The sequence below is a fragment of the Streptomyces sp. NPDC002779 genome (genome assembly GCF_042888685.1).
GTDB lineage: Bacteria > Actinomycetota > Actinomycetes > Streptomycetales > Streptomycetaceae > Streptomyces.
This window is the reverse complement of the sequence record NZ_JBIAQC010000005.1, coordinates 308,677-362,582: the sequence shown is the minus strand read 5'-3', so window position 1 is coordinate 362,582 and position 53,906 is coordinate 308,677. Positions and strand designations below refer to the sequence as shown.

Sequence of the window (53,906 nt, the reverse complement as noted above, 5' to 3'; positions counted from 1 at the left end):
TCACGGGTCACCTTCGGGGCTCCCACCGCTGATGCCGACGGGCTAACCCGTACGGGCCGTCCCGGCCGCACGGAGGAGGCGGCGGAAGGTGGGGCACTCCAGATGGCTCGGTGCGGGGCAGGCCGCTGCGTGCCGGAGGGAGTCGCGCAGGACGGTGAGTTCCCGGATCCGCGCTTCCAGTTCGTCCGCCTTGGCCGCGAGCATCCGCCGGTCGATGTCCGGCGTCCCGTCGGGGGCGAACATCCGGGCGATCTCGTCGAGGGAGAACCCGGCGGTGCGGCCCAGCACGATCAGCGCCAGGCGTTCCAGCACGCCGGGGTCGTACTGCCGGCGCAGGCCGCGCCTGCCGGTGGAGGCGATCAGCCCCTTCTCCTCGTAGTACCGCAGGGTCGACGCGGGCAGTCCGGCGCGGCGTGCCACCTCGGCGATGTCCAGTTCCGTCATCCTCTTGACCTCAAGTCGGCTTGAAGTAGCAAGCTGTCATCTCCGCCCGGTGACGGCAAGCAGGGGAGACGATGATGAACGTGACACACAGCACCGATGACGATCAGGCGGCCCGCTGGAACCGAGCGGGTCATGTCTGGGTCCAGGAACAGGCGTTGCTGGACGAGATGCTCCGGCCGTTGGGGGAACTGCTCGTGGAGGCGGTGCCCGACGGGCACGGAGGGCGGGTCCTCGACGTCGGCTGTGGCACCGGCGGCACGACGGTGGCGGTGGCCAGGCGGCTCGGTCCGGAGGGTCGTTGCGTCGGCGTCGACATCTCCGAACCGATGGTCACCGCCGCACGGGAACGCGCCGCACGGGAAGGCGCCCCGGCGTCGTTCATCCTGGCCGACGCGGCGGAGTACGACTTCGTACCCGCGACCTTCGACACCGTCGTCTCGCGCTTCGGCGTGATGTTCTTCGACGACCCGGTGCGCGCGTTCACCAACCTTCGGCGCGCGGCCGAGGACGGTGCCGCACTGCGGTTCGTCGCCTGGCGCGGCGCCGAGGAGAACCCGTTCATGACGACGGCCGAACGCGCCGCGGCGCCCGTGCTCCCCGACCTCCCCGCCCGCCGCCCGGACGGGCCGGGGCAGTTCGCCTTCGCCGATCCGGACAAGGTCCGGCATCTGCTCACGGAAAGCGGATGGGCCGGGATCGACATCCGGCCGATCGACGTCACCTGCGCCCTGCCCACCGCGGATCTGGTCCGCTACTTCACCCGGCTCGGTCCGCTCGGCCAGATCCTGCCGGACGTGGACGAGCGGACCCGGGCCCGGCTCGTCGAGACGGTCCGCCCCGCCTTCGACGGGTACGTGCGGGGCGCGGAGGTCCGTTTCACCGCGGCCTGTTGGGCGGTCGGCGCCCGGGCATCGTAGGCGCGGCCGTAACGGGCACCCTCAGCAACGGGCTCCCTCAGCGTCGGGCGAACTGCACCCGGGTCGGCTGTGCGACGTCCGGCCGGATCGCGATCCCCTGGACGGTGAGCCGCTCCCCGTGGATGTCGGTGACCCTGATCGCGCCGCCGCACCCGCCCCCGTCCTCGGCGAGGAAGTAGTTGTACTCGGCGCGCGGCAGCTGACGCCAGCCGGTGCCGGTGCCGACTTCCAGCCGTGCCACCGGATTGCGGTGGCCGATCACCTGGATGCCGCACCAGTGACGGCTGGACCCGGTCTTGTACCGGACCGACCCTCCGCTCCCTCGTCCGCGAGCCGCTGCCGGACCAGGTGCGCGGCTCGGGCGAGCGCGGGCTCGGTCGCCTTCCACAGGTCGGTGAAGTAGACGCGGCGGCACAGGGCGAGGAAGGCCAGGATGTCGCCGCGCAGCCGCTCCGGGTTGCGCAGCAGATCCTCGGCGAGGGCCGGGTGCGGTGCGGGCAGACCGGAGGCCGCCCGGCGCAGCACGCCCGCCTGGGCCGGGTCGTGCAGCAGCCGGGCGAAGTCGAAGCCCCGGTAGCCGCTGACGCAGGTCTGGGCGGTGAGTTCGGCGAACCGGTCCGTCGGCAGGGTCGCGAGCGGGGCGTCCAGGCCCGGGTAGAACCCGCGCCAGCGCAGCGCCGTCCACAGCGGGGCGAACCGTCGCAGGCCGGCCCGGAAGGCGGGAGGCGCGGCGCGGGTGATCTCCTCGGCCCAGGAGGTGTGTTGGGCGTGGTGGGCATGCTCGGTCAGGACGTGCAGGCTGGCGGCGAGTTCCGCGAGCGGCGACACGGCGACGGTGAAGCGGCCGGGGCCGGCCCCTTCCAGGACGATCACGACCGGCATGGCGGGAAGTGTAGGCGGGGGGTTTCGCTCACGTCAGGGCCCCGGCGAACTCCGCTCCCGCTGCAGCCAACAGGGCGCCGTCCAGCAGGAGTTCCGTCACCAGGCGCGCGAGGCCTGTCGCCGCGAGCTCGGTGCGGTCGTGGGCGAACGGGCTGGCAGCTGCCTCCCGCATCGCCTCCGAGTGCGCGGGCGTGCCCGGTTCGGCGATCTGGATGTACGGGTGGATGACCGGCAGGAGGTGGGAGAGGTTGCCGATGTCGGAGGAGCCCGCCGGAGTGTCGGCCGCGCCGGGCGCGATGTCCAGGCCCAGTTCGCGCACCGCCCACCCGAACCGCTCGGCGAGCACCGCGCTGTCGCGGCGCTCCGCGTACAGCGGCCCGGTCTCGGACACCGCCCCGGCCGTCCCGGTGGCCAGCGCCGCGCCCTCGGCAGTGGCGCGGACCCGCTCGACCAGCGCTTCGGTGGCGGCGGTCGTACGGTCCCGTACGTACAACTCGACGGCCGCGTGGGCCGGTACGACGTTGGGGGCCTGACCGCCGTCCGTGACGACGCCGTGCAGCCGCGCGGTGGGCTCTACGAACTGCCGCAGGGAATCGACGGCGTTGAGGAAGAGCTGCGCGGCGGCCAGCGCGCTGCGCCCTTCCCAGGGCGACCTGGCGGCGTGGGCGCCGACTCCGGTGAAGTCGATCCGCAGATGGGCGGCGGCCAGCGCGTGCTGGGTCGTCACGGACCGGTCGGCCGGGTGGAACATCAGCGCCGCGTCCACGCCCTCGAACACCCCGGCCTCGGCGAGCCGTACCTTCCCGGCGCCGCCCATCTCCTCACCCGGGGTGCCGATGACGGCGACGGTGCCCGGGTGCGCGGGCAGGGCCCGTACGGCGGCCACAGCAGCGGCCGCGGCACCGGCCGCGATGAGGTTGTGCCCGCAGCCGTGTCCGACACCGGGCAGGGCGTCGTACTCCGCGAGGACGGCGACGCGGGGCCCCGGCCGCCCGCCCTCGTGCACCGCGACGAACGCGGTGTCCAAGCCTCCCGCGCCGGACGTCACCGTGAACCCGGCTTCCGAGAGCCAGCGCGTCAGCACCTGGTGGGCGTGGAACTCGGTGAACTTCAGCTCGGGACGGGCGTGGATGGCGAGGCTCACGGCCTCCATCCGGGGCCGCAGGACGGCAAGTTCGGCGGCGAGAGCGGTCAGCGGGGGTGGCTGGGTGGCGGGCATGGTGGCCTCCGTCGTACGGGTGGCGGGTGGCGGTCGATCCGCCGTGTCGTAGGCAGCGTGCGCCCACGTCCCCGTCAGCGGTCCGCGATTACCGCGGCTCAGGTAATCCGGGCCGGGCGGTCGCCGACTGAAGAGCTCGGCGAATGTCGATGCGGTCGGCGGTACGGGTGTCGGTGGACCAGATAACTCCTCGGCTGACACTCAAGGTTCGCGGGACCCACGCCAGACGCCGAATGCTGGTGGAACCAACAGGTCACGGTGGTTGGCATGGACGAGATCCCCGAGCGGCTGACGACGATGCCGAGCTGGCTCATCAGCCAACTCGCCCTATGCACGCGTCGATTGGTGTTCGACGGGGTCACCGCGGCGGGGGCGCGCGGGTACCACTACCGCATCCTGGCCGCCCTGCAGGAGTTCGGGGCGGCGAGCCAGGCCGAGCTCGGCCGGCGGTGCCGTATGGACCGCAGCGATGTGGTGGCGGCCGTCAACGAACTGGTGGAGCAGGGCTACGTCGACAAGGCACCGTCCCCGGACCACGGGCGGCGCAACCAGGTGAGCCTCACCAGCGACGGCGCCCGGCAGCTGCGGCACCTGGACCGCGTACCGGACCGGGTGCAGGACGACCTGCTGCGCCCCCTGTCGCCCGCGGACCGGGAGACCCTGACCCACCTCTGGACCCGGGTACTCGCCCCGTACGAGGCGGAGTGATCCAGGGACGCGACCCGATCCCCCTCCTCCTGAAAGCCTTGCCCTCTCCCCGTCTCCTCCCTACCCTGACTTTGTGCCGCAAATAAACAAACCCTGTTCGCACAACGTCGTGCCGGGAACCTCCACCGATCTCACCCGCCTCCGCATCGCCCTCACCGTCTTCTTCGCCATGGACGGCTTCGTCTTCGCCGGCTGGGTCGTGCGCATCCCCGCGATCAAGGAGCAGGTGAACGCCTCGGCCGGAACCCTGGGGCTCGCCCTCCTCGGCGTGTCCGCGGGAGCCGTGATCACCATGACGCTCACCGGGCGCCTCTGCCGCCGCTACGGCAGCCATCCGGTCACCGTCGTCTGCGCCGTCCTGCTTTCCCTCAGCGTCACGCTGCCGCCGCTGACCCACTCCGTCCCCGCCCTCACCGCCGTGCTGCTGCTGTTCGGCGCCGCGTACGGCGGGATCAACGTCGCCTTCAACAGCGCCGCCGTCGACCTCGTCACCGCACTCCAGCGGCCGATCATGCCCAGCTTCCACGCGGCCTTCAGCCTGGGCGGGATGGTGGGCGCGGGCCTCGGCGGGCTGGTCGCCGGCAGCCTCTCCCCCACCCGGCACCTCCTCGGCCTCACCCTCGTCGGTCTCGCGGTGACCTTCTTCGCGGGGCGCGTCCTCCTGCGGATCGAACCGCCGCGGGCGGCGCAGCCGCGGGAAGCGGGCCCGCGGCGCCTGGACCGCCGTACCCGTCGGCTCGTCGCCGTCTTCGGACTGATCGCGCTGTGCACGGCGTACGGCGAGGGCGCCATGGCCGACTGGGGCGCGCTCCATCTCGAACAGGACCTGGGCGCCTCGCCGGGGCTCGCGGCGGTGGGGTACTCCTGCTTCGCGCTCGCCATGACGCTCGGGCGGCTGACGGGGTCCACGCTGCTCCAGCGGCTCGGCCGCACCCGTACCGTCGTCGTCGGTGGCGCCACCGCGGCCGCGGGCATGCTCCTCGGTTCGCTCTCCCCGTCGGTGTGGGCCACGCTCATCGGGTTCTCGGTCACCGGGCTCGGACTCGCCAACCTCTTCCCGGTCGCCATCGAGCGCGCCGGTGCCCTGGCCGGGCCGAGCGGTGTGGCGACCGCGTCCACCCTGGGCTACGGCGGCATGCTCCTCGGGCCGCCCACGATCGGTTTCATGGCCGAGTGGTTCTCCCTGCCCATAGCCCTGACCAGCGTCGCCGCCCTCGCCGCCGTCGCCGCGGCCATCGGCTTCGCGACCCGGCGCGCGGCCACCGGCTGACAGCCGCACAGACCCGGCGCCCTCCCCACACCCCCGCCCGCTCTCAGGCGCGCGCCAGCTCCGCCGCGCCGAAGGACACGTCGAACCGGTCGCACCAGATGCTGACGCTGCTGTACTGCGTCAGCTCGACGTCGGCCGGTACGGCGTAGTTCTGGCTCCCCTTGTTGCCCTTGAGCTTGCCCAGGCTGACGTACCGCCCGTCGTCGAAGACGCGCCAGCCGGCGGTGCCCTCCTTGACGGGGGCGTCGGTCAGCCAGACGCGCAGGTCGGGACCGTTGCTGGTGTCGAGGTTCTCCAGCCGGACGACGTGGGATCCGTCGGCCAGCCGTACCAGCCGCACGCTGCCGGAGGTGTCGTGTTCGTGGCTGATCAGCTCACCGCGGGCGAGAGTCCGCGGCGCCGGCGGCGCGGAGGTCTCCCCGGCGGTGGACGGCGCGGACGGCTCCCCGGCGGCCGGCGCGGACGTCCCCGCCTCGGCCGGCAGGGCCTCGTCCACCGTCTCGTCCTGCCACAGCTTCCACGGCTGGAACCAGTACAGCCCGAACCCCGCCCCCACGACGGCCACCACCAGCACCCCGGCGATCAGCGACTTCCGTACGCGCCCCATGCTCTTCCCCCGATACGTGAGAGTTCCTGTCGGCTCCCATTCCACCCGATCATCGAGGCGCGCGGCATCCCTGACCGGATGACGAAATCCTTACGGCCACTCCCCTTGGACCGCGCTTCATCAGGCAAACTCGGCCGCATGCAGACTGCTGAGTTCATACGCGTCCTGGACCGGGAGGGCCGGTTGCTGGCCGAGGCGGCCGAGCGGGCCGGGACGGACGCCAAGGTGCCGACCTGCCCGGAGTGGCAGGTGCGCGACCTGCTGCGGCACACGGGGATGGTGCACCGCTGGGCGGCGGCCTTCGTCGCCGAGGGCCACCAAGCCTTCCAGCCCTTCGGGGACCCGCCCGACCTGGACGGCACCGAGCTCACCACCTGGTTCCGCGAGGGCCACCGCCACCTTGTCGGCACCCTGACCGGCGCCCAAGTCGACGTGCGGTGCTGGCACTTCCTGCCCGCGCCGTCGCCGCTCGCCTTCTGGGCCCGCCGCCAGGCCCACGAGACGACGATCCACCGCCTCGACGCGGAGGCGGCACGCGGCGGTACGCCGACCGCGATCGACCCCGCCTTCGCGGCCGACGGCATCGACGAACTCCTCCTCGGCTTCCACGCCCGCACCAAGAGCCGGGTCCGCAGCGCCGAGCCGCGCGTGCTGCGGGTGCGGGCGGCCGACACGGACGACGCGGTGTGGACCGTACGCCTGTCCCAGGAACCGCCCGCGGCGGAGCGCGGGGAGACCGCGGAGGCCGACTGCGAACTGGCCGGACCCCTCGCGCAGTTGTACCCGGCACTGTGGAACCGGCTGCCCTTCCCGGCCGTGCACGGCGACGCCTCGCTGGCCGCGCTGTGGCGGGAGACGTCCGGCGTCATCTGAAGCTGAGCCAGGTCAGCTCGACAGCATTCTGGTCAGCACCGCGCGCTGCACCGGCAGCACATCGCCGTGCAGCGCGCGCCCCTTCGCCGTGAGCGCGACCTTCACCCCGCGCCGGTCCTCGGGGCACATGTGACGATCGACGAGGCCGTCCTTCTCCAGCCGTGCGATCAGCCGCGACAACGCGCTCTGACTCAGGTGCACATGCTCGGCGATCTCCTGCACACGCTGCGCGCACTTGCCGCCCGCCAGCACGTCCAGTACCTCGAAGTCGCTGCCGCACAACCCGTGTTGGTGCAGCGCCCGGTCGAGTTCGCACTGTGTGCGGGCATGCAGCGTGAGGATGTCCCGCCACTGGTCCACGAGCGCCTGCTCGGCCCTTTTAGCCGCCATGGGCGCACCGTAGCAGAGAGCCGAGTTTGTTGCATCGGAATTAAATGTATTTGCATCCAATGCACACGCATGTAGTGTCTCCGGCATGACCTCTCCGCTCACCACCCCCACGTCCGACGGACGTTGGACGCCCCGGCTGTGGGGCACCCTGCTGGTGCTCTGCGCCGCGATGTTCCTCGACGCCCTGGACGTCTCGATGGTCGGCGTCGCCCTGCCGTCCATCGGCGCCGACCTGGGTCTGTCGACCTCGACGCTGCAATGGATCGTCAGCGGCTACATCCTCGGCTACGGCGGCCTGCTGCTCCTCGGCGGACGCGCCGCCGACCTGCTGGGCCGGCGCCAGGTCTTCCTGGTGGCCCTCGGAGTCTTCGCGGTCGCCTCCCTGCTCGGCGGGCTCGTCGACTCCGGTCCGCTGCTCATCGCCAGCCGCTTCATCAAGGGCCTGAGCGCGGCCTTCACGGCGCCGGCCGGCCTGTCGATCATCACCACGACCTTCCCCGAGGGCCCGCTGCGCAACAAGGCCCTCGCCATCTACACCACCTGCGCGGCCACCGGCTTCTCCATGGGCCTGGTCCTGTCCGGACTGCTCACCGAGGCCAGTTGGCGGCTCACCATGCTGCTGCCCGCGCCGATCGCCCTGATCGCCCTGGTGGCGGGCCTGAGGCTGCTGCCGCGCAGCGCCCGCGAGAAGAACCACAACGGCTACGACATCCCCGGTGCCGTCCTCGGCACCGCCTCGATGCTGCTGCTGGTGTTCACCGTCGTGCAGGCGCCCGAAGTCGGCTGGACCTCCGCCCGGACACTGCTGTCCTTCCTCGCCGTGGTCATCCTGCTGACCTCGTTCGTGCTGGTCGAACGACGCTCACCCGGACCGCTGGTCCGGCTCGGCGTACTGCGCTCGGGCAACCAGATCCGTGCCCAGCTCGGTGCCCTCGCCTTCTTCGGCTCGTACGTCGGCTTCCAGTTCCTCACCACGCTCTACATGCAGTCGGTGCTCGGCTGGTCCGCGCTGCACACGGCGCTCGCCTTCCTGCCCGCGGGCGCGCTGGTGGCGCTCTCCTCGACGAAGGTCGGCTCGATCGTCGACCGGTTCGGCACCCAGCGCCTGATCGCGGTGGGCTTCGGGTTCATGGTCGTCGGCTACGCGCTGTTCCTCCGGATCGACCTCGACCCCGTGTATTCGGCGACCATCCTGCCGTCGATGCTGCTGATCGGCGCGGCCTGCGCGCTGGTCTTCCCCTCGCTCAACATCCAGGCCACCAACGGCGTCGACGACCACGAGCAGGGCATGGTCTCCGGGCTGCTGAACACCTCGGTGCAGGTGGGCGGCGCGATCTTCCTCGCCGTGGTGACCGCGGTGGTGACCGCGGGAGCGCCCGAACAGGCCACCGCGCAGGCGGTCCTGGACAGCTACCGGCCCGGCTTCGTGGTGGTGGCGTGCGTCGCCTTCGCGGGCCTGCTGATCACCCTCCCCGGACTGCGCGGGACACGCGCGGCCCAGCGGCCCCAGCAGTCCGTCGTGGTCGCCAAGTCCACTGTGCGGGAGGCGGAGACGGACCGGGTTCCGGTCCGCGACTAGGGGGACCGCCTCCGTTCCGTGTGCCCGGCCCGGGTCGCTTGCCCGGCCGGGCACACGCCTGCTTGACTCCGGGCATGAGCGTTCACGGGGGCCTGCGGACCAAGGCGGAACAGGACGCGTTCGCCGTCGAAGTGGGGTACGCGCTGTTCAGCGCGGTGTTCGCGGCGGGGGTGGTCTTCGGGGCCGTCGTCGGTCCGGCGCTGCTGTTCGATCTGCCGCCGGCGGTGGAGTCGCTGCTGTGGCAGGGCGGAAAGTGGCTCGCCGTGGTGCTGTTCGCCGCCCGCGTGATCAGCGTGCTGGTGCGCTACCGGCGGGGGGCTCAGCCGAGCCAGCCCGGCCGCACCAACCCCGACTCGTAGGCGAGGACAACCAGTTGCGCCCGGTCCCGGGCGCCCAGCTTCACCATGGTGCGGCTGACGTGGGTCTTGGCGGTGAGCGGGCTGACCACGAGACGGCGGGCGATCTCCTCGTTCGACAGCCCGATGCCGACCAGGGCCATCACCTCCCGCTCCCGCTCGGTGAGCACGGCGAGGGCGTCGGCCGCCGCGGGCTCCTTGGAACGGGCCGCGAACTCGGCGATCAGCCGACGGGTCACCCCCGGTGACAGCAGCGCGTCCCCGCAGACCACCGCCCGTACGGCGCGCAGGAGTTCGTCCGGCTCGGTGTCCTTGACCAGGAACCCCGAGGCGCCGGACCGGATGGCCTCGAAGACGTACTCGTCGAGCTCGAAGGTGGTGAGCATGACCACCTTCACGTTCTTGAACCGGTCATCCCCGGTGATCCGCCGGGTGGCGGTCAGCCCGTCCAGCACGGGCATCCGGATGTCCATCAGCACGACGTCGGGGGCGAGTTCCCGCACCGCGCGCACCGCCGCCTCACCGTCCGCGGCCTCACCGGCCACCTCGATGTCGGGCTGCGCGTCGAGCAGCGCCCGGAAACCGGCCCGCACGAGCGACTGGTCGTCGGCGAGCAGTACGCGGATCACTGGTGGTCTCCTTTCGAGGGGCGGGGCAGTGCGGGGCTCACCGGTCGCCCTCCTTCAGGGTGCCGGGCGGTACGCCGATCACCGGTCACCCTCCTGCGCGGTGCCGGGCAGTACGCCGATCACCGGCCGCCCTCCTTCGCGGTCCGGGGCAGTACCGCGAGCACCCGGAAGCCGCCGTCGGCGCGCGGGCCCGCCTCGATCGTGCCACCCAGTGCCGCGGCCCGCTCCCGCATTCCGGCCAGACCGTTGCCGCTGCCGCCCGCGTCGGCGCCGGTCGCCGGGCCGTCGTCGTCCACGCGGATCCGGAGCCTGCCGCCACCGTGATCGAGGTGCACGCGCGCGTGCCGCGATCCCGAGTGCCGTACGACATTGGTGAGGGCCTCCTGGACGATCCTGAAGGCGGCGAGGTCGGTGCCGGGCGCCAGCGGGGGCGCGGCGCCGTGCACCTCGACGGTCAGGCCGGCGCCGGCGGCCTGCTCCACGAGTTCGGGCAACCGGTCGAGTCCGGGCGCGGGCGCCCGCGGCGCGGTGCCTGGCGTGCGCAGCGTGTCGAGCACCTGACGCACCTCGCCGAGCGCCTCCTTGCTCTGGGCCTTGATGGTGGTCAGCGCCGTCCGGGCCTGCTCGGGATCGGAGTCGAGGAGCGCGAGCCCGACGCCCGCCTGCACGTTGATGACGGAGATGCTGTGCGCCAGGACGTCATGCAGCTCTTGGGCGATCCGCAACCGCTCCTCGTCGGCCCGCCGCCGAGCCGCCTGCGCCCGCTCGGCCCGCTCCCGCGCCCACTGCTCCCGCCGGGTCCGCACCAGCTCCGACAGCGCCGCGACGGCCACGACCCAGGCGGCGATCACGCCCTCCTGCCCCCAGGAGGCGGCGGAGTCCCCGGCGGGCGGGAGCCACTGGTAGAGCCAGTGGCTGACCAGCCCATGCCCCGCCCACAAGGTGCCCATGGCCGCCCAGGCGGCCCACCGGTGCCCGGCGACGACGGCACTGAAGCAGCCGATCGCCACGGTGAGGAAGACGGGCCCGTACGGATACCCGGCGCCGAGATAGACCAGCGCGGCTGCGGCCGTACCGAACGCGACGGCGACCGGGTGCCGCTGCCGCCACAGCAGCACAACCCCGGCCAGGAGCAGCAGGACCCGGGCGAGGACATCGAGGCCGACCCGCTCCCCCGTCTGCTCCTCGGCGGCGAAGGTGGACCCGACGAGCACGAAGGCGGTCACCAGCACCGTGGACCGCCAGGGCCACCGCCCCCGCTCCTCCTGCCGCCACCATGACGGACCGCTCCGCCACCAGTGCGGCACCCGCTGCTCCTCCATGCCCGCCACGCTAGACGCCACCACCGCCGGGCCGCGTCAGCCGAGTGAGGTGATCACACGTACTCCCGACGAAGTACGAAGCCCTCTCCGAGCCGCCGTCGTGCCCTCGGCGGGCCGCAGCCAGGCAGGCCGCCGGTCACGCGGCCGGTCCGGTCTGCGGATACACCAGCCCCACCCCATGGGCGAGCTGGGACACCGCATGCCGGAAGAACCGCTCCCGGTCCTCGACCACCCGGTGGAACTGACCGAACACCTCGAAGCCCACCAGACCGTAGAGCTGCCCCCAGGCCGCGACGAACGCAGCCACCGTCTCCGGGGGGAGGCCGGGGGCGAACTCGGCGGCCATCCGCTCGGCCTCCGGGCGGAGTTCGGCGGGGAGGCGCGGCTTGGCGAGGCCGAGGCCCTGGTGGGCGTCGCGGAGGATGCCGAAGAAGACCTCGCCGGTCCGGGCCGCGGCCGGGATCGTGGTCTCGGGGGCGCTGTAGCCGGGCACCGGCGATCCGTAGATCAGCGCGTACTCGTGCGGATGCGCCAGCGCCCATCCCCGTACGGCCTCGCACACCGCGACCCAGCGGTGCCCGGGACCGGCGTCGGCGAAGGCGTCGCGCGCGGCCTCGGCGCTTTCGCCGAGGGAGTCGTAGGCGTCGATGATCAGCGCGGTCAGCAGCTCGTCGCGGCTCGGGAAGTAGCGGTAGAGCGCGGAGGAGACCATGCCGAGTTCGCGGGCCACGGCGCGCAGCGAGAGCTTGGCGGCGCCTTCGGCGGCGAGCTGTCTGCGGGCCTCGTCCTTGATGGCGGCGGTGACCTCGATCCGGGCGCGGGCCCGGGCTCCCTGGGGGGTGCGGCCGTGTGCGGTGCTCATGCGGGGCAGTCTCCCACGGCAAGCGAGAGCAGTGCACACAATAGTGAGCAGCGCACACAAAGGAGAGCGGTGAGCTGAAGGAAGAGCGGCGAACCGAAATGAGAGCACTGCTCTTGCTTTGGAGCAGCGATCTCGGCCACACTGTGGGAGCGGCAAGCGAGAGCACCGCTCACCAAACTCAGGGGGTCCTCATGTCCACGCACGTCAAGAAGCCCGGCTGGTTCACGGTCAACGTCCTCAACCGCACCGTCGCCTGGCTGACCCGCCGCGGCCTGAGCGTGTGGGGCTCCCGCGTCCTCGCCGTCCGCGGCCGCAAGAGCGGCCAGTGGCGGACCACCCCCGTGAACCTGCTGACCGTCGACGGCCGGCACTATCTCGTCGCCCCGCGCGGGCACGTCCAGTGGACCCACAACATGCGCGCGGCCGGTGGCGGGGAACTGCACCTGGGCAAGAAGGGGGAGGCGTTCACCTCGACCGAGCTTTCCGACGACGACAAGGTGCCCGTGCTCCGCGCCTACCTCAAGCGCTGGAACGCCGAGGTCGGCGTCTTCTTCAACGGAGTCGGCCCCAAGTCCCCCGACACCGACCTGCGCCGCATCGCCCCGGACCACCCGGTGTTCGAGGTCACCCTCAAGAGCTAGCATGCGCGGCCGCCGTAAGGCGGAGACGGCGTCGGCCGTCCCTCGGTCCGGCCGACCGGGAAGCATCGCACCTCATGACCGGACCGCCCCGGACGGCAAGCCCAACCCCCGGCCCGCCCTGCCTCCCTGCCCCCTGGCCTCCGGCCCGACCTGCCCCCGGCGCCACCCGGCCTGAGCCGACCGCTACCCCTCAGCCCGCTCCTCCGCACGCCCGCCCCCGGCCTCGGCGTCCGTCTCCCGCCGTTCCGCCTCCGCTTCCGCCTGCCGTCGGTCCAGCGCGTTCAGGGCACGCTGGGCCATCGGATGACTGCGGACCAGCTCGCCGAGGGACGACGAGCCGCGGGTGATGTCCGTGAACGCCCGCCAGGCGGGCCGGAAGCCGGTCAGCGCGGCATGGAAGAGGCCGGGGCGCCTCTCGAACAGCGCCAGCATCCGCTTGCCGACGCTCATCTCGACGCCTAGCCCGGCCTTGACCGCGAACGCGTAGTTCAGGGCCTGGCGCCGGGCATCCACCGCGTCGTTCGCCTCGGCGATCCGGACCGCCCACTCCCCCGCGAGCCGCCCCGAGCGCAGCGCGAAGGAGATGCCCTCACGGGTCCACGGCTCCAGCAGCCCCGCCGCGTCCCCGCACACCAGGACCCGCCCGCGCGACAGCGGCGAGTCGTCGGCCCGGCAGCGCGTCAGATGACCGGAGGAGATGCTCGGTTCGAACCCGGCGAGCCCGAGCCGCCCGATGAACTCCTCCAGATACCGCTTGGTGGCCGCGCCCTCGCCGCGCGCCGAGATCACCCCGACCGTCAGGGTGTCGCCCTTGGGGAAGACCCAGCCGTAACTGCCGGGAATCGGCCCCCAGTCGATGAGCACCCGCCCCTGCCAGTCCTCGGCGACCGTCTCCGGCACCGGGATCTCCGCCTCCAGGCCGAGATCGACCTGGTCGAGCTTGACCCCGACATGCGCTCCTATCCGGCTCGCGCTGCCGTCCGCGCCGACGACCGCCCGCGCCAGCAGTGTCTCGCCGCCCTGGAGGACGACGGCGACCGTGCGCCGGTCCGGCACCGCCGAGCCGTGCTGCTCGACCCGCTGCACGGTGACGCCCGTGCGCAGCTCGGCGCCCGCCTTCTGCGCGTGCTCCACCAGCTGCTGGTCGAACTCGGGCCGGTTGATCAGCCCGAACAGCATGTGGCGGGAGCGCCGGGTGCGGTTGAAGCGGCCGTTGTTCGAGAACGTCACCGCGTGCACCCGGTCCCTGAACGGCAGGTCGAAGCCGGGCGGCAGGGCGTCGCGGGAGGGGCCGATGATGCCGCCGCCGCAGGTCTTGTAGCGTGGCAACTCCGCTTTCTCCAGCAACAGCACGCGCCGCCCCGCGACCGCCGCCGCGTACGCGGCCGAGGCCCCCGCGGGGCCCGCGCCGACCACGACGACGTCCCACACCTGCCGCACGTCGTCCGCCGAAGAGTTCTCGCTGCTCACGATGGTCTACTGCTCCCGATCAAGCCGCCCGCTGCTGCTGTCTCCCGCATCCTACGGCGGCGGTTGCCGCAGGCCGCTGTGGGAGGATCGGCGGCGTAGGTGCCCACCGCACCCGGCGGGGCCTACGCTCGCCCGATCAGCCGTACTCAGACGTACGCACTCGTACAACGTCGCACCTACAAGGAGCGTGCCCATGCCGTCGAATCCGGTCGCCGAGACCGTCGCCTCGCTGATGCCGAGGGCGAAGCAGGAGCTCACCGAACTGGTGGCGTTCGCATCGGTGGCGGACTTCGGCCAGTTCCCCCGCAGCGAGAGCGAGGGCGCCGCGCGCTGGGTCGCGGACGCACTGCGCGCGGAGGGCTTCGAGGACGTGGCGCTGCTGGACACCCCGGACGGCACGCAGTCGGTGTACGGCTACCTGCCCGGCCCGGCGGGCGCGAAGACGGTCCTGCTCTACGCCCACTACGACGTGCAGCCGCCGCTGGACGAAACCGCCTGGCTGAGCCCGCCGTTCGAGCTGACCGAGCGGGACGGGCGCTGGTACGGGCGGGGCGCCGCCGACTGCAAGGGCGGCCTGATCATGCACCTGCTGGCGCTGCGCGCGCTCAAGGCCAACGGCGGGGTCCCGGTGCACGTCAAGGTGATCGCCGAGGGGTCCGAGGAGATGGGCACCGGCGGTCTCGAGCGGTACGCCGAGGCGCATCCCGAGCTCCTCGCGGCCGACACCATCGTCGTCGGCGACGCGGGCAACTTCCGGGTCGGGCTGCCGACGGTCACCACGACGCTGCGCGGGATGACCATGCTGCGGGTGCAGATCGACACGCTGGTCGGCAACCTCCACTCCGGCCAGTTCGGCGGGGCCGCCCCGGACGCGCTGGGCGCCCTGATCCGCGTACTGGACTCGCTGCGCGCCGAGGACGGTTCGACGACGGTCGACGGGCTGACGTCGGATGCCGTGTGGGACGGACTGCAGTACGACGAGGAGCAGTTCCGCAAGGACGCCAAGGTGCTGGACGGGGTGGAGCTGATCGGTTCCGGCACGGTCGCGGACCGTATCTGGGCGCGGCCGGCCGTCACGGTCCTCGGCATCGACTGCCCGCCCGTGGTCGGCGCGACCCCGTCCGTGCAGTCGAGCGCCCGTGCGCTGATCAGCCTGCGGGTGCCGCCGGGCGTGGACGCGGCCGAGGCCACCAAGCTGCTGCAGGCCCACCTGGAGGCGCACACGCCGTGGGGGGCGCGCCTGCACAGCGAGCAGGTCGGACAGGGCCAGGCGTTCAGCGCGGACACCACGAGCCCGGCGTACGAGGCCATGGCGCGGGCGATGACCGAGGCCTACCCGGGCCAGGAGATGCAGTACGCCGGTCAGGGCGGCTCGATCCCGCTGTGCAACACCCTCGCCGCCCTCTACCCGGACGCCGAGATCCTGCTGATCGGTCTGAGCGAGCCGGAGGCCCAGATCCACGCCGTGAACGAGAGCGTCTCGCCCGAGGAGCTGGAGCGGCTCTCGGTGGCGGAGGCGCTGTTCCTGCGCAACTACGCGGCGAGCTGAGCGGATCCGGTCAGGGGGCGGGGATGCCTGCCTCCAGATAGAGCGCGGCCCCGCGTTCCCGTGCGCGCAGGGCCCAGCGCAGGCGCTCGTAGCGGACGGGGGGCAGCAGCTCGGCGGCCTCCTCCTCGGTCACGAAGCGCCAGTCGCGCAGTTCGGGTCCGGGCAGCAGCAGCCGTCCGGCCCGCGCGGAGTCGAGCCGCCCGCCGTCGAAGAGCAGGCGCAGTCCGCCGTAGCCGGGCGGCGCGGGCGGTTCCCAGTCGACGACGAGCAGGCGGGGTACGTCGTCCAGGCGGATCCCCGTCTCCTCGGCGACCTCGCGCATGCCCGCGCGCGCGGGCGCCTCGCCGGGCTCGACGACCCCGCCGGGGAATTCCCAGCCGGCCTTGTAGGTGGGGTCGACGAGCAGGACGCGGTCCTGTTCGTCGAAGAGCAGCACTCCGGCGGCCAGGGTCTCGGCGGTCGGCTCGGGTGTCTGCACGATGTCGCTCACCGGGGCCCGACCGGAGGCGACGGCCTCGGCGATCCGGGCGGCCGTCCGGTACGGGGTGAGCCGGCCGTTGTCCACGAGGTGGGCGTCGGCGGTGAGCCAGGAGGCGAGGGCGGAGCGGTAGGGCTCGATGTGGTCGTACGACCACCGCCGGGCGCGGAGTTCGCCGTCGGGGCCTTCGGGGACCTCCCGGTGCGCTATTCGCTCCCGCAGGATCGTTTCCGCCGGGGCCAGCAGGATGTGCCGTACCGCGATCCTGCGCGCGGCCAGGCCGCCGAAGATCTCGTCGCGGTACTCCTGGCGCAACAGGGTCATGGGGACCACGAGGGTCCCGCCGAGTTCGGCGAGCAGCGCGGCCGCCGTGTCGATCACGAGTCGTCGCCAGATCGGCAGATCCTGGAAGTCGCCGACCTCGGCGAGGTGTTTGGGCGGGAGCAGGTGCGGCAGTGCTCCGCCGATGACCTCGGGGTCGAAGAGCGTGCTGTTCGGGATCAGTTCGATCAGTTCCCGTGCGGTGGTGGTCTTCCCCGCACCGAAAGGCCCGTTGATCCAGACGACGATCACAGACTCCCCCTCTTCTGTTGGCCCCCTGTGGCTTGCCCGCTCCACCCTGCCACGGAAACCGGTTCCCGTTGAGGGCGCAAACGCGGCGGCGCCGGTGCCCCCAGGTGCGGGACACCGGCGCCGTGCTCCCTGCCGTCGGCCTCGTCAGCCCTTCCGGCCGAGCGGGTTGTCCTCGATATCCAGACTGTCGCTGGCCACGGTGTCCTCGACGGCGCTGAGGGTCTCCCCCACGTCGAGGTCGGTCAGGTCGCTCCCGAGGGAGTGCGAGGGCGTGACCGCCGCGACGACGAATCCGGTGGCCAGGGAGGCGATGGCGAGCATGCTGCGCTTCTTCATGACCGTTTCAACTGCGCGGTCCGGGCGGGGGTCACGGCGTCCGGCGCAGAAAGCGGCGGCACACCCCCGCCGGAACGTTCCTGCCGAGGACTGTCAGACCCCGGCCGCGTCCTTTCGCCAGGTGAGGGCCGCGGCTGCCGCGCCCACCAGGCCCGCGTCCGTCCCCATCTGCGCCGACGTCACCGTCAGGCGCCGGACGAAGGAGAGGGTGGCGTAGTCGCCGAGCGCCTTGCGCAGGGGGGCGAGCAGCACCTCGCCCGCCTTGCCGACGCCCCCGCCGATGACGGCGATGTCGATCTCGACCAGGGTCGCGGTGGCCGCGATCCCGGCGGCCAGGGCCTGCGCGGCCCGCTCGAAGGAGGCCACGGCGACCGGGTCGCCCGCGCGGGCGGCGGCGGCCACCGCGGCCGCGGAGGTGTCACCGTCGGGGCCGGGCTCCCAGCCGTGCTCCAGGGCGCGGCGGGCGATGTTGGGGCCGCTGGCGATGCGCTCCACGCAGCCACGCGCGCCGCACGGGCAGGGGTCGCCGTCGAGATCGACGCTGATGTGACCGATGTGGCCGGCGTTGCCTGTGGGCCCGGGGTGCAGCCGCCCGCCCAGCACCAGCCCGCCCCCGACGCCGGTGGACACCACCATGCACAGGGCGTTGTCGTGGCCGCGGGCGGCACCCTGCCAGTGCTCGGCCGCGGTGATGGCCACGCCGTCGCCGATGAGCTCGACCGGGAGTCCGCCCGCCGCCTCGCGGACCCGCCGGACCAGCGGATAGTCGCGCCAGCCCGGAACATTCACCGGACTCACCGTCCCGGCGGAGGCGTCCACCGGGCCCGCGCTGCCGATCCCGAGGGCCGTCGCCCGCCCCCACAGCGGGTTCGCGGTCAGTTCACCGAGCACCGCCTCGACGGCACCCATCACGGTGTCACCGTCCTCCCGCGCCGGAGTAGGGCGCTGGGCGCGCGCCAGGATCCGGCCGCGGCCGTCCACAAGACCTCCGGCGATCTTCGTTCCGCCGATGTCGAGTGCGGCCACGAGGTCGGTGCGCATCAGAGTCAGATCTCCCGGTCAACCAGTGGAAAAGGGCAGGCCGGCCCAGCTGTGGGGCGCGGGCCGGAGAATTGCGGTGGACAGTGTCCCCTGCATCTGACAACGTTGTCCAGGCTCTATGCTCGACGCCACATCCTCATACAAACCATGGATCGCCGCATCCCCATGGACAAACAGGACAGGACCCGCATCGTGCCCGAGACCATCCGCCGCGCCGACCACACACCCGGGAACCGTTACGGCAATCGGCCGACGATGAAGGACGTGGCCGCTCGGGCGGGAGTCGGACTGAAGACGGTCTCGCGGGTCGTCAACGGCGAGCCGGGTGTCACGCCGGAGACGGAGCGCCGCGTCCAGGAGGCCATCGACGCCCTGGGTTTCCGCCGCAACGACAGTGCCCGGGTGCTGCGCAAGGGCCGTACCGCCAGCATCGGCCTGGTCCTGGAGGACCTCGCGGACCCGTTCTACGGCCCGCTCAGCCGCGCGGTCGAGGAGGTGGCCCGGGCGCACGGCGCGCTGCTGATCAACGGCTCCAGCGCCGAGGACCCGGAGCGCGAGCAGGAGCTGGCGCTGGCGCTGTGCGCGCGGCGGGTGGACGGTCTGGTGGTGATCCCGGCCGGGGACGACCACCGCTATCTGGAGCCCGAGATCCGGGCGGGCGTCGCCACGGTGTTCGTGGACCGTCCGGCCGGGAAGATCGACGCCGATGTCGTGCTGTCGGACAACTACGGCGGCGCCCGGGACGGCGTCGCCCATCTGATCGGCCACGGACACCGCCGGATCGGCTTCATCGGTGACATGCCCCGCATCCACACCGCCGCCGAGCGGTTGCGCGGCTACCGGGCGGCCATGGAGGACGCGGCCATACCGGTGGAGGACTCCTGGATGTCCCTGGGCGTCACCGGTCCCGAGCGGGTGCGCAGGGCCGCCGAGGAGATGCTCTCCGGGCCCCGGCCGGTGACCGCGATCTTCGCGGGCAACAACCGGGTGACGGTCACCGTGATCCGGGTCCTGGCCGAGCAGTCCCGCCGGGTGGCGCTCGTCGGCTTCGACGACCTGGAGCTCGCCGATCTGCTCCAGCCGGGCGTCACCGTCGTCGCGCAGGACGCCGCCGCCCTCGGCCGGACCGCCGCCGAGCGCCTGTTCCGGCAGCTGGACGGTACGCTCGTGGCACCCGAGCGGATCGAGCTGCCGACCCGGCTGATCACCCGCGGCTCGGGAGAGCTGCCCCCGGCGGACTGAGCGAGTCATGGACGCGTGCACCCTGCAGGCACTGGGCCTTTCGATGGCGCCCCGCGACCATCCGCTGCTCTACCCCGGCACCTGGCCCGCGGACTCCGGCCTGCTGGACGGCGACCGGTTCCTGTCCCTGGACCGGCTGACCCACCCGGACCGCACCCCCGTCCTCGCGATCGGCTCCAACGCCTGCCCCGGCCAACTGCGGCACAAGATGGCCGAGTTCGGCATCCTCTCCCCGGTCCCCATGGTCAAGGTCCGCGCCACGGGCGTCGAGATCGGGGTGTCGGCACACGTGAGCCGGCTGGGCTATGTCTCGGCGTCTCCCGTCCACGCGCCGGGCCGGGTACGGGAGTTGTTCGTCCTGTGGCTCGACGCCGACCAGCTCACCGTGATCGACGCCAGCGAGGGCGTACCGCTGCCGTACGGCAACTACCGGCGCGTGTGGCTGTCGTCCTCGGAGGTACGGGTCGACCTGGCGGACGGCACGACGCTGCCGGGCGTCTTCTCCTACGTCAATCGCCGCGGCGTGCTGCACAACGGCTCGGGAGCGCCGCGCACCCACCCCGGGCAGCGGGCGCTGATCGGGGAACTGCTCCTGAAGTCGGCCCGGTTGCGGGAGCTGTTCGGCGCGACGCCGGAGGAGTTCTGCGCGCGGGCGCGCGCGGACCGGCGGCTGTGCGAGCGGGGCACGCGGCTGTTCAGACGGGAGAGGCTGGTGACCGTGCACGGTCTGGAGCGGTACATCGGTCAGCAGACGGGCAGTCCGGGCACCGGCCCGTCGTTGTCGCCGCCCCTGACGTAGACGTCGCTGACCCAGACGTCCGCGTTGCCGCTGTCGTCGTCGGTCTTCGCCCACCAGACGTTGGTCCACTGGCCGCTGGTCTCGCGCCGGCCCAGATTCTGCTGGCAGTAGAAGTAGTTGGTGCCCGCGCCGAGGATGCCGACCTCGGCGCCGTCGGCCGTGTAGGACTTCGCGGTGCGCCAGACCTCGCAGTTGTACTTGCCGCCGCCGATGGGGTGGCAGGCAGGGGCGGTGGCGCCGTCTCCGGCCGCGGTCTTGCTCGGGGTCGGAGACGGCTCGGCGCTGCGGCTCGGTGAGCTGCTCGGGGTCGGGGACTTTCCGTCGGCCTTGTCGGTGGGCGTGGGGGCGGCCGGGGTGACGGTAGGGGCGGGGTGTCCGGCCGCTTCGGGTTCGTCGCCGCCGTTCAGCAGGGCGACCGTGGTGCCGGCCGCGGCGAGGACGAGGAGGACCGCGGCGGCGGCAAGCAGGGCACGGCGCCTGCCGCCGGCGGGGCGGGCGGCCGTCGTGGTGGGCGCTTCGGCCGGGCCGTGCGGGGCGGGGAGCCGGTGGGCTTCCGTCGCCGTTCGCACCGGCCCGCGCAGGGTCGTCGTGGGCGTGTCGCCGGAGTCGGCCACCGCCTGGAGGAGGTCGCGGGCCTCCTCGGCCTCGGGACGGCCCTCGGGGCGCTTGTCCAGCAGCCGCTGGAGGACGGGGGCGAGCGGTCCGGCGCGGTGCGGCTCGGGAAGTGGCTCGGAGACGATCGCGGTGAGCGTGGAGAAGGTCGAGGTCCGGCGGAAGGGCGAGGAGCCCTCGACGGCGGCGTACAGGGTGGCGCCGAGGGCCCAGACGTCGGAGGCCGGGCCCGGCCGGGCGCCCTGGGCACGCTCGGGAGCCAGGTAGTCCAGGGAGCCGACCAGTTCGCCGCTGCGGGTGAGGTGGGTGGCGGAGCCGTCGCCCGGGTCCTCCATGGTGGCTATGCCGAAGTCGGTCAGCAGGACCCGGCCCGAGCGGTCGAGGAGGATGTTGCCCGGCTTGACGTCGCGGTGCAGGACGCCGGCGCGGTGGGCTGCGGCCAGCGCGTCCATCACCTTGGCGCCGATCCCCGCGGCCTCGCGCGCGTCGAGGGTGCCGCGCTCGCGCAGGACGTCGTCCAGGGACGGGCCGTCGACCAGCTCCATGACGATCAGCGGACGCCCGTCGACCTCGGTGACGTCGTGCACGGCCACGACGGCGGGGTGGCGCACCCGGGCCGCGGCGCGTGCCTCGCGCTGCATCCGCAGCCGCAGGCCGTCGAGTTCGGGGCCGGCGGTGTCGGTGTAGGTGCGCAGTTCCTTGACGGCGACCTCGCGCCCGAGGACCTCGTCGAGGGCCCGCCACACCACCCCCATGCCGCCCCGGCCGAGCTGGGCCAGGACGCGGTAACGCCCGGCGAGCAGCCGCCCGGCCCCCTCCGTCTTTCCGTACTCCCCCGAAGACACCGCCGCCCCGTTCCTGTGCGCCCTGCGTGTGTGGCGTACAGCCTAGGGGGCGGCGGCGACCGTTCTCCCGCGCCCCCTCTACTGCGCCCCGGAGACGGTCAGGTCACCGCGCCGGGGTGCGGCGAAGGCCTCCAGGTCGGCGCGGGTCAGGCCGGTGAGCCGGGCGACCTCACCGGTGTCCAGGGCGCCGCAGTCCAGGCCGCGCAGCAGATAGCCGCTGAGGGCCTTGGCGGTGGCGGGCTCGTCCATGACGTCGCCGCCGGTCCGGTTGGCGTAGCGGGCGAGCCGGGCGGCGGCCTGGGCGAAGCCCTCGCGATAGAAGGCGAAGACGGCCGCGTACCGGGTGGGGATGTGACCGGGGTGCATGTCCCAGCCCTGGTAGTAGGCGCGGGCCAGAGCGCGGCGGGTGAGGCCGTAGTGCAGCCGCCAGGCGTCGTGGACCTTCTCGGTCGTACCGACCGGGAGGACGTTGGTGGAGCCGTCGGAGACGCGGACCCCGGTGCCTGCCGCGGCGACCTGCATGACCGCCTTGGCGTGGTCGGCGGCGGGGTGGTCGCTGGCCTGGTAGGCGGCCGAGACGCCCAGGCAGGCGCTGTAGTCGAAGGTGCCGTAGTGCAGGCCCGTGGCGCGGCCCTCGGCGGCCCGGATCATCCGGGCGACGGCGGCGGTGCCGTCACCGGCCAGGATGGACTGGCTGGTCTCGATCTGGATCTCGAAGCCGAGCCGCCCGGGCGCCAGGCCGCGCGCCTTCTCGAAGGACTCCAGCAGGCGGACCATGGCGGTGACCTGCTCGGGGTAGGTGACCTTGGGCAGGGTCAGCACCAGCCCGTCGGGCAGGCCGCCCGCCTCCATCAGACCGGTGAGGAAGATGTCGAGGGTGCGGATGCCGCGGTCGCGGACGGCGGCCTCCATGCACTTCATGCGGATGCCCATGTAGGGGGCGGCCGTGCCGTTGTCGTAGGCCTCCGCGATCAGGCGGGCGGCGCGGGCCGCGTCCTGGTCCTCGTCCGTGCCCTGGTAGCCGTCCTCGAAGTCGACGCGCAGGTCCTCGACGGGCTCGCGCTCCAGCTTGGCCCGCACGCGCGTGTAGACGGGCTCGGCCAGCTCGTCGGCGAGGCCGAGGACGGCAGCGAAGGACGCGGCGTCGGGGGCGTGTTCGTCGAGGGCGGCGAGGGCCCGGTCGCCCCAGGTGCGGATGGTGTCGGCGGTGAAGGCGTCGCCGGGGACGTAGACCGTGTGGACGGGCTGGCGGGTGCCGGGGTCTCCGGGGTAGCGGCGCTCCAGTTCGGCGTCGACCGGGGCGAGGGAGGCGCTGATCTCCTCGCTGACGGCGCCCGCGAGGCTCGTCGCCACCTTCTCCTGCTGGCCCTGACCCATCCCACACCCTCCTGTTTTCCGCTGTACGGAATCAACAATCCGTAGAACGAAGTTATCCGGGCACCATCCGGATGGTCAACACCATGTCCACGGGGAGCCATCCCGCCATATCGTCATGTTCACGCCCACCTCATGACGCTCCCTGACACTCCATGAGTACGCCCGCACGACTCGCCCGGCCGTTCCCACCGAAGGAGCCCCCGTGCCGAAGCACAGCCGAGTCACGCGCCGTCTGGGCCTGAAGGCCGCGCTGGCCGCCGCGGTCACCACGCCCCTCTCCAGTACAGCACTGACCGCCGCCGGCGCCGCGGCGGAGGAGCACCCGCGGCGCCGGCTGGAGGTCATGTCCTTCAACCTGCGCTTCGCGAGCACCACCGAGCCGCACAGCTGGGCCGTGCGCAGACCGGTGATGCGCGAGCTGCTGCACCGCGAGGCCCCGCACATCATCGGCACGCAGGAGGGCCTCTTCCCGCAATTGCTCGACATCGACAGCGACCTCGGCCGCCATTACGACTGGATCGGCACCGGCCGCCTGCACGGCAGTGCCGACGAGTCCATGGCGGTCTTCTACGACACCCGTCGCGTCCGTCCGCTCGAGTACGACCACTTCTGGCTCTCCGACACCCCGTACGTGATCGGCTCCAACACCTGGGGCGCCGCCTTCCCCCGGATGGTCACCTGGGTGCGCTTTTCCGATCTGCGCGACGGCGACCGGGAGTTCACCGTCATGAACACCCACTTCGACCACCGCGGCCAGAGCGCGCGCGAACGCAGCGCCGCCCTGATCGCCGAGCGGATCAAGGGCCTCGACCCCGCGCTGCCGGTCGTGGTGACCGGCGACTTCAACGTGCCCGCGCACCGGAGCGTCGTGTACGACACGCTCCTGGGCGCCGGACTCGTCGACACCTGGGACACGGCCGCCGAACGCGGCCCGCGGTACGCCACCTTCCACGGCTACCGGCCGCTGGTCCCGGACGGCGACCGCATCGACTGGATCCTGACCACGCCGGGCGTCACCGCGCACCGGGCGGCCATCAACACCTTCGCGGTGGACGGACAGTTCCCGAGCGATCATCTGCCTGTGCAGGCCTCGCTGAGCCTGGGCTGAACGCGCCGAGGCCCCCACGACCGTCGGCACGGTCGCGGGGGCCTCGTACAGCGCGCGGAGGATCAGCCCTTGCGGGTCTTGACCTCTTCGGTGAGCTGCGGGACGACGTCGAAGAGGTCGCCGACCACGCCGTAGTCGACGAGGTCGAAGATCGGGGCCTCGGCGTCCTTGTTGATCGCCACGATCGTCTTCGAGGTCTGCATACCGGCCCGGTGCTGGATCGCGCCGGAGATGCCGGAGGCGATGTACAGCTGCGGCGAGACCGACTTGCCGGTCTGGCCGACCTGGTTGGTGTGCGGGTACCAGCCGGCGTCGACGGCGGCACGCGAGGCGCCGACGGCCGCGCCGAGCGAGTCGGCGAGCGCCTCGATGATCGCGAAGTTCTCCGCGCCGTTCACACCGCGGCCGCCGGAGACCACGATCGCGGCCTCGGTCAGCTCGGGGCGGCCGGTCGACTCACGCGGCGTGCGCCCGGTGACCTTGGTGCCGGTGGCCTGCTCGGAGAAGGTCACCGACAGGGCCTCGACCGCACCGGCGGCCGGGGCGGCCTCCACGGCGGCCGAGTTCGGCTTGACTGTGATGACCGGGGTGCCCTTGGCGACCCGGGACTTGGTGGTGAAGGCGGCGGCGAACACCGACTGGGTGGCCACCGGGCCCTCGCCGCCGGCCTCGATGTCGATGGCGTCGGTGATGATGCCGGAGCCGATGCGCAGCGCCAGACGGGCGGCGACCTCCTTGCCCTCGGCGGAGGAGGGGACCAGCACGGCGGCCGGGGAGACGGCCTCGTAGGCGGACTGCAGGGCGTCGACCTTCGGTACGACCAGGTAGTCGGCGTACTCGGAGGCGTCGTGGGTGAGGACCTTCACCGCGCCGTGCTCGGCGAGGACGGCGGCGGTGTCGGCGGCGCCGTTGCCCAGCGCGACGGCGACCGGCTCGCCGATGCGGCGGGCGAGCGTCAGCAGCTCCAGGGTGGGCTTGCGGACGGCGCCGTCCACGTGGTCGACGTAGACGAGAACTTCAGCCATGGGATTGCTCTCCTGCGGAATGCGAAGGCTTAAGGGGCGGTATGGGACGGTGCCTAGATGAACTTCTGGCCCGCGAGGAACTCAGCGAGCTGCTTGCCGCCCTCGCCCTCGTCCTTGACGATCGTGCCGGCGGTACGGGCCGGGCGCTCGGCCGCGGAGTCGACCGCGGTCCAGGCGTTCTCCAGACCGACCTCGTCGGCGTCGATCTCCAGGTCGTCCAGCTCCCAGGACTCCACCGGCTTCTTCTTGGCCGCCATGATGCCCTTGAAGGACGGGTAACGCGCCTCGCCCGACTGGTCGGTGACCGACACGACGGCCGGCAGGGAGGCCTCGAGCTGCTCGGAGGCGGCGTCGCCGTCACGGCGGCCCTTGACCGTGCCGTCCTCGACGGAGACCTCGGAGAGCAGGGTGACCTGCGGGACACCGAGACGCTCGGCGAGCAGCGCGGGGACGACACCCATGGCGCCGTCGGTGGAGGCCATACCGGAGATGACCAGGTCGTAGCCGGCCTTCTCGATCGCCTTGGCCAGCACCAGGGAGGTGCCGATGGCGTCGGTGCCGTGCAGGTCGTCGTCCTCGACGTGGATCGCCTTGTCGGCGCCCATCGACAGCGCCTTGCGGAGCGCGTCCTTGGCGTCCTCGGGACCCACGGTCAGGACGGTGATCTCGACGTCGTCGTCCGAGTTCTCGGAGATCTGCAGCGCCTGCTCGACGGCGTACTCGTCGAGCTCGGAGAGCAGACCGTCCACGTCGTCCCGGTCGACGGTCAGGTCATCGGCGAAGTGCCGGTCGCCAGTGGCGTCGGGCACGTACTTCACAGTGACAACGATCCTCAAGCTCACGCCGGCTCTCCTACTGCGTCGACATTTCTCTGCTGCCTACTTGCAGGCAGCATAGGCGCCTGAAGCGGCCGTTCCCGATCGGGGCGACCTGCGCTCCGACCGAAATATTACTCGTCAGTACACCCAGTTCGTTCCCGCTAAGCAAGCGCTTTGAACTGTGACCTTCGCAACGCAGCGTAATCGGAACTGGACGGTTTCGCAGAACCGTCCGGTACACGGTCAGTCGCGCAGGCCGGTGAAGCCTCCCTGGTGGTAGAGCAACGGCCGCCCGGGGCCGGTGGGGTCGCCGCGCAGGACGTGCGCGAGCACGATCCGGTGGTCCCCCGCGGGCACGCGCGCGTGGATGCGGCAGACCAGCCAGGCGCGGACGCCGTCGAGGAGCGGGACACCTTCGGGGCCCTCGTGCCAGGCGGTGGGCGGGGCGAAGCGGTCGGCGCCGCTGCGGGCGAAGGTGGCGGCCAGCTCGCGCTGGTGCTCCCCGAGCAGATGAACGCCCACATGCTCGGCCCGCGACAGCGTGGGCCAGCAGGAGGATCCGGTGCCGATGCCGAAGGAGAGCATCGGGGGCTCGGCCGAGACGGAGGCCAGGGAGGTGGCGGTGAAGCCGACGGGGCCGTGCTCGCCGCGGGCGGTGATCACCGCGACTCCCGCCGCGTGCCGCCGGAAGACGGAGCGCAGCAGGTCGGGCGAGGCGAGCCGGGTGGCGTCGGTGTCGGGCGTGGCGGTCATGAACACCTGGGGAGTAGGAGCGCCGGGGACATCCCGTCAGACTGACGATAGGTGGCCCGTACAGTCAAGTGCGCGCGGGCAGGTGGGAGATGACTCACTGCCTGGTCCATCCCCTCACACCGCTTCACCCAGGGCCGCGATCACGTCCGCCTTGCGCGGCTGTCCGACGGCGCGCCGGACCACCCGCCCGCCGGCGTCGAGGACCAGCACCGTGGGTGTCTTGCGGATCTCCAGCCGCCGTACGAGCTCCAGCCGCGCCTCGGCGTCGATCTCGACATGGGTGACTCCGGGGACCATGGCGGCCACCTCGCCGAGGACCCGCCGGGTGGCCCGGCAGGGAGCGCAGAAGGCGCTGGAGAACTGCACCAGAGTGGCCCGTTCGCCGAGCCGGCCGCCCACGTCCTGCGGCCCCAGCCGACCGCCTTCGCCCTGCCCCTGCACGCGTGTCCTCCTTGGGTCCTCGTCCGCTCCAGCGCGCACCGGACCGCAAAGATTCCCGGTCACGACTACAACGACGTGACGAGGATCTCTCCGTTCCCCGGCACGAGGGCTGGCTACCGGTGCGTTCTTGGGGCACGATCTGCGAGATGCCGTAAACCTACGGCTGCGTAACTTTCCCGCCGGGAGCCTTTCCCAGGCAGAGAAGGAAGGGTCCACACCGTCCATGGCAGAGCTTGTCTACCGTCCCGTCGTCGGTCTCGCCCTCACATTGTTCAAGGCGTGGGACCTCAAGATCGACTGCAAGGGTTCGGAGAACATCCCGCGCTCGGGCGGCGCCGTGCTGGTGAGCAACCACATCAGCTACCTGGACTTCATCTTCAGCGGCCTGGCCGCCCTGCCCCAGAAGCGCCTGGTGCGCTTCATGGCGAAGGAAGCCGTCTTCCGGCACAAGATCTCCGGCCCGCTGATGCGGGGCATGAAGCACATTCCGGTGGACCGCAAGCAGGGCGAGGCCGCCTACCAGCACGCGCTGGAGTCGCTGCGTTCCGGCGAGATCGTGGGCGTCTTCCCGGAGGCGACGATCTCCCAGTCGTTCGCGCTGAAGAGCTTCAAGTCCGGCGCCGCCCGGCTCGCCCAGGAGGCCGGGGTCCCGCTGATCCCGATGGCCGTGTGGGGGACCCAGCGGCTGTGGACCAAGGGGCACCCGCGCAACTTCAAGCGCAGCCACACCCCGGTCACGATCCGGGTCGGCGAGGCCGTCGAGGCGCCCAAGGACAAGTACGCGGGCGCGATCACCCGCCAGCTGCGCGATCGGGTCCAGGAGCTGCTGGAGGCCGCGCAGCGGGCCTACCCGGTACGCCCCAAGGACGCGGCCGACACCTGGTGGATGCCGGCGCACCTCGGGGGCACCGCGCCCACGCCGGAGCAGATCCGCGAGGCGGAGTCCCGCTAGGCCCTGCCGTTCGGATCGTCCCGGCGTTGCCGAACGACAAGCCCTAGGCACCGCTTGCGGGGTGCATCTCGATGCGGGCTCCCGGACTGCACTTCTCCAGCAGTTCGGCGAGTTCGGTGGCCGCACGCTCGACGTCGGCCACCGGCATCGGCGCCATGCTCTCCAGCAGGAAGACCGCCGAGACGGTCTCCTCGGTGAGACGGGTGCGCGGCCCCTGACGCCAGTTCCAGCGGCGGCAGGTCACTCCGGCGTCGTCGCACCACACCACCTCGCCGGCGTCGGGGTGCTCGACGGTCCCGGCGCCGTCGGCGACGGTCACGAAGGGCTCGTCGCCGGTGGCGCGGACCAGCCGCATACCGCCCTGGACGCGGTCGAGGTCCTCGCCGCCGACCGGGACGAGGTGCGCCACGCTGATCGCGTTGTAGAGATCGACGAGCAGGTTGATCCGGGGCAGCCCGGCACCCGACAGGGCCCTCTTGGCCAGCGCCTCCGCCGAGTTGCGGGTACGCGACGGCTTGGCCCCGAACGCCGTGTACACCTCCCGCCAGGCCGCCATGTGCGCATCCTCGTGCGGCGCCCGGCCGTCCAGGCGTACGGCGAGACGGCGGGCCGCGTCGTCGAGGAGGGCCGAACCGGCTTCGGTGCTCGGTCCGTTGACGAGTCCGTGGGCCGTGACGGCGAGGTGGGTGAAGCCGGGGGCGAGGGCGCGCACCTCGTCGGACACGGTCAGGGTGAGGGTCATGGTCGGCCTGGCCTCAGAGTTCGGTCGGGAGCGTCTGCCACAGATGCGGCCGGTCGGTCGCGCCTCGGAGCGCGCCGACAACGGCCGGGTGCGGTTTAGCGTACAGGACCGGGTAGTCCATCTCATTGGACTTCGGGTCGACCGGGAAGGCCAGCCGTTCGCCGTCCAGGGAGAACTGCGCGTCCACTCCCGGCTTGTTGCCGCGGGGGTCCTGGCGGTGCCAGGCGCCGTTGAACCGGACAGCCACCAGGCCGTGCACCACGGTCCCGCCGCCGTCGCCCCCCAGCCGCTGGTAGCACAGCGCCGTCGGGATGTCCTCGGCCCGCAACAGGGCCGCCAGCGCATGGGACTTGGCGTAACAGATGCCGGTGCCCTGCTCCAGCACGTCGGAGGCGCGCCAGGTGACACGCGGGTCGCCGGAATCCTGGGAGTGCGGGACGGTGTCGCGCACGAACTCAAACGCCAGTCGCGCATAGGCATACGAGTCCTCTGCCTGACCGGCGAGCCGCGCGGCCGCCTGCCGCACCCGGGGATGGTCGTGGTCGATGACCTCGTCAGCGGCCAAGTAGGCGGAGAGGTCGGGGGTTTCCTGGATGAGCTCCATGGCCGCAGAGCATAGGAATGCGATCACCCGAGAGTCAATGCTTTTTCGGGTGACCGCATATCTATGCAGCGTCGGCGATGGCGTCCGCTAGCGCGCCATCTCCTCCTTGAGTGCCGCCAGGAAGGCGTCCACGTCGTCCTCGGAGGTGTCGAACGCGCACATCCAGCGCACGACGCCCTCGGCCTCGTCCCAGAAGTAGAACCGGAACCGCCGCTGCAGACGCTCGCTCACGTCGTGCGGCAGCTTCGCGAAGACGCCGTTGGCCTGCACCGGGTAGAGGATCTCCACGCCATGCACCGCGCGGACGCCCTCGGCGAGCCGCTGCGCCATCTCGTTGGCGTGCCGGGCATTGCGCAGCCACAGGTCCTTGGCGAGCAGCGCCTCCAACTGCACCGACACGAAGCGCATCTTGGAGGCGAGCTGCATGGACAGCTTGCGCAGATGCTTCATGTGGCGGACGGCGTCCTGGTTGATCACCACGACCGCCTCGCCGAACAGGGCGCCGTTCTTGGTGCCGCCCAGGGAGAGGATGTCGACCCCGACGGCGTTGGTGAAGGTCCGCATGGGGACGTTCAGCGAGGCCGCCGCGTTGGCTATCCGGGAGCCGTCGAGGTGCACCTTCATGCCGCGGGCGTGGGCGTGCTCGCAGATGGCGCGGATCTCCTCGGGCGTGTACAGCGTGCCCAGCTCCGTGCTCTGGGTGATCGAGACGACCTGCGGCATCGCCCGGTGCTCGTCCTCCCAGCCCCAGGCCTGCCGGTCGATCAGCTCAGGGGTGAGCTTGCCGTCCGGCGTGGGCACGGTGAGCAGCTTCAGGCCGCCCATGCGCTCGGGTGCGCCGCCCTCGTCGACGTTGATGTGCGCGCTCTCGGCGCAGATCACCGCGCCCCAGCGGTCGGTGACCGCCTGGAGCGCGACGACATTGGCGCCGGTGCCGTTGAAGACCGGGAACGCCTGGGCCGTAGGACCGAAGTGGCTGCGGATGATCCCCTGGAGGTTCTCCGTGTACGCGTCCTCGCCGTAGGCCACCTGGTGGCCGCCGTTGGCCACGGCCAGGGCGGCGAGGACCTCCGGGTGGGTGCCGGCGTAGTTGTCGCTGGCGAAACCGCGGATGTCCGGGTCGTGATGGCGACGCGCATCGGTCTTCGGGGGGTTCACGGCTTCTCGGTGAGCCACAGACGCTGTCCGTTCACTTCCGCGGCGGGCTTCTCCCAGACGCCGGCGATGGCCTCGGCGAGGTCCGTGACGTCCGTGAAGCCCGCGAACTTCGCGTTGGGCCGCTCGGCGCGCATCGCGTCGTGCACCAACGCCTTCACCACCAGGATCGCAGCCGCCGAGGTCGGCCCCTGCTCGCCCCCGGCCTTCTTGAAGTAGTCGGCCATCGCCAGCGTCCACGCCTCGGCCGCCGCCTTGCCCGCGGCGTACGCGGCGTTGCCCGCGGTCGGCTGGGTGGCACCGGCCGCGCTGATCAGGACGTACCGGCCACGGTCGCTGCGCTGGAGCGCCTCGTGGAAGGCGAGCGAGGTGTGCTGCACGGTGCGGATGAGCAGGAGCTCCAGGAAGTCCCAGTCGTCCAGGCTGGTCTTGGTGAAGGTCTCGCTGCCGCGCCAGCCGCCGACGAGGTGGACCAGGCCGTCGATGCGACCGAACTCCTTCTCGGTGCGGGCGGCCCAGTCGCGGGTGGAGTGCAGGTCGAGCAGGTCGACGGTCTCGCCGGTCACGGTCGCGCCGCCGGAGGCGTAGCGGGCGGCGTCGACGGCCTCGGCGAGCCGCTCCGGGTCGTTGTCGGCGCCGATGACCGTGGCACCGGCCTCGGCGAGCCGCAGCAGTGCCGCCCGTCCGGCGGGTCCGCCCGCGCCGGCCACCGCGATCACCGCGCCGCTGAGAGCCCCGTTGCCCATGATGTTCCCCTTCACCGCAGTGTTCCGGAGGCCGTCGCTCACGCGGCGACCCGCTCGGCGCTGTCCGCCGTGATGCCCTTGGTGGAGGCGATCACGTTCTTGAGCTTCTTGGACAGGGCCTCATAGAACATGCTCAGCGGAAACTCGTCCGGAAGCACGTCATCGACGAGCCTGCGCGGCGGCTGGGTCAGGTCCAGGGCGTCCGGTCCCTTGGCCCACTTGGAGCCGGGGTGCGGGGCGAGGTAGGTGGAGACCAGCTCGTAGCCGGCGAACCAGTGGACGAGCTTGGGGCGGTCGATGCCGTCGCGGTACAGCTTCTCGATGTCGGCGCACAGCTGGTTGGTGACCTGCGGGGCGCGCTGCCAGTCGATGAAGAGCTTGTTGTCGGTCCAGCGCACGACGTCGTGCTTGTGCAGGTAGGCGAAGAGCAGCTGGCCGCCGAGTCCGTCGTAGTTGCGCACCCGCTCGCCGGTGACCGGGAAGCGGAACATGCGGTCGAAGAGCACCGCGAACTGCACGTCACGCGCCTGCGGGATGCCCTCGGCCTCCAGCTTCACGGCCTCCTTGAAGGCGGTGAGGTCGCAGCGCAGCTCCTCCAGGCCATACATCCAGAACGGCTGGCGCTGCTTGATCATGAAGGGGTCGAACGGCAGGTCGCCGTGGCTGTGGGTGCGGTCGTGGACCATGTCCCACAGCACGAAGGCCTCCTCGCAGCGCTTCTGGTCGTGGACCATGGCGGCGATGTCCTCGGGCAGCTGAAGGCCCAGGATGTCGACGGAGGCCTCGGTGACCCGGCGGAAGCGGGCGGCCTCGCGGTCGCAGAAGATGCCGCCCCAGGTGAAGCGTTCCGGCGCCTCGCGCACGGCGATCGTCTCGGGGAAGAGCACGGCGGAGTTGGTGTCGTAACCGGCCGTGAAGTCCTCGAACTTGATGCCGCAGAACAGCGGGTTGTCGTAGCGGGTGCGCTCCAGTTCGGCCAGCCACTCGGGCCAGACCATGCGCAGCACGACCGCTTCGAGATTGCGGTCGGGGTTGCCGTTCTGCGTGTACATCGGGAAGACCACCAGGTGCTGGAGGCCGTCCGCGCGGTTCGCGGCGGGCTGGAAGGCCAGCAGGGAGTCCAGGAAGTCCGGTACCTCGAAACCGCCCTCGGCCCAGCGACGCAGGTCCTCCACCAGGGCACGGTGATAGTCGGCGTCGTGCGGAAGCAGCGGCGACAGCTCCTCGACGGCCGTCGCGATCCGGGCCACGGCGGCCTGCGCGTCGGCGGCGGCCGGTGCGCCCTCGGCCGTGAGATCGATCGACCCGTCCTTGGACTGCCATGGCCGGATCCGCTCCACCGCATCCTTGAGCACGGGCCATGCAGGGTGCTCCACCACCCTGGCCGCAGGAGCGATCCGCTCCGCCCTACCCGACTGCACAAGAATTTCCGTCATGTCCCATCCTCCACGGGAGAACCTCGCGTAAGAACACCGTATGCGTACGAGGTTCCTCCCAGCAAGAGGGGTCTCGGGAAATTATCCTGCGCCACCCCCATAGTCACCGAACTTTTTCCTGCGAGGCGGAGTGCGGGCGCGCTGCCGGGGTAGGGGTGATCGACCGGCCGGTCAAGGCCCGTGAGACTCGCCCACGGCCGGGTGACCGACTCGGCGACGACCGATGCGACCGGCCGCCAGGCACTGGCCGGATCCCTCCGTCCACCCGGCTGAACCCCCGTGCACGCACGGGTTTCATCCGGGGTCCCGGCGGTTAGGCTGCGGCTCTGCCGCGCGAACGCCCCGTTCCGGTCGCGCGCGTGCCGAGCCGCCGTCGACGGAAGCGAGTCGAACGTTGAACTTCCTTACCATCGGTCATCGCGGAGTGATGGGTGTCGAACCCGAGAACACCCTCCGTTCCTTCGTCGCCGCCCAGCAGGCCGGCCTCGACCTCATCGAACTCGATCTGCATCTGAGCAAGGACGGCCACCTCGTCGTGATGCACGACACCGAGGTGGACCGCACGACCGACGGCAGCGGCCCGATCGCCGAGAAGACCCTCGCGGAGCTGCGCGCCCTGGACGCGGGCAGGGGCGAGCGGGTGCCGGTCCTGGAGGAGGTGCTGGACGCCGTGGCGGCGCCGCTCCAGGCCGAGATCAAGGACGTGGCCGCCGCGCGGGCGCTCGCCGAGGTGATGCGGCGGCGGGACCTGGTCGCGCGGGTGGAGGTGTCCTCGTTCCACGACGAGGCGGTCGCCGAGATCGCCCGGCTGGTGCCGGGGGTACGGACCGCGCTGATCGGCAGCCGGTACGGCACCGACATCGTGGACCGGGCCGTCGCGGTGGGTGCAAAAACGGTCTGCCTGAACATCCGCCGGCTCACCCTGGAGGTGGTGGAGGCGGCCCGCGCGGCGGAGCTGCGGATCATCGGCTGGGTGGTGAACACCCAGGACCATCTGCGGCTGGTGCGCGCCCTGGGGCTGGACGGCGCGACCACCGACTACCCGGAGATCAAGCGCACGGGACGCTTCACCGCCTGAGGCTCACCCGAGCTCCTTGGTCAGCAGCTCGAACCGGAGGTCTTCACGCTGCGGGATGCCGAAACGCTCGTCGCCGTACGGGAAGGGCGTCGTCCTTCCCGTACGGCGGTAGCCGCGGCGCTCGTACCAGGCGATGAGGTCCTCGCGCACGGAGATCACCGTCATGTGCATCTCGGTGACGCCCCAGCTCTCGCGGGCCGCGCGCTCGGCCTCCGCGAGGACGATCTTGCCGAGGCCGGCGCCCTGGAGGGCGGGGCTGACCGCGAACATCCCGAAGTAGGCATGGGCGCCGCGGTGTTCGAGCTGGCAGCAGGCGACGATCCGGCCGTCCCGCTCGACCGTCAGCAGGCGGCTGTCGGGGGCCTTGATGACGTCCAGCACGCCCTGCGGGTCGGTGCGCTGCCCCTGGAGGATGTCCGCCTCGGTGGTCCAGCCGGCCCGGCTGGCCTCGCCCCGGTAGGCCGACTCGATCAGCGCGACCAGCGCGTCGACATCGGCGTCGGTGGCGTCACGGAAGGTCGGTTCGGCGGCGGTCTCCATGGGGCGCGTCTCCACTTCTCGGCACGGCGCGGGCAGGGACGAGGGTAACGCGCGGCCACTAGGCTCCGGGATCATGGTGCATGTACTCAGCAGCAGAATCCTGCTCCACCCCGTCGACCCCGACCGCTCCCGGGCCTTCTACGGCGATCAGCTGGGCCTCGCCATCCAGCGCGAGTTCGGCACGGGCCCGGAGCGCGGCACCGTCTACTTCCTCGGCGGCGGCTTCCTGGAGGTTTCCGGCCGCGCCGAGGCCCCGCCCTCCCCCGCCCTCCAGCTCTGGCTCCAGGTCGAGGACGCGGCGGCGACGCACGAGGAGCTGCGGGCCAAGGGCGTGGAGATCCTGCGGCCGCCGGTGCGGGAGCCGTGGAGCCTGATCGAGATGTGGATCGCCGACCCGGACGGCACGCGGATCGCCCTGGTGGAGACCCCGGAGGACCATCCGCTGCGGTACCGGCCGGGGATCTAGGCCGTCTCGTCGGCTCGTCCCGGCGCCGGGACGAGCCAGGGTCCGGGCCCGCCTCTTCCGATGGCCCGGGGCCGGTGCGGGGCTTAGCGTGCTGGAGGGGGTCGCCCTCGCGGAAGGAACGCCATGAAGCTCGACAGGCCGGTGACCGGCGGGCCCTGCTGGACCGAGCTGGGCACCAGTGATCTCGAGGCCGCCCAGCGGTTCTACACCCGGCTCTTCGGCTGGCGCCCCGAGACGGACCCGCGCCAGGAGGCGGGCGGCTACACCGTGGCCCACCTCGGGGAGCGGGCGGTCGCCGCGCTGAGCCCGCTGTACCAGGAGTCGCAGCCCGTCGCCTGGAACGTCTCCTTCCTGGTGGCCGACGTGGACGCCACCGCGGCGCGGGCGGCGGCGGCCGGCGGCGCGGTGCTGGTCGGCCCGATGGACGTCTTCGACCTGGGCCGGTTCGCGGTGGCCCTCGATCCGGCCGGGGCCGCCTTCCAGATGTGGCAGGCCCGCTCCTTCCCGGGCGCGGGCCTGTTCAACGCGCCCGGCTCCCTGGGCTGGGTGGAGCTGATGACCCGGGCCCCGGAGCGTGCCGTGGACTTCTACACCACGCTGTTCGGCTGGAGCGTCAACGCCTCCGGGCACTACACCCAGTGGGGCATCGACGGCGCCGACTTCGGCGGCATGGTGGCGATGGACGACAAGTTCCCGCCGGAGGTGCCCCCGCACTGGCTGCCGTACTTCGCGGTGGCGGACGTCGACGACAGCGCGGCCACCGCGACCCGGGCGCACGGCACCGTCCTGATGGAGCCGACCTCGGTGCCCGAGGGGCCCCGGATCGCGGTGCTGCGGGATCCGCAGGGCGCGATGTTCGGTGTCTACCGCGCCGGGGACCACGACGACCGGGACGCCTGAGCCGCCTTGCGCTGAAGTGCGCTCCAGCCCGTAGCGTCGGCCGCACGAACTGCCCCGAAGGGATGGCACCGTGCGGTACACACTGTTCGGCAGGACCGGTCTGCGCGTCAGCGAGCTGAGCCTCGGCGCGATGACCATCGGCGACGACTGGGGCTGGGGCGCGGGCAAGGAGACCAGCGCCAGGATCCTCGGCGCCTACGCCGACGCGGGCGGCAACTTCGTCGACACCGCGAACAACTACACCGACGGCAGCTCGGAGCGGATCCTGGGCGAACTCCTCGAAGGGCGGCGCGACGAGTTCGTGCTGGCCAGCAAGTACACCTGCGGCATCCGCGACGGTGACGTCAACGCGGCGGGCAATCACCGCAAGAACCTCCTGCAGTCGGTGGAGGCCAGCCTGAAGCGGCTGCGCACCGACCGCCTCGACGTGCTGTGGGTGCACGCCCGGGACAACTTCACCCCCGTCGAGGAGGTCATGCGCTCCCTCGACGACCTGGTACGCACCGGCAAGATCCTCTATGTCGGCGTCTCCGACTGGCCGGCCTGGGAGATCGCGCAGGCGAACACCCTGGCGGAGCTGAGGGGCTGGACCGCGTTCGCCGGTTCGCAGCTGCGGTACAACCTGCTGGAGCGCACCCCGGAACGCGAACTGCTCCCCCAGGCACGGGCGTTCGACCTGGCCGTCCTGGCCTGGGCCCCGCTGGCGGCCGGGAAGCTGACCGGCAAGTACCGCAGGGGCGAGACGGGGCGGCTCGGCACCGCGGACGGCACGCCGGACCCGCGCGAGGAGGAGATCGTCACCACCGTCCTCGACATCGCCGAGGAGGGCGGCTGGAGTCCGGCCCAGGTGGCGCTGGCCTGGCTGCTCGGCCGGCCCGGCAATGTCGTCCCGATCGTCGCCGCCACCAGGGAGAGCCAGCTCGCCGACAACCTCGGGGCGGTCGGCGTCCGGCTCGACGCGGACGCGGTCGCCCGGCTGGAGGCGGTGAGCGCGGTGTCGCTCGGCTTCCCGCACGACTTCGTCCGTGAGCCCGCGATCACCCGCACCATCTACGGCGACCGCTGGACCCGGATCGACGACCGCCGCTCCACCCACCGCCGCACCGCCCACGACGTGCTCTGAGAGCCGTCAGACCCGCACGGTCCCCAGTCGCCCCTCGAGACGCGTCAGCAGCTCGCCGAGGAGCCCGGCCAGTTCCTGCTGTCCCGGCGCCTCCAGGTCGGAGAGGACGGCCGTCTCGTAGGCGAGTTGTTCGGGGAGGATGCCGTCGACGAGGTCGCGCCCGGTGCCGGTGAGGCGGACGTGGGAGACGCGGCGGTCGCGGGCGTCCACGCGGCGCTCCACCAGGCCGCGCTCGGTGAGCTGCTTGAGGCGCTTGGTGACGGCGGCGCCGGAGGAGAAGGTCTCGCGGGCCAGCTCGCCGGGGGTCAGCTCGCGGCCGGTGCGGCGCAGCGCGCCCAGCAGGTCGAACTCGGGGCGGCTGAGACCGGCCCGGCGCAGCGGGGCGTCCTCGGCCTGCTGGAGCAGGGCGGCGCAGCGGTTGATGCGGCCGATGATCTCCATGGGGCCGGTGTCCAGGCCGGGGTGGACGGCCCGCCACTGCCGGACGACGGCGGCGACCGTGTCGTCCCGCCCGCCTCGTGCCCCTGCCGATTCGGCTGCCGTCATGGCCGTACGCCCTCCGTAGTGCTGTGGTCCGGGCGTGCTGCCCGGTGCCGGGTGGTCGCCGCGAGCGTACGATGTCCCGCCTGCTCGGCGAGCACGACCCGCTCCTGGGGAAGATCGCGCCGCCCCCACTCGCCGGCCGCGGCGTCGACGGTGGCGCGCAGTCCGACCAGTGCGGCGGCCAGGGAGCGGTGGGCCGATTCCAGGGCGGCGGGGGCGGGATGCGGCTCCGCGAGCAGGCGGGCGGCGCGCTCGCGGGCGCGTTCCACGGCGGCCAGGGCCCCCTCGACCCGGTCGGCCGCGCGCCGGTCGGTGACGAGGAGGGCGGCGGCGAAGCCGACGAGCGCTCCGACCAGGGTGTCCACGACTCGCTCGGTGATCAGCGTGCCGGGTTCCTGGAAGCCGGTGAACTCCGTGATGAGCAGCGCCATCGGGGTCACGCAGACGCTGCCGAGCCAGTAGTTGCGGCTGATCAGCGCCTCGGCGCCGAAGTTCAGGGCGAGGCAGCACAGGACGAGGGCGACCTGGCCGAGGTGGGCCAGCGGGGCGAGGGCGGCGAAGAGCAGGACGCCCGCGAGATTGCCGACGACGCGCTGGACGCTGCGGCTCCAGGTGAGGCTGAGGTTGGCCTGGTAGAGGGCGGCGGCGGTGACCAGCGCCCAGTAGGGGCGGCCGATGCCGAGGGCGAGGGACGCGTATCCGGCGAGGGCGCAGCCGAGGGCGGTGCGCGCGGCGAGCGGGGCGAGGGGACGGAGCCGGTGCCCCAGGGGCTCGTGCGGTACGGCCGTCTCGGCGGCGATGCCGAGGAGTTCGTCGGGGTCCGCGGGGGCCGGTGCGGGGAACCGGGCCGGTGCCGCGCAGGTCCCGGGCCCAGCCGCGCAACCGCTCGGGGTCGCTGTCGGCGGGGGCGGCGAGGGCGCCCTCGGCACGCACGACGAGGCGTTCCAGGGCGCGCCGGGTGGCCGAGCGGCGGCCCGCGGACAGCAGCGACTGCCAGGCCGCCTGGATCGCGGCGGCGGCCCGGTCGCGGGTGCGGCCGTCCTGGGTGGCGGCGTACGCGGCGGCGGCGTGCAGTGCGGCCGCCGTGGCCCGGCGCTCCGGGCCGTGCGGGCGGACCAGACCGGGTGCCATGCCGACGGCCCAGGCCCAGACGCCGGCCGCGAGGGCCAGGGCCAGATGGGCGGGGACCTGGGCCAGGGTCTGGGGCGTGAAGAGGGCGGCGGAGCTGATGAAGGTGAGCACCACATTGCCGGGCGGGCCGATGCGGGTGGCGTCGCACAGCGCCTTCTGCGCCGCGGCCAGCAGGGCGCCGACGGCCACCAGGACGGCCGTACGGCCGGTGAGCGAGGCCGCGACCAGCGCGACGGCGAGTCCTCCGAGCATGCCCGCGACCACCCAGGCGAGCGCGCGGGCCCGGGCGGCGTAGGGGCGGTTGTGGGCGTACAGCGCGCACAGGGATCCGGCCATCGTGTACATCGCCAGATCGAGGCGGCCGAGCGCCAGCAGGGTCAGATTGGGCGGGGCGACCGCAGCGACGACGCTCAGGGCGGGCTTGAACCAGATCTCCGAGGGACGGTTCAGGCGCAGCGCGCCGGTCAGGGAAAGACGTCGGGAGGGGGGCGCACTGCTCATGACGTGAAACCTTAGCAGGTGTTTTACTCGTAAAACATATGGGGTGACCTGCCGTGCTCCCCCCAATGCCCCCCGTGTACACCCTTGCGCTTGCGTGCGCGCCGGATGGACCCGGGCATCCTCCGACCGACCGCGGGCGACTGCCCGGCACCGTCGAGCGGGGAGGGCGTGTGCATCTACCGGCTTCGCCCGGCTGGCTGCTCGTCGCGCTCTGCGCGGCGACCGGCGCCTACTGTCTGCTGCGGATGCGCAGCCACGTCGAGGAGCAGCGCCGGGCCGCCGGCGGCGAGGCGCTGATGGGCTTCGGCATGGCCGCCATGGCCGTGCCCGCCGCGGTGTTCACCCCGCCGCCCTGGGCCTGGCCGGTCTATGCGGCCGTCTTCGGCGCGGCGGCGCTGCGCGCGCTGTGGGCGGCGCGGGCGAGCGCACACCATCTGCACCATCTGATCGGCGCCTCGGCCATGGTCTACATGGCGGCCGCGATGGCCGCCTCCCCCGGCCACGGCGCCTCCGGCGTCCCGCTCGTCACGGGCACGCTCCTGCTCTACTTCACCGGGTACGTCCTGCTGACCGGCGTCCGGCTGGTCCCGGCCACCGCGGGCGGCGCTGCCGTGCGCATCGGCGACCGGCCGGAGCTGGCGCGGGCGTGCCGGCTGTCGATGGGGATCGCCATGGTCGCCATGCTGCTGACCATGTGAGCGGCGGAGTTGGCTTGGCCCGGCGGAAGTCGGGGAGTATCGCAGTATGCACACCCAGTCCGTCGACTCCCCGCCCCGGCCGTCCGACCGCAGGTCCGCCACCCGCTGGGCCGGTGTCCTGGCCCTGTGTTCCGCGCTCCTGCTGGCGCTGGTCGCGGTCCGGTACCACCCGCTGATGACCCTCGACGGCGAGATCGCCGAGACCACCCACCGCTGGGCGGTCGCCGAGTCGGGGCTGACGCAGACGTTCCGGATCCTGACGGACTGGGTCTGGGATCCGTGGACGATGCGCATCCTCTGCGCGGTCGTGGTGCTCTGGCTGCTCCGGCGGCACGCGGCCCGCTGGACGGCGCTCTGGCTGGCGCTCACCACCACCCTGGGCACCGCGCTGCAGCAAGGCCTGAAGGCCGCCGTGGACCGCGCCCGCCCCGTCTGGCCCGACCCCGTCGACTCCGCCCACTACGCCGCCTTCCCCTCCGGTCACGCCATGACCGCCACGGTGGTGTGCGGTCTGCTGCTGTACCTGCTGCACCGCCACGGCGCGAGCCCCGCGTTGTGGCGTACGGCGGTGGCGGTGGCGGTGGTCTCCGTGCTCGGCGTCGGGCTGACCCGGGTGTGGCTGGGCGTCCACTGGGCGACGGACGTCGTCGGCGGGTGGCTCCTGGGCGCCGCGCTGGTGGCCGCCGCGGTGGCCGTGCACCACCGCCGGTGGCCCGGGGGGCCGGACGCCGATCCGGTCTTCCCGCGCGGGCGATCGTCCGCCCCTTAGGCTGCGGGCATGACCGCCGTCCTGTTCGACTTCTCCGGCACCCTCTTCCGCGTCGAGTCCACCGAGTCCTGGTTGCGCGGGGCGCTCGCCGAGCGGGAAGTGGAGCTGACCGAAGCGGAGTTGACCGAGGCCGTGGCGGCGCTGGAGCGGATGGGAGCGCTGCCGGGCGGGCCGAGCCCGGCCTGGCTGCCCCAGAGCGTCGCGAGCGTCTGGGGCGTCCGGGACAAGACCCAGGAACTGCACCGCGCCGCCTACACCGGCCTGTCCCGGCACGTCACGCTCCCCGACGAACGACTGCACGACACGCTCTACGACCGCCATATGACGCCCGCCGCCTGGGCTCCGTACCCCGATGCCGCCGACGTCCTGAGCGCGCTGCGGGAGCGCGGGATCGGTGTCGGTGTGGTCAGCAACATCGGCTGGGATCTGCGGCCGGTCTTCCGCGAGCACGGCCTCGACCGTTATGTGGACGCCTACGTCCTGTCCTTCGAGCACGGCATCCAGAAGCCGGACCCCCGGCTCTTCCGGGCCGCCTGCGCCGCACTCGACGCCGATCCGCGCGAGGTCCTGATGGTCGGCGACGACCGCAGGGCGGACGGCGGCGCCGCGGCGCTGGGCTGCGCGGTGCACTTCGTGGACCATCTGCCGGCGGCCGAACGGCCGGACGCACTGCGACCGGTACTGGAGTTGATCGAGCGCCGCCGGACCGAGGACTCCGGAATCGGCGCCTGAGAAGTCGCCCGAGGCCACCATCGGGAAGAGCGCACGCCCGCCTCAGGCGATCCCCCGCGTCGCCCGAGGCAGGCGGCAACCCGATCCGGTCGGCACGGAGCCGGACCGGCTGCGCTGAGTATAGTTGGCTGGCAGCCAGTCAACGCAGGAGTCAAGCATGTCCCCTCGAAGCGCCTCGGTCAATGAAGAACTGCGAAGGCGTTCTCGGGAACGGCTTCTGCACGCGGCCGTCGAACTCGTCGGCGAGCACGGCTACGAGGCCACGACCCTGGGGGACATCGCGGACCGGGCCGGTTCGGCGCGCGGTCTGGTCTCGTACTACTTCCCCGGAAAACGCCAGCTCGTCCAGTCCGCGGTGCACCGGCTGATGCACCGCACCCTGGAGGAGGCCCTGGAGCGGGAGCCGCACACCGAGGACGGCCGGGAGCGGATGGCGCGGGCCATCGACGCGATCCTCGGCCTCGCCCGGGACCGGCCGGTGCTGATGCGCCAGCACATGGCGGGCATCCTCCAGGCCGAGGGTTTCGTGCAGTGCCCCGAACAGCGCCGCCTCGCCGACCTCCTGCGGGACACCTGCGCCCGGCACGGCTCCAGCAGCGTCGACACCGACTACCCCATGCTGCGTGCCCTGCTCATGGGCGCGGTCTACGCGGCACTGGTCCCCGGCGTGCCGATGCCCGTACCGGTCCTGCGCACCGAGCTGTTCAAGCGCTACCGGCTCGACTGGGAGATGGGCATCCCCCCGGACACGCCCACCACGACCCCCGGGCCGGACACCACGGACCTGTCGCGCTTCTACGCCACCGGAGAGGCACCGTCGGCCTAGCCGATGCGCAGGGCGACGGCCCCGCTCAGCGGCGGGCGTGGCGCGGGGAGAGGAAGCCCTCGTCGCGGGCCTGGGAGATCAGCCGAAGCGACTTGCGGCGGCTGTGGCCGGTCGCGCACATCACCGCGAGGACGGGGTCGAACCCCTCCTCCTGGGCGGCCCGGTACTCCTGCGCGACCAGCCAGCGCCCCTCGACGCCGCGCGGCCAGGCAGGCCGCGCGCGCCGCGACGGCGCCGACTGCTCCCCCTCGCCGGCCCCGGCCTCGCCCTCCGGCTCCGCAGTCGCCCCGCACGCCTCGAACAGCGGCTCCTCGATCCAGTCGGCGAGCTCCGTCAGGTCGGGCAGGGACAGCGCCGGCTGGGCCCGTACGTCCTCGATGGACACCCGTCCCTCGCAGACCACGGCGAGCGCGTCGACCCGGGCGCCGTCGGCGAACGCGAGACGGACCTGGAACCACGAGGTCGTCCCGTCGCCCTCCCGCACTTCCCACGCGGGCCACACGGACACCTGGCCGTCCGTCGGACAACGATCAGAAAGATTAAGAAAGGATGCTTCTAGCACACACGGAACGTAACCGCATGATCACATTCCATACGAATGGACACGCAAGGCCACTCTGCGTCTGCACCCTGTCAGCGCAGCTCCGCGGATGCGATGCTGGAAGCACCAGCGCTCTCCTGAGATCCCCCGGGTGAGGAGTTCCGCCGTGCTGCATGTCGCCGTCGTCGGCTCAGGGCCGAGCGGGTGTTACACCGCGCAGAGTCTTGTCCAGCAGGACCCCGCGGTGCGCGTCGACGTCCTGGACCGCCTGCCGTGCCCGTACGGCCTGGTCCGGTACGGCGTGGCCCCGGACCACGAGAAGATCAAGTCCCTCCAGAACAACCTCCGGACCGTTCTGGAGCACGAGCGCGTGCGGTTCCTCGGCGGGGTGCAGATCGGCCCCGACGGGATTCCGGCCGCCCGGCTGCGGGAGCTGTACCACGCGGTGGTGTACTGCGTGGGCGCCGCCACCGACCGGCATCTCGGCATTCCCGGCGAGGATCTGCCGGGCAGCTGGTCGGCGACCCAGTTCGTGTCCTGGTACAGCGCCCATCCGGACGCCATGGACGACGGTTTCGTCCGCGGCGCGCGGTCGGCCGTGGTGATCGGCGTGGGCAATGTCGCGGTGGACGTGGCGCGCATGCTGGCCCGGGCCACGGCGGACCTGTCCCCGACGGACATGCCGCAGGCAGCGCTGACCGCGCTGGGCGCGAGCCGGGTGACCGAGATCGCCATGGTGGGCCGGCGCGGCCCGTCCCAGGCCCGCTTCACCACCAAGGAGCTGCGCGAACTGGGCTCCCTCCCGGACACCGACGTCACCGTGGACCCGGCTGAGGCCGCCCTCGACCCGGACTGGGCCGACCCCTCCGCCCTGCCCGCCGCCCAGCGCCGCAACGTGGAGGTGCTGCGCGGCTGGGCCGACACCGCGGCGGCGGGCGCCACCCGCCGCATCAGCGTGCGGTTCTTCCTGCGCCCCGTCGAACTCCTCGCCGACGAGGGCCGGGTCGGCGCGGTCCGCTTCGAGCGGACGCTGCCGGACGGCCGGGGCGGGGTGACGGGGTCCGGCGAATTCGAGGTGATCCCCGCGCAGTTGGTGCTGCGCTCGGTGGGCTATCGCGGAGTTCCGCTGGAGGGACTCCCGTTCGACCCGGCGACCGGCACGGTGCCGAATCTGGCGGGCCGCGTCCTGCGCGACGGAGTGGTCACGCCGGGCGAGTACGTGGCCGGCTGGATCAAGCGGGGCCCGACCGGGGTCATCGGCACGAACCGCCCGTGCGCGAAGGAGACGGTGACGTCGCTGATCGAGGACGCCGCCCTCCTCGCAGGCAAAGAGGTCCGCGAGGATCCGCTGACGGCGCTGCGGGCGGAGGGGGTCGAGCCGGTGCGGTGGGAGGGCTGGCAGGCCATCGAGAAGGCGGAGGCGGAGCTGGGGGCCAGCCTGGGCCGGCGCGTGGTGAAACTGGCGGACTGGCAGGCGCTGCTGGCCGCCGCGAGGGGCGGCTCCTTGCGGGAATAGCGGGACACCCAGCGGAAACACGGCGGAAATCAACAAACTGTTCAAGCCGCTTACGGTCTCGCCCATGACCTCCACGCACCCTGTCGACGACGTCCCACCCGTCCGCCACCTGGCCGCCTTCGGCCTCCAGCACGTCCTCGCGATGTACGCGGGCGCCGTCGCCGTTCCGCTGATCGTCGGCGGCGCGATGCGGCTGCCCCCCGCGGACCTGGCCTACCTCATCACCGCCGACCTCCTGGTGTGCGGCATCGCCACGCTCATCCAGTGCATCGGCTTCTGGCGCTTCGGCGTACGGCTGCCGATCATGCAGGGCTGCACCTTCGCGGCCGTGTCCCCCATGGTGATCATCGGCACGACGGGCGGCGGACTGCCCGCGATCTACGGCTCGGTGATCGTCGCGGGACTCGCGATCATGCTGCTGGCACCGGTGTTCGGCAAGCTGCTGCGCTTCTTCCCGCCGCTCGTCACGGGCACGGTGATCCTCATCATCGGCGTCTCCCTGCTGCCCGTCGCGGGCAACTGGGCCGCGGGCGGCGCCGGTTCTAAGGATTTCGGGGCACCGAAGAACCTCGCGCTGGCGGCGTTCGTACTGGCGGTGGTCGTGGGCGTGCAGCGGTTCGCGCCGGTCTTCCTGAGCCGGATCGCCGTACTGGTCGGCATCGTCGTGGGCCTCGCCGTCGCCGTGCCGTTCGGGTTCACGGACTTCGGCGGGGTGTCCGACGCGGACTGGGTAGGGATCAGCACGCCGTTCCACTTCGGCGCGCCCACCTTCGAAGTGTCGGCGATCGTCGCCATGTTGGTGGTGGCGCTGGTGTGCATGACCGAGACGACCGGTGACTTCATCGCCGTCGGCGAGATGACGGAGCGCAAGGTCGATGCGCGGTCGCTGTCCGACGGACTGCGTGCCGACGGCCTGTCGACCGTGCTGGGCGGCGTCTTCAACACCTTCCCCTACACCGCGTACGCGCAGAACGTCGGGCTCGTCGGGATGACCCGGGTGCGCAGCCGCTGGGTCGTCGCCGCGGCGGGCGGCATCCTCGTCCTGCTCGGGCTGCTGCCCAAGCTGGGCGCGGTGGTGGCGGCGATACCCGCGCCGGTGCTCGGCGGTGCCGGGCTGGTGATGTTCGGGACGGTGGCCGCGAGCGGCCTCAGGACGCTCGCGCAGGTCGACTTCCAGGGCAACAACAACCTGACGGTGGTGGCGGTTTCGGTCGCCATGGGGGTGCTGCCGGTGGGCGTGCCGACGATCTACGACCGGTTCCCCGACTGGTTCCAGACGGTGATGCACAGCGGGATCAGCGCCGGGTGCCTGACGGCGATCGTGCTGAACCTGCTGTTCAACCACCTTCCTGAGAAGCCCGAGAAGCCCGAGAAGGCGGCAGCACCGGCGGTCGAGGCAGCGCCCCGGGCGGAGGAGGTGGTCTAGCGGGTCAACCGCTGCACCGCGTCCTCCAGTTGCGGCAGCGCCCGCTGGCCCGCCAGCGCCATCGCGATCGCGGCGACCACCCCGGCCCAGGCGATCGGGCCGAGCGGGGTGCAGCCGAACAGGCGGCTGACGCCCGGGGTCTGGACCACGGCCACCAGGGCGGCGGCCGAGCCGAGCGAGGTGACGCGGACCAGGGGGCTGTCGCGGCGGTCGGCGAGGGTCTGGGCGAGCTGGGTGCCGACCACCGCGCACAGGGCCATCGTCGTGGAGCGCTGGGCCGAACCCGGGGTGAACCGTCCGATCAGCCAGGCCGCCACCGCGCCGAGGGTCGTGGTCAGCGCCCGGTGCCGGATCTGTTCCATCAGCGGGGCGCCGAGCAGGGAGGTGCCCAGCGGCTTGTCGTCCCGGGTCGTCTCGTCGCTCGCGTCCTGGTGCGGGGTGACCGCGACGGCCATCGCCGGGAACAGGTCCGTGAACAGGTTCACCAGCAGCATCTGCCGGGTGGACAGCGGCGCGGAACCGGCGAGGATCGTGCCGATGATGCCGAAGCCCACCTCGCCCGCGTTGCCGCCGATGAGGATGGCGATTGCGTCGGCGACGCTGTGCCACAGGGCGCGGCCCTCGGCGATCGCCTCGATGAGGACGGTGAGGTCGTCGTCGGTGAGCACCAGGTCGGCGGCGTTGCGGGCGGCGGCCGAGCCGCGGGCGTTGATGCCGACGCCGATGTCCGCGGCGCGGATGGCGGCCGCGTCGTTGGCGCCGTCGCCGACCATGCCGACCACCCGGCCGGAGTCCCGCAGCGCCTCGACGACCTGCAGTTTCTGTTCCGGCGCGACCCGGGCCACGACGCCGACGTCATGCAGCATGCGGGCCCTCTCCGACCGGTCGGCGGCGGCGAGTTCGTCGCCGGTGACCACGGCGGTGTCCTCGGGCCAGCCCAGTTCCACGGCGATGGCGAGAGCGGTCTCGGGGTGGTCGCCGGTCAGCATCACGGGCCGTACGCCTTCGTCGCGCAGCCCGTGCACCAGCGCCTGCGAGGTCTCGCGCGGGACGTCGGCCAGGGCGAGCAGGCCGGTGAACTCCAGGTCGCGCAGGGGTTCTTCGAGGGCGGCCGGGTCGTCCGGCTGCTGCCTGCGCCGGGCGACCGCGAGGACGCGCAGGCCGTCCCGGGCCAGGGACTGGGCGGTCTCGCCGGCGTGGTCGGGCAGGTCGGAGCAGGCGGGCAGCACGGTTTCCGGGGCGCCCTTGACCACCAGCACGCGCTCGTCGTCCCCGGTGTGGCCGACGGCGGCGGCGTAGCCGCGGGCGGCCTCGAAGGGCAGGCCCTCGGTCTGCGTCCACTCCGGGTCCTCCGCGGCCGCGTCCAGGACGGCTTCGTCGGTGGCGTGGACGGGGCGGCCCGAGCCGCCGTTGAGCACCGGGCAGGCGCGCGCGGCGACCCGCAGGACCTCCACGCTGGTCTCGGCGTCGGGCTTGGCTGTGGTGCCCTCGGCGTCGGTGACGCGGAACAGGCGCAGGCGATTCTCGGTCAGGGTGCCCGTCTTGTCGAAGCACAGGGTGTCCATCCGGCCGAGGGCCTCCAGCGTGCGCGGGGCCCGCACCAGGACGCCCCGCCGGCTGAGTCGGCGTGCGGCGGCCAGTTGCGCGGCCGTGGCCACGAGCGGCAAGCCCTCGGGGACGGCGGCCACCGCCACCGCCACGCCGCCGCTGACCGCCTGCCGGATCGGGGTGCCCCGCAGCAGGGAGAGGCCGGTCACCGCGGCGCCGCCCGCCATGGTCAACGGCAGGGCCTTGGAGGTGAGTTCCTGGAGCCGGGCCTGCACGCCGGCCGACGGGGGCTTGCGGGCGGCGAGGGAGACGGCACGGGAGGCCTCGGTGCGGTCGCCGGTCTCCACGACCACGGCCCGGGCATGTCCGGCGACGACGGTGGTGCCCTCGAAGACCATGCAGCGGCGGTCGGCGACGGGCGCGTGCGGGGTGGCGGCCGTCTGCTTGTCCACCGGCAGCGACTCGCCGGTGAGCGCGGACTCGTCGACCTCCAGGCCGTCCTCCCACAGGAGGCGGGCGTCGGCGGGGACCACGTCGTCGGCCTTGAGCTCGATGATCTGGCCGGGGATGAGCTTGGCGGCGTCGACGGTGCGCGGAGACGCCGTCTCGTCCCCGGACTCGTCCGGCGCCAGGCGGGCCTTGCGCTTCTGTTCGGCGAGCAGTCCGGCCAGCGCGCGCTCGGCCCGTAGCCGCTGGATGCCGCCGACCAGGGCGTTCAGGTCGAGGGCGCCGACGACGAGCAGGGCGTCCATGGCCGAGCCGAGGATCGCCGAGGCCGCCGAGCCGACCGCCAGCACCGGGGTGAGGGGATCGTCGAGTTCGCCGCGCACGGCCCGGCCCAGGTGCAGCGTCCAGCGGGCCGGGGCCAGCACGGGGACGCGGCCCGCGGTCTCGGCGGCCCGCTGGACGCGGGTGGCCGCCTGCTCCACGACCGACGGCTCCGCCTCGGACCGGCGGCGCAGCCGGGCCCGTACGTCGGTGGGCCGCAGGGCGTGCCAGGCCACCCGCGCGCGGGGATGCGGGGCGCGGGTCGTCGCCACGCCGAGGGCGCCCCGTGCTCCGGACAGCAGCGCGAACGCGGCGCCCAGGTCGACGGGGGCGTGCCGGATCCCGGGCACGAGGCTGCGCCGGCCGCGCCGGGACTCGCCGACGGCCACCATCAGTCCGGAGAGCGCCGCGCCGGAGCGGGCCAGCGTCTGCGAGCTGCGGCCGACCTTGCGGGCGACGGGCACGGACATGAGCAGGCGCCATACGTCGACGAGTCCACCCGGGGCCACCACGTCCGCGCCCCACACGACGGGCGCGTCCCGGTCCGCGAGCGCGACGGCCACGTCGGAACTGAGCAGTCCGTTCAGGACCTCGGTGTCCTCGCCGGATTCCGGCCGGGCGACGGTGACGACGCCGCCGTGTTCGCGCAGCGACCGGACCACGTCGGTCAGCGGCCGGTCGCGTACGACGCGGTCGGCGAGGGCGGTGAAGTCCTCCAGGGCGGGGTGGTCGACGACCACGATGCGCAGGCCGGCGTGGCGTGCTGCGTCCAGGACGGCCTCGGTCCAGGCGTCCGCGCAGACCTCCTCCTCTCCGGTGCACAGGGCGCTGGGGTGCAGGACGAGGGTGCGGGCGGTCTCCAGCCGCCGCAGCCGCTCGGGGTCGCGGACGAGGACTCCGGTGCGGGCCAGGGCGCAGCCGAGGACGGCGTTGAAGGCGGCGGGGCCGTAGCGGGCGGCCTTGGGGGAGCCCGCGAGGACGGCTTCGGCGGCCTCGGAGGCGTCGTGCTTGACCAGCAGGGTCGCGAGGGCGCCGACCACGCTGCCGGTCTCGGCGTGGTTGGCGTACTCGTGGGCGGGGGTGGCGCGCAGCGGCGGGCGCGCGCAGACGTCGGCGGACACGTCGGAGCGGCCGGGCGAGCAGAGCCGGTCGTGGACCGAGTCGAAGGCGGCGGCCCGTGCCACGGTCTCCGCGAGCTGGAAGGAGCGCAGGGTCGCGTCGAGCAGCAGGGAGGTCGGGGTCTGCCCGGCGCCGTGCGTGGCGGCGTTGACGGCGGCCAGGATCAGGTCGGTGCGGTCACGGCCGTAGCGGTCGCGGAGCCAGCCGCGGAAGCGGGGGTTCTCGCGCAGCAGGGTGACGCCCGCGGTGACGAAGCGGGGCGAGGGCGGCAGCCGGAGCGCGTACGCGGTGATCGCGGCGCCGGTGCCGATCGCGTCGGCCAGGAGGGCCGCGGCGGCGATGCGGATGCCGCCGGGGTCGCCCGGGTGGGTGATGTCCTCGATGGGCTCGTCGCCCGGGCCGAGACCGTGCCGCTCGGCGAGGGCGGTCGCCTTCTCCACTACCCCGTCGGTGAGGGCCTCGTCGGTCGCGGCCACCACCAGGCGGGCCAGTCCGCCGTCCCAGTAGGCGTACGCCACCTCGGGATGCTCCGCGAGGGCCGCGGCCACGCGCCGCGCGGCATGCGCCGTCCCGCCCTCCCGCCGTACCCGGTCCGACGCGCCCCGCAGTGCCAGGTGCACGCGCTTGCCCGAGCGCCAGTGGCCGTCGCCGCCGGGCAGCGCGTTCCGGGCGACCCGGGTCACCCTGACGACGGCGTCGGCGCTCCTCACCCCGGCTCGGGCCGTCCCGGCCGCCGCGCCGGCGGCGACGCTCACGGCGGGCACGGCGCCGCGCGCCAGCAGCCGGGGTCCGGCCATGACGAGACCGGCCGCGGCGGCCGAGGTCTGTGTCAGCAAGCCCATGGCAACCCTCAGTTCTCGGTGCGACTGCCCCGGCGGGCGGTGGACGGCGTGTCGGTGGGGGTCTTCTCGGCCGGCGCCTGCTTCGTGGTGGCCTCGTCGGGGGCCGCCTCGGCGGTGACGGTCCTGCCCATCGTCGCCGGGACCCTCTGTTTCCGCAGTTCCAGGGGTCGCGGCCGGGTCAGCCGGGCCGCCGTCGACGATGTCTCGTGGGCCATGGCTCTTCTCGCCTCCCGAGCCGGAACCATCGCAGAACTCCGCGGATCCTTCCTGATCCGGCGGGTTCCCCGGGATTCGGATTCCGAAAAGGAGGCGGCCGGGGTCACTGCGCCGTGCGGGACGCACAGAGAGCCCTTGCCTCTCACCAGGACTGACAGATTTGTTGTGCGCGAACCGTTGACCAGAAAGCGCTTGCACTCTACGTTCCGTTCAGCAGTGTGACCGAGCCGCGCCCCAACTCCCCCGAACGGTCACCCTGCACGCGCGGACCATTCCGCATGGTGAACGAAAACCGCATATACGAACGACGCAGATCTGAACCCCCACTCAGAAGAAGGCATCGGGACATGACTTCACGGCACACCAGGCGTCGCGCCCTGATCGGCGGGCTCGCCTCACTCGGCGTCACGGTTGGCATGATCACGACAGGAACGGCTCCGGCAGCGCACGCCGCCACCTGGCCCACCCCCAACGGCAGCCAGGCGGTCAGCGCCACCATCGCCGTCTCCGGCACGGTGGACGGCGGGATGAAGAAGTACTACGGCAGCGGCAACCTGGCCGGCGACGGCCAGGAGGAGGGCCAGGACCCGATCTTCCGGCTCGCGGCCGGCGCCACGCTGAAGAACGTCATCATCGGCGCGCCCGGCGCCGACGGCATCCACTGCGAAGGCAACTGCACGCTGCAGAACGTCTGGTGGGAGGACGTCGGCGAGGACGCGGCCACCTTCCGGGGCGGCTCCACGTACACGGTGACCGGGGGCGGCGCCAAGAAGGCCGCCGACAAGGTCTTCCAGCACAACGGTCCCGGCACGGTGAACATCTCCAACTTCGCCGTGAGCGAGTTCAAGACGCTCTACCGCTCGTGCGGCGACTGCTCCACGTCGTACACGCGCAAGGTCAACCTCAGCAACATCGAGGTGACCGGCACGGGGACCATGGCCCGCCTCGTCGGCATCAACGTCAACCGGGGCGACGTGGCCACCCTGCGCGGCATCACGATCCTCAACGACGCGAGCCGCCGGGTGATCCCCTGCCAGAAGTACAACAACAACACGGCGGTCGGCACGGGCCCGGACAGCACGAACTGTCTGTACTCCAGCTCGGACATCACGTACCGCTAGGGCCCTCGCGGGAGGCGGCCGCACGAGCCTTCGTGCGGCCGCTGTGCTGTTGCGGGGGCGCATGTGTCGCATGTTGGTTCCTGCCCGGCACGCGCGCGTAGCGGTTCGGTTGCCTCGGGCGGGTGGCCGGGGTGGGCGGCGCGGCCGGGAGATCGGCGGACAGGGGTTCATGCGGCGTGGGCGGTTGGCGCCGCCGCCGTGGCATTCGCGCGTCGCGCGGCACTCCGTGCGGGAGCGAGCCGTCTTCCGCCCGGCGCGGTCCTCCTGGTGAGGGCACCGGTTCGGGCGACCGAGGGGAGCGGCCAGGCGCTTTGTGACGCCACCGTGGCATCCCGCGTCGCGCGACACTCTGCGCCGGGCCGATCCGTCGCTTCCGCCCGGCACGGTCACCTGGCACGGGCGGCCCCGGAGGCCAGCGGCCCTCTGGCCGGACCGCGGAAAACATAACGAGGCGCCGGGCGCCGCCACCGCGGGCATCCCGTATCGCGCGGCCCTCAGCGCGGGGCCCATCCGTCGCTTCGCCCGGCGAAGTCTCCACGCGCGGGCACCCGTACGGACGGCCCCGTGAGGCGGCCAAGCGCCAGGCGCCGCCACCGCGGCATCCCATATCGCGCCGCCCTCAGCGGGGGCCCATCCGTCGCTTCACCCCGGCGAAGTCCCTACGCGCGGGCACCGGTGCGGGCGGCCCCGTGGGGCGGCCAGGCGCCTTGGCGTCGCCACCTCGGCATCACATGTCGCGCGGCCCTCGGCGGCGGGCCGATCCGTCGCTTCCGCCCGGCACGGCCACCTGGCGTGGGCACCGGCAGGCCGGGAGGCCAGGTGCTCATGGTCACCCTGGGCTGGTGCTCCGTGCTGGCTGGGGGCGTGCGCGGATCGGCAGGGGCTTCGGACGGTCGACCCGTCGTTCCCGCGGCGCGCCTCGCTGCGGTGCGGTTCGTCAGTCCCGGGCGGCACGCGCGCGTAGTTGTCCGGTCAGCTCTTCCTGGTACGCGGCGTAGGCGGCGCGCAGTGCGGGGCCCGGCCAGTCGGGGGGCAGGAGTTCGGGCGGGAGGACCGGGTCGGTCAGCAGGTGGCGCACGGCGGCGGCGAAGGCCGTGAAGCGGGTGGCGGGGCGGGTGGCCCCGGCGATGTGCGCAAGGAGGGCCTGGGCTGTCTCGGACCAGGTGTCCAGGGGCCAGAGGGTCTCTGCCGACTCGCGCGCGGGGGCGGTCGGGCGGGCGGTCCAGTGCTGGGTCACCGGGGCGAGGTCGGCCGGCAGGGGGCGGGTCAGGTTGGCGGGGCGCAGCCAGACGCCCTCGCGGAGTTCGGCCAGGCGCAGGGCGGTCAGCCGGGCGCGGAGTTCGGCGCGTTCGGCGGGGCCGCGGCCGGTGGCGGTGATGACGACCATCTCCCAGTCGCCGTCCCACGCGCGCGTGCGGGGACGTACGGCCTCGTCCTGGCGGCGCTGACGCTCCAGCAGCCGGTCGCTGAGCCGGTAGACGGTGTCCTCGCGATGCAGATCCCCGGCGGCCACCATCCTGCTGAGCGCGGCCCGCACCGTGGATCCGCCGACCCCGAAGGGTTCCACACCGCGCACGAGGTCCTTCACGGGCAGTTCCGGCGGATGGCTGCCGAGCAGCAGGCTCAGCACGACCGAGCGCGCGGACAGCGGACGCAGGGCGAGCGCTCCCGCCTCCGCGGCCTCGTCCGTCCCGCCCGTCCCCATGAGCACGTACTGTACGGCGCCGATCTTCATGTTGCACTATTGCTGCGACTGTCGCAGAAGTGCAACACTCCTCGTATGGTCCTGACACCCGAGCACGCGCCGTACGCCACGCACGACGTCACCAACCAGCCCCCGCCCCTGGCCCCTTACGACGCCTCCGAGGACGCGGCCCTGCTCGAGGGGCTGCGGCGCGAGGGCGCCGGGTGGGCCGAGCAGGACATCCGGCGGCTGGGCCGCGAGGCCGGCGGTGTCGCCGCCCAGGAGTGGAGCGAGCAGGCCAACCGCCGGGAGCCGGAGCTGCGCACGCACGACCGGTACGGCCACCGCGTCGACGAGGTCGAGTTCCATCCGAGCTGGCACCACCTGATGCGGGTCGCGGTGGCCGAAGGACTGGCCGCGGCCCCGTGGGCGGACGAGCGGGCGGGCGCCCATGTCGCCCGCAGCGCCGGCACTCTGGTGTGGGGGCACACCGACGCCGGACACGGCTGCCCGACGTCGATGACCTACGCCGCCGTCCCCGCGCTGCGCGCCCAGCCGGAGCTGGCCAAGGTCTACGAACCCCTGCTGACCAGCAGGGAGTACGACCCGGGACTGCGGGTGCCGACGGAGAAGCGGGGCCTGCTCGCGGGCATGGGGATGACCGAGAAGCAGGGCGGCTCGGACGTCCGGACCAACACCACCACGGCCACGCCCACCGCCGAACCCGGGGTGTACACCCTGCGCGGCCACAAGTGGTTCACCTCGGCGCCCATGTGCGACCTCTTCCTGGTGCTGGCACAGGCGCCGGGCGGTCTGTCCTGCTTCCTCGTGCCGCGCGTCCTGCCCGACGGCACCCGCAACACCTTCCGCGTCCAGCGCCTCAAGGAGAAGCTGGGCAACCGCTCCAACGCCTCCTGCGAGCCGGAGTTCGACGGGACCGTCGCCTGGCTGGTGGGACCCGAGGGCCGGGGCGTGAAGACCATCATCGAGATGGTCAACTGCACGCGTCTGGACTGC

54 protein-coding genes and 1 pseudogene (1 of these 55 running past the window's edge) are annotated in these 53,906 nt (G+C 72.7%); 24 read left to right on the top strand and 31 right to left on the bottom strand.

Annotated features, from left to right (window positions below):
- Window positions 1-42: 42 nt before the first annotated feature.
- A complete protein-coding gene (locus tag ACFYW5_RS17085) occupies window positions 43-444 on the bottom strand; it encodes a helix-turn-helix domain-containing protein (RefSeq protein WP_389417794.1) in 402 nt (133 codons plus the stop codon).
- A 74-nt stretch (window positions 445-518) separates the two neighbouring features.
- Here ACFYW5_RS17085 and ACFYW5_RS17080 point away from each other — a divergent pair, with 74 nt between their 5' ends.
- Window positions 519-1,361 carry a class I SAM-dependent methyltransferase gene (locus tag ACFYW5_RS17080; RefSeq protein WP_389417977.1) on the top strand — a complete coding sequence of 281 codons (843 nt, stop codon included), beginning with the start codon at window positions 519-521 and terminating at the stop codon, window positions 1,359-1,361.
- Between the two features lie 37 nt (window positions 1,362-1,398).
- Here the strand turns inward: ACFYW5_RS17080 and ACFYW5_RS17075 are convergent, their stop codons facing one another.
- Genes ACFYW5_RS17075 through ACFYW5_RS17065 form a run of 3 tightly spaced genes read right to left on the bottom strand, consistent with a single transcriptional unit; the run spans window position 1,399 to window position 3,462 of the window.
- Window positions 1,399-1,602, bottom strand: coding sequence for a hypothetical protein (locus ACFYW5_RS17075; protein WP_389417793.1), 204 nt, complete (start codon window positions 1,600-1,602; stop codon window positions 1,399-1,401).
- A 17-nt stretch (window positions 1,603-1,619) separates the two neighbouring features.
- Window positions 1,620-2,243 (bottom strand): DUF5937 family protein, encoded by a 624-nt coding sequence (locus ACFYW5_RS17070; protein WP_389417792.1) that lies wholly within the window; start codon window positions 2,241-2,243, stop codon window positions 1,620-1,622.
- Between the two features lie 28 nt (window positions 2,244-2,271).
- On the bottom strand, window positions 2,272-3,462 hold the full coding sequence (locus ACFYW5_RS17065; protein WP_389417791.1) for a M20 family metallopeptidase: 1,191 nt from the start codon (window positions 3,460-3,462) through the stop codon (window positions 2,272-2,274).
- Window positions 3,463-3,729: 267 nt separating this feature from the next.
- Between ACFYW5_RS17065 and ACFYW5_RS17060 the strand changes: the two genes are divergently transcribed.
- Both ACFYW5_RS17060 and ACFYW5_RS17055 read left to right on the top strand, forming a co-directional pair.
- Window positions 3,730-4,170: a MarR family winged helix-turn-helix transcriptional regulator gene (locus ACFYW5_RS17060; RefSeq protein ID WP_389417790.1), complete on the top strand. Its 441-nt coding sequence runs from the start codon at window positions 3,730-3,732 to the stop codon at window positions 4,168-4,170.
- 109 nt (window positions 4,171-4,279) lie between these two features.
- On the top strand, window positions 4,280-5,440 hold the full coding sequence (locus ACFYW5_RS17055) for an MFS transporter (RefSeq protein ID WP_389417789.1): 1,161 nt from the start codon (window positions 4,280-4,282) through the stop codon (window positions 5,438-5,440).
- Window positions 5,441-5,483: 43 nt separating this feature from the next.
- Here ACFYW5_RS17055 and ACFYW5_RS17050 read toward each other — a convergent pair whose 3' ends face one another.
- Window positions 5,484-6,047: a DM13 domain-containing protein gene (locus ACFYW5_RS17050; protein WP_389417788.1), complete on the bottom strand. Its 564-nt coding sequence runs from the start codon at window positions 6,045-6,047 to the stop codon at window positions 5,484-5,486.
- A 138-nt stretch (window positions 6,048-6,185) separates the two neighbouring features.
- Here ACFYW5_RS17050 and ACFYW5_RS17045 point away from each other — a divergent pair, with 138 nt between their 5' ends.
- Window positions 6,186-6,920 (top strand): maleylpyruvate isomerase family mycothiol-dependent enzyme, encoded by a 735-nt coding sequence (locus tag ACFYW5_RS17045; RefSeq protein ID WP_389417787.1) that lies wholly within the window; start codon window positions 6,186-6,188, stop codon window positions 6,918-6,920.
- A 12-nt stretch (window positions 6,921-6,932) separates the two neighbouring features.
- On the opposite strand, the gene ACFYW5_RS17040 is transcribed toward ACFYW5_RS17045, so the two are convergent.
- A complete protein-coding gene (locus ACFYW5_RS17040; RefSeq protein ID WP_389417786.1) occupies window positions 6,933-7,310 on the bottom strand; it encodes a MarR family winged helix-turn-helix transcriptional regulator in 378 nt (125 codons plus the stop codon).
- Between the two features lie 85 nt (window positions 7,311-7,395).
- Between ACFYW5_RS17040 and ACFYW5_RS17035 the strand changes: the two genes are divergently transcribed.
- Both ACFYW5_RS17035 and ACFYW5_RS17030 read left to right on the top strand, forming a co-directional pair.
- On the top strand, window positions 7,396-8,889 hold the full coding sequence (locus ACFYW5_RS17035) for an MFS transporter (protein WP_389417785.1): 1,494 nt from the start codon (window positions 7,396-7,398) through the stop codon (window positions 8,887-8,889).
- 74 nt (window positions 8,890-8,963) lie between these two features.
- Window positions 8,964-9,248: a DUF6332 family protein gene (locus ACFYW5_RS17030; protein WP_389417784.1), complete on the top strand. Its 285-nt coding sequence runs from the start codon at window positions 8,964-8,966 to the stop codon at window positions 9,246-9,248.
- Here the strand turns inward: ACFYW5_RS17030 and ACFYW5_RS17025 are convergent.
- The 3 genes from ACFYW5_RS17025 to ACFYW5_RS17015 all read right to left on the bottom strand — a co-directional run bounded on the left by ACFYW5_RS17025 (window position 9,209) and on the right by ACFYW5_RS17015 (window position 12,058).
- Window positions 9,209-9,874, bottom strand: a complete 666-nt coding sequence (locus ACFYW5_RS17025) for a response regulator (RefSeq protein WP_389417783.1) — start codon at window positions 9,872-9,874, stop codon at window positions 9,209-9,211. The two genes, ACFYW5_RS17030 and ACFYW5_RS17025, sit on opposite strands and share 40 nt — an antisense overlap.
- Before the next feature lie 119 nt (window positions 9,875-9,993).
- Window positions 9,994-11,196 carry a sensor histidine kinase gene (locus tag ACFYW5_RS17020; RefSeq protein ID WP_389417782.1) on the bottom strand — a complete coding sequence of 401 codons (1,203 nt, stop codon included), beginning with the start codon at window positions 11,194-11,196 and terminating at the stop codon, window positions 9,994-9,996.
- A gap of 136 nt (window positions 11,197-11,332) precedes the next feature.
- Complete coding sequence (locus ACFYW5_RS17015; RefSeq protein WP_389417781.1) at window positions 11,333-12,058, bottom strand: TetR/AcrR family transcriptional regulator; 726 nt, start codon at window positions 12,056-12,058, stop codon at window positions 11,333-11,335.
- A 191-nt stretch (window positions 12,059-12,249) separates the two neighbouring features.
- On the opposite strand from ACFYW5_RS17015, the gene ACFYW5_RS17010 reads away from it, so the two are divergent.
- Window positions 12,250-12,699: a nitroreductase family deazaflavin-dependent oxidoreductase gene (locus ACFYW5_RS17010; protein ID WP_389417780.1), complete on the top strand. Its 450-nt coding sequence runs from the start codon at window positions 12,250-12,252 to the stop codon at window positions 12,697-12,699.
- A gap of 183 nt (window positions 12,700-12,882) precedes the next feature.
- On the opposite strand, the gene ACFYW5_RS17005 is transcribed toward ACFYW5_RS17010, so the two are convergent.
- Complete coding sequence (locus tag ACFYW5_RS17005; RefSeq protein ID WP_389417779.1) at window positions 12,883-14,169, bottom strand: geranylgeranyl reductase family protein; 1,287 nt, start codon at window positions 14,167-14,169, stop codon at window positions 12,883-12,885.
- A gap of 193 nt (window positions 14,170-14,362) precedes the next feature.
- Between ACFYW5_RS17005 and ACFYW5_RS17000 the strand changes: the two genes are divergently transcribed.
- Window positions 14,363-15,718: a dipeptidase gene (locus ACFYW5_RS17000; protein ID WP_389417778.1), complete on the top strand. Its 1,356-nt coding sequence runs from the start codon at window positions 14,363-14,365 to the stop codon at window positions 15,716-15,718.
- A gap of 10 nt (window positions 15,719-15,728) precedes the next feature.
- Here ACFYW5_RS17000 and ACFYW5_RS16995 read toward each other — a convergent pair whose 3' ends face one another.
- The 3 genes from ACFYW5_RS16995 to ACFYW5_RS16985 form a co-directional block, all read right to left on the bottom strand.
- Window positions 15,729-16,769, bottom strand: coding sequence for an NUDIX domain-containing protein (locus ACFYW5_RS16995; RefSeq protein WP_389417777.1), 1,041 nt, complete (start codon window positions 16,767-16,769; stop codon window positions 15,729-15,731).
- A gap of 144 nt (window positions 16,770-16,913) precedes the next feature.
- Complete coding sequence (locus ACFYW5_RS16990; RefSeq protein WP_389417776.1) at window positions 16,914-17,105, bottom strand: hypothetical protein; 192 nt, start codon at window positions 17,103-17,105, stop codon at window positions 16,914-16,916.
- Between the two features lie 93 nt (window positions 17,106-17,198).
- Window positions 17,199-18,146 carry an ROK family protein gene (locus tag ACFYW5_RS16985; RefSeq protein ID WP_389417775.1) on the bottom strand — a complete coding sequence of 316 codons (948 nt, stop codon included), beginning with the start codon at window positions 18,144-18,146 and terminating at the stop codon, window positions 17,199-17,201.
- Between the two features lie 147 nt (window positions 18,147-18,293).
- Here ACFYW5_RS16985 and ACFYW5_RS16980 point away from each other — a divergent pair, with 147 nt between their 5' ends.
- Both ACFYW5_RS16980 and ACFYW5_RS16975 read left to right on the top strand, forming a co-directional pair.
- Window positions 18,294-19,388, top strand: coding sequence for a LacI family DNA-binding transcriptional regulator (locus ACFYW5_RS16980; protein ID WP_389417774.1), 1,095 nt, complete (start codon window positions 18,294-18,296; stop codon window positions 19,386-19,388).
- 7 nt (window positions 19,389-19,395) lie between these two features.
- Window positions 19,396-20,187 (top strand): hypothetical protein, encoded by a 792-nt coding sequence (locus ACFYW5_RS16975; protein WP_389417773.1) that lies wholly within the window; start codon window positions 19,396-19,398, stop codon window positions 20,185-20,187.
- On the opposite strand, the gene ACFYW5_RS16970 is transcribed toward ACFYW5_RS16975, so the two are convergent.
- Window positions 20,133-21,644: a serine/threonine-protein kinase gene (locus ACFYW5_RS16970; RefSeq protein WP_389417772.1), complete on the bottom strand. Its 1,512-nt coding sequence runs from the start codon at window positions 21,642-21,644 to the stop codon at window positions 20,133-20,135. The two genes, ACFYW5_RS16975 and ACFYW5_RS16970, sit on opposite strands and share 55 nt — an antisense overlap.
- A gap of 78 nt (window positions 21,645-21,722) precedes the next feature.
- Entirely contained in the window at window positions 21,723-23,021 is a 1,299-nt protein-coding gene (locus tag ACFYW5_RS16965; protein ID WP_389417771.1) for a DUF6986 family protein, read from the bottom strand.
- Window positions 23,022-23,223: 202 nt separating this feature from the next.
- Between ACFYW5_RS16965 and ACFYW5_RS16960 the strand changes: the two genes are divergently transcribed.
- A complete protein-coding gene (locus ACFYW5_RS16960; RefSeq protein WP_389417770.1) occupies window positions 23,224-24,129 on the top strand; it encodes an endonuclease/exonuclease/phosphatase family protein in 906 nt (301 codons plus the stop codon).
- Between the two features lie 62 nt (window positions 24,130-24,191).
- Here ACFYW5_RS16960 and ACFYW5_RS16955 read toward each other — a convergent pair whose 3' ends face one another.
- From ACFYW5_RS16955 to ACFYW5_RS16940, 4 genes are all read right to left on the bottom strand, one after another.
- Window positions 24,192-25,154, bottom strand: coding sequence for an electron transfer flavoprotein subunit alpha/FixB family protein (locus ACFYW5_RS16955; protein WP_389417769.1), 963 nt, complete (start codon window positions 25,152-25,154; stop codon window positions 24,192-24,194).
- A 53-nt stretch (window positions 25,155-25,207) separates the two neighbouring features.
- Window positions 25,208-25,996, bottom strand: a complete 789-nt coding sequence (locus ACFYW5_RS16950) for an electron transfer flavoprotein subunit beta/FixA family protein (RefSeq protein WP_389417768.1) — start codon at window positions 25,994-25,996, stop codon at window positions 25,208-25,210.
- Window positions 25,997-26,215: 219 nt separating this feature from the next.
- Window positions 26,216-26,725: a flavin reductase family protein gene (locus ACFYW5_RS16945; RefSeq protein ID WP_389417767.1), complete on the bottom strand. Its 510-nt coding sequence runs from the start codon at window positions 26,723-26,725 to the stop codon at window positions 26,216-26,218.
- A gap of 114 nt (window positions 26,726-26,839) precedes the next feature.
- A complete protein-coding gene (locus ACFYW5_RS16940) occupies window positions 26,840-27,205 on the bottom strand; it encodes a thioredoxin family protein (protein ID WP_389417766.1) in 366 nt (121 codons plus the stop codon).
- A gap of 184 nt (window positions 27,206-27,389) precedes the next feature.
- On the opposite strand from ACFYW5_RS16940, the gene ACFYW5_RS16935 reads away from it, so the two are divergent.
- Window positions 27,390-28,118, top strand: a complete 729-nt coding sequence (locus ACFYW5_RS16935) for a lysophospholipid acyltransferase family protein (protein ID WP_389417765.1) — start codon at window positions 27,390-27,392, stop codon at window positions 28,116-28,118.
- 43 nt (window positions 28,119-28,161) lie between these two features.
- On the opposite strand, the gene ACFYW5_RS16930 is transcribed toward ACFYW5_RS16935, so the two are convergent.
- The 5 genes from ACFYW5_RS16930 to ACFYW5_RS16910 form a co-directional block, all read right to left on the bottom strand.
- Entirely contained in the window at window positions 28,162-28,860 is a 699-nt protein-coding gene (locus ACFYW5_RS16930) for a B3/4 domain-containing protein (RefSeq protein WP_389417764.1), read from the bottom strand.
- Between the two features lie 13 nt (window positions 28,861-28,873).
- Entirely contained in the window at window positions 28,874-29,464 is a 591-nt protein-coding gene (locus tag ACFYW5_RS16925) for a transglutaminase family protein (RefSeq protein WP_389417763.1), read from the bottom strand.
- An 87-nt stretch (window positions 29,465-29,551) separates the two neighbouring features.
- On the bottom strand, window positions 29,552-30,622 hold the full coding sequence (locus tag ACFYW5_RS16920) for a threonine aldolase family protein (protein WP_389417762.1): 1,071 nt from the start codon (window positions 30,620-30,622) through the stop codon (window positions 29,552-29,554).
- A complete protein-coding gene (locus tag ACFYW5_RS16915) occupies window positions 30,619-31,365 on the bottom strand; it encodes an SDR family NAD(P)-dependent oxidoreductase (protein ID WP_389417761.1) in 747 nt (248 codons plus the stop codon). Before ACFYW5_RS16915 ends, ACFYW5_RS16920 begins: the two co-directional genes overlap by 4 nt.
- A gap of 38 nt (window positions 31,366-31,403) precedes the next feature.
- The gene (locus tag ACFYW5_RS16910; protein WP_389417760.1) at window positions 31,404-32,801 is read right to left on the bottom strand and encodes a DUF6421 family protein; all 1,398 of its coding nucleotides are present in this window, start codon (window positions 32,799-32,801) and stop codon (window positions 31,404-31,406) included.
- A 394-nt stretch (window positions 32,802-33,195) separates the two neighbouring features.
- Between ACFYW5_RS16910 and ACFYW5_RS16905 the strand changes: the two genes are divergently transcribed.
- Window positions 33,196-33,879 carry a glycerophosphodiester phosphodiesterase gene (locus ACFYW5_RS16905; protein ID WP_389417759.1) on the top strand — a complete coding sequence of 228 codons (684 nt, stop codon included), beginning with the start codon at window positions 33,196-33,198 and terminating at the stop codon, window positions 33,877-33,879.
- Between the two features lie 3 nt (window positions 33,880-33,882).
- Here ACFYW5_RS16905 and ACFYW5_RS16900 read toward each other — a convergent pair whose 3' ends face one another.
- The gene (locus ACFYW5_RS16900; protein WP_389417758.1) at window positions 33,883-34,419 is read right to left on the bottom strand and encodes a GNAT family N-acetyltransferase; all 537 of its coding nucleotides are present in this window, start codon (window positions 34,417-34,419) and stop codon (window positions 33,883-33,885) included.
- 73 nt (window positions 34,420-34,492) lie between these two features.
- Between ACFYW5_RS16900 and ACFYW5_RS16895 the strand changes: the two genes are divergently transcribed.
- The 3 genes from ACFYW5_RS16895 to ACFYW5_RS16885 all read left to right on the top strand — a co-directional run bounded on the left by ACFYW5_RS16895 (window position 34,493) and on the right by ACFYW5_RS16885 (window position 36,908).
- Window positions 34,493-34,885, top strand: a complete 393-nt coding sequence (locus ACFYW5_RS16895; protein ID WP_389417757.1) for a VOC family protein — start codon at window positions 34,493-34,495, stop codon at window positions 34,883-34,885.
- Window positions 34,886-35,008: 123 nt separating this feature from the next.
- Window positions 35,009-35,785: a VOC family protein gene (locus tag ACFYW5_RS16890; protein ID WP_389417756.1), complete on the top strand. Its 777-nt coding sequence runs from the start codon at window positions 35,009-35,011 to the stop codon at window positions 35,783-35,785.
- Between the two features lie 70 nt (window positions 35,786-35,855).
- Window positions 35,856-36,908 carry an aldo/keto reductase gene (locus tag ACFYW5_RS16885; protein WP_389417755.1) on the top strand — a complete coding sequence of 351 codons (1,053 nt, stop codon included), beginning with the start codon at window positions 35,856-35,858 and terminating at the stop codon, window positions 36,906-36,908.
- A gap of 6 nt (window positions 36,909-36,914) precedes the next feature.
- Here the strand turns inward: ACFYW5_RS16885 and ACFYW5_RS16880 are convergent, their stop codons facing one another.
- Together ACFYW5_RS16880 and ACFYW5_RS16875 are read right to left on the bottom strand one after the other, a co-directional pair.
- Window positions 36,915-37,454, bottom strand: coding sequence for a MarR family winged helix-turn-helix transcriptional regulator (locus tag ACFYW5_RS16880; protein ID WP_389417754.1), 540 nt, complete (start codon window positions 37,452-37,454; stop codon window positions 36,915-36,917).
- Window positions 37,451-39,083: pseudogene (locus ACFYW5_RS16875) on the bottom strand (FUSC family protein). The gene ACFYW5_RS16880 and the pseudogene ACFYW5_RS16875 overlap by 4 nt, the downstream one beginning before the upstream one ends.
- Before the next feature lie 170 nt (window positions 39,084-39,253).
- Here ACFYW5_RS16875 and ACFYW5_RS16870 point away from each other — a divergent pair.
- The 4 genes from ACFYW5_RS16870 to ACFYW5_RS16855 all read left to right on the top strand — a co-directional run bounded on the left by ACFYW5_RS16870 (window position 39,254) and on the right by ACFYW5_RS16855 (window position 42,108).
- Window positions 39,254-39,781 carry a DUF5134 domain-containing protein gene (locus ACFYW5_RS16870; protein WP_389417753.1) on the top strand — a complete coding sequence of 176 codons (528 nt, stop codon included), beginning with the start codon at window positions 39,254-39,256 and terminating at the stop codon, window positions 39,779-39,781.
- Window positions 39,782-39,827: 46 nt separating this feature from the next.
- Window positions 39,828-40,550 (top strand): phosphatase PAP2 family protein, encoded by a 723-nt coding sequence (locus tag ACFYW5_RS16865; RefSeq protein ID WP_389417752.1) that lies wholly within the window; start codon window positions 39,828-39,830, stop codon window positions 40,548-40,550.
- A gap of 9 nt (window positions 40,551-40,559) precedes the next feature.
- The gene (locus tag ACFYW5_RS16860; RefSeq protein WP_389417751.1) at window positions 40,560-41,282 is read left to right on the top strand and encodes an HAD family hydrolase; all 723 of its coding nucleotides are present in this window, start codon (window positions 40,560-40,562) and stop codon (window positions 41,280-41,282) included.
- A gap of 157 nt (window positions 41,283-41,439) precedes the next feature.
- Window positions 41,440-42,108 carry a TetR/AcrR family transcriptional regulator gene (locus ACFYW5_RS16855; protein ID WP_389417750.1) on the top strand — a complete coding sequence of 223 codons (669 nt, stop codon included), beginning with the start codon at window positions 41,440-41,442 and terminating at the stop codon, window positions 42,106-42,108.
- A gap of 25 nt (window positions 42,109-42,133) precedes the next feature.
- Here ACFYW5_RS16855 and ACFYW5_RS16850 read toward each other — a convergent pair whose 3' ends face one another.
- Complete coding sequence (locus ACFYW5_RS16850; protein WP_389417749.1) at window positions 42,134-42,616, bottom strand: DUF6214 family protein; 483 nt, start codon at window positions 42,614-42,616, stop codon at window positions 42,134-42,136.
- 199 nt (window positions 42,617-42,815) lie between these two features.
- Between ACFYW5_RS16850 and ACFYW5_RS16845 the strand changes: the two genes are divergently transcribed.
- Window positions 42,816-44,165: an FAD-dependent oxidoreductase gene (locus ACFYW5_RS16845; RefSeq protein ID WP_389417748.1), complete on the top strand. Its 1,350-nt coding sequence runs from the start codon at window positions 42,816-42,818 to the stop codon at window positions 44,163-44,165.
- 64 nt (window positions 44,166-44,229) lie between these two features.
- A complete protein-coding gene (locus tag ACFYW5_RS16840) occupies window positions 44,230-45,591 on the top strand; it encodes a nucleobase:cation symporter-2 family protein (protein WP_389417747.1) in 1,362 nt (453 codons plus the stop codon).
- Here the strand turns inward: ACFYW5_RS16840 and ACFYW5_RS16835 are convergent.
- Window positions 45,588-49,868: a cation-translocating P-type ATPase gene (locus ACFYW5_RS16835; RefSeq protein ID WP_389417746.1), complete on the bottom strand. Its 4,281-nt coding sequence runs from the start codon at window positions 49,866-49,868 to the stop codon at window positions 45,588-45,590. The two genes, ACFYW5_RS16840 and ACFYW5_RS16835, sit on opposite strands and share 4 nt — an antisense overlap.
- A gap of 8 nt (window positions 49,869-49,876) precedes the next feature.
- Window positions 49,877-50,083 (bottom strand): hypothetical protein, encoded by a 207-nt coding sequence (locus ACFYW5_RS16830; RefSeq protein WP_389417745.1) that lies wholly within the window; start codon window positions 50,081-50,083, stop codon window positions 49,877-49,879.
- A gap of 348 nt (window positions 50,084-50,431) precedes the next feature.
- On the opposite strand from ACFYW5_RS16830, the gene ACFYW5_RS16825 reads away from it, so the two are divergent.
- A complete protein-coding gene (locus ACFYW5_RS16825; protein WP_389417744.1) occupies window positions 50,432-51,205 on the top strand; it encodes a pectate lyase in 774 nt (257 codons plus the stop codon).
- 937 nt (window positions 51,206-52,142) lie between these two features.
- Here ACFYW5_RS16825 and ACFYW5_RS16820 read toward each other — a convergent pair.
- Window positions 52,143-52,910, bottom strand: coding sequence for a PaaX family transcriptional regulator C-terminal domain-containing protein (locus ACFYW5_RS16820; RefSeq protein ID WP_389417743.1), 768 nt, complete (start codon window positions 52,908-52,910; stop codon window positions 52,143-52,145).
- Between the two features lie 75 nt (window positions 52,911-52,985).
- Here ACFYW5_RS16820 and ACFYW5_RS16815 point away from each other — a divergent pair, with 75 nt between their 5' ends.
- Window positions 52,986-53,906, top strand: the 5' portion of a protein-coding gene (locus ACFYW5_RS16815; protein ID WP_389417742.1) for an acyl-CoA dehydrogenase family protein. The gene runs 735 nt beyond the window's last position; the window shows 921 of its 1,656 coding nt (coding positions 1-921); its start codon is at window positions 52,986-52,988; its stop codon lies off the right edge, out of view.

Bases quoted from the DNA above. Each gene is read 5' to 3' on its own strand.
- ACFYW5_RS17085 (WP_389417794.1), bottom strand. From the start codon at position 444: ATGACGGAACTGGACATCGCCGAGGTGGCACGCCGCGCCGGACTGCCC.
- ACFYW5_RS17080 (WP_389417977.1), top strand. From the start codon at position 519: ATGAACGTGACACACAGCACCGATGACGATCAGGCGGCCCGCTGGAAC.
- ACFYW5_RS17070 (WP_389417792.1), bottom strand. From the start codon at position 2,243: ATGCCGGTCGTGATCGTCCTGGAAGGGGCCGGCCCCGGCCGCTTCACC.
- ACFYW5_RS17065 (WP_389417791.1), bottom strand. From the start codon at position 3,462: ATGCCCGCCACCCAGCCACCCCCGCTGACCGCTCTCGCCGCCGAACTT.
- ACFYW5_RS17060 (WP_389417790.1), top strand. From the start codon at position 3,730: ATGGACGAGATCCCCGAGCGGCTGACGACGATGCCGAGCTGGCTCATC.
- ACFYW5_RS17050 (WP_389417788.1), bottom strand. From the start codon at position 6,047: ATGGGGCGCGTACGGAAGTCGCTGATCGCCGGGGTGCTGGTGGTGGCC.
- ACFYW5_RS17045 (WP_389417787.1), top strand. From the start codon at position 6,186: ATGCAGACTGCTGAGTTCATACGCGTCCTGGACCGGGAGGGCCGGTTG.
- ACFYW5_RS17040 (WP_389417786.1), bottom strand. From the start codon at position 7,310: ATGGCGGCTAAAAGGGCCGAGCAGGCGCTCGTGGACCAGTGGCGGGAC.
- ACFYW5_RS17035 (WP_389417785.1), top strand. From the start codon at position 7,396: ATGACCTCTCCGCTCACCACCCCCACGTCCGACGGACGTTGGACGCCC.
- ACFYW5_RS17030 (WP_389417784.1), top strand. From the start codon at position 8,964: ATGAGCGTTCACGGGGGCCTGCGGACCAAGGCGGAACAGGACGCGTTC.
- ACFYW5_RS17020 (WP_389417782.1), bottom strand. From the start codon at position 11,196: ATGGAGGAGCAGCGGGTGCCGCACTGGTGGCGGAGCGGTCCGTCATGG.
- ACFYW5_RS17015 (WP_389417781.1), bottom strand. From the start codon at position 12,058: ATGAGCACCGCACACGGCCGCACCCCCCAGGGAGCCCGGGCCCGCGCC.
- ACFYW5_RS17010 (WP_389417780.1), top strand. From the start codon at position 12,250: ATGTCCACGCACGTCAAGAAGCCCGGCTGGTTCACGGTCAACGTCCTC.
- ACFYW5_RS17000 (WP_389417778.1), top strand. From the start codon at position 14,363: ATGCCGTCGAATCCGGTCGCCGAGACCGTCGCCTCGCTGATGCCGAGG.
- ACFYW5_RS16990 (WP_389417776.1), bottom strand. From the start codon at position 17,105: ATGAAGAAGCGCAGCATGCTCGCCATCGCCTCCCTGGCCACCGGATTC.
- ACFYW5_RS16985 (WP_389417775.1), bottom strand. From the start codon at position 18,146: ATGCGCACCGACCTCGTGGCCGCACTCGACATCGGCGGAACGAAGATC.
- ACFYW5_RS16980 (WP_389417774.1), top strand. From the start codon at position 18,294: ATGGATCGCCGCATCCCCATGGACAAACAGGACAGGACCCGCATCGTG.
- ACFYW5_RS16975 (WP_389417773.1), top strand. From the start codon at position 19,396: ATGGACGCGTGCACCCTGCAGGCACTGGGCCTTTCGATGGCGCCCCGC.
- ACFYW5_RS16965 (WP_389417771.1), bottom strand. From the start codon at position 23,021: ATGGGTCAGGGCCAGCAGGAGAAGGTGGCGACGAGCCTCGCGGGCGCC.
- ACFYW5_RS16955 (WP_389417769.1), bottom strand. From the start codon at position 25,154: ATGGCTGAAGTTCTCGTCTACGTCGACCACGTGGACGGCGCCGTCCGC.
- ACFYW5_RS16945 (WP_389417767.1), bottom strand. From the start codon at position 26,725: ATGACCGCCACGCCCGACACCGACGCCACCCGGCTCGCCTCGCCCGAC.
- ACFYW5_RS16935 (WP_389417765.1), top strand. From the start codon at position 27,390: ATGGCAGAGCTTGTCTACCGTCCCGTCGTCGGTCTCGCCCTCACATTG.
- ACFYW5_RS16930 (WP_389417764.1), bottom strand. From the start codon at position 28,860: ATGACCCTCACCCTGACCGTGTCCGACGAGGTGCGCGCCCTCGCCCCC.
- ACFYW5_RS16925 (WP_389417763.1), bottom strand. From the start codon at position 29,464: ATGGAGCTCATCCAGGAAACCCCCGACCTCTCCGCCTACTTGGCCGCT.
- ACFYW5_RS16915 (WP_389417761.1), bottom strand. From the start codon at position 31,365: ATGGGCAACGGGGCTCTCAGCGGCGCGGTGATCGCGGTGGCCGGCGCG.
- ACFYW5_RS16910 (WP_389417760.1), bottom strand. From the start codon at position 32,801: ATGACGGAAATTCTTGTGCAGTCGGGTAGGGCGGAGCGGATCGCTCCT.
- ACFYW5_RS16900 (WP_389417758.1), bottom strand. From the start codon at position 34,419: ATGGAGACCGCCGCCGAACCGACCTTCCGTGACGCCACCGACGCCGAT.
- ACFYW5_RS16895 (WP_389417757.1), top strand. From the start codon at position 34,493: ATGGTGCATGTACTCAGCAGCAGAATCCTGCTCCACCCCGTCGACCCC.
- ACFYW5_RS16890 (WP_389417756.1), top strand. From the start codon at position 35,009: ATGAAGCTCGACAGGCCGGTGACCGGCGGGCCCTGCTGGACCGAGCTG.
- ACFYW5_RS16880 (WP_389417754.1), bottom strand. From the start codon at position 37,454: ATGACGGCAGCCGAATCGGCAGGGGCACGAGGCGGGCGGGACGACACG.
- ACFYW5_RS16865 (WP_389417752.1), top strand. From the start codon at position 39,828: ATGCACACCCAGTCCGTCGACTCCCCGCCCCGGCCGTCCGACCGCAGG.
- ACFYW5_RS16860 (WP_389417751.1), top strand. From the start codon at position 40,560: ATGACCGCCGTCCTGTTCGACTTCTCCGGCACCCTCTTCCGCGTCGAG.
- ACFYW5_RS16855 (WP_389417750.1), top strand. From the start codon at position 41,440: ATGTCCCCTCGAAGCGCCTCGGTCAATGAAGAACTGCGAAGGCGTTCT.
- ACFYW5_RS16840 (WP_389417747.1), top strand. From the start codon at position 44,230: ATGACCTCCACGCACCCTGTCGACGACGTCCCACCCGTCCGCCACCTG.
- ACFYW5_RS16835 (WP_389417746.1), bottom strand. From the start codon at position 49,868: ATGGGCTTGCTGACACAGACCTCGGCCGCCGCGGCCGGTCTCGTCATG.
- ACFYW5_RS16830 (WP_389417745.1), bottom strand. From the start codon at position 50,083: ATGGCCCACGAGACATCGTCGACGGCGGCCCGGCTGACCCGGCCGCGA.
- ACFYW5_RS16825 (WP_389417744.1), top strand. From the start codon at position 50,432: ATGACTTCACGGCACACCAGGCGTCGCGCCCTGATCGGCGGGCTCGCC.
- ACFYW5_RS16820 (WP_389417743.1), bottom strand. From the start codon at position 52,910: ATGGGGACGGGCGGGACGGACGAGGCCGCGGAGGCGGGAGCGCTCGCC.